This is a genomic window from Bhargavaea cecembensis (assembly GCF_001619585.1).
Classification (GTDB): domain Bacteria; phylum Bacillota; class Bacilli; order Bacillales_A; family Planococcaceae; genus Bhargavaea; species Bhargavaea cecembensis_A.
The window spans coordinates 1-56802 of record NZ_LQNT01000013.1 but is presented as its reverse complement, the minus strand read 5'-3'; the positions used below and the strand labels follow the sequence as shown (position 1 = coordinate 56802).

The window sequence follows — 56802 nt, the reverse complement described above, 5'->3', positions numbered from 1 at the left end:
CAAGATGACCTATGCCCTCTGTGAAGTCAGGGAAATCCCCGAGGAAAAGCAACCGAAAATTTATCAGACGGTTAACATCCTCATCACTATTTTAATTATCTCGTTCTTTGTCGAGATCATGACTGCCATCTCCTGAATATTTATAAATAATAAACGTCCATCCGCCCGGTATCCGGGGGATGGACGTTTTTCATTCGACGGTAGGACGGTATTTCATGCCGGCATCTTTTCGTACACCTGACAATCCGCCGGCCATACCGGTCCTTTTCCTTCACTGCTGTTATGCAGGCGGCGCGGCCGAAGGGGGATCATGCCGGCCGGCCCTCATTCATCAGTAGACGTACGCTGCCCCGACGATGATCAGCAGGATGAAAAGGACGACGATCAAGGCGAAGCCGCCGCCGTAGTTGAAACCTCCGCTCATGTGATCACCTCCCTTCTCTCCCGTATCGTATGCGCGGGAGGAAGGGGTCTGTGGGCTTTTGCCGGGAACCTTTTTGTAGCCAGGTCGTTTTTATGATATATTTACTTTTGTTTACACAATCAGAAGGGGAGTTAATTATGAAGAAATCTGTAATCGCGGCAACTGTCGCCGCTTCGGTGCTTGCCCTCTCCGCCTGCAGCAACAATGCAGGAGAAGACGTGATCGTCTCGTCCAAGGTGGGCGACATCACTCAACAGGATCTGTATGAGGAAATGAAGACAACAGTCGGCGAGCAGGCGCTCCAGCTGATGGTCATCGAAAAAGTACTCGACGACAAATACGATGTCGATCAGAAAGAGGTCGACAAGCAATATAACGACATGAAAGAACAGGCCGGTGAAGGCTTTGATTCCTTCCTCGCCCAGCAAGGGTATACGGAAGAAAGCTACAAAGACATGATTAAGCTCAACCTTCTCCAGGAAAAAGCCCTGACTGAGGATGTTGAAGTAACCGACGAAGAAGTCGACCAGTACATCGACCGCATGGGCACCGAGCTGAATGCCCGCCACATCCTCGTCGACGACGAAGAAACGGCAAAAGAAGTAAAGACCAAGCTTGATGAGGGCGGAGACTTTGCAGAGCTTGCGAAGGAATACTCCACTGAGCCGGCTGCACAGGAATCCGGCGGTGAGCTTGGCTGGTTTGGTCCTGACAAGATGGTCGCCGACTTCACTGACGCAGCATACAGCCTTGAAGTGGACCAGATCAGCGACCCGGTCAAGACTGACTTCGGCTACCACATCATCCAAGTGACGGATACACGCGAAGCAGAAGGTGCCGAGAAGAAAGAAGACATCACCGATGAGCGCCGCGCGGAAATCAAGGACGAGCTGATTCAGAAAAAGGCTGACCCTAATGCCATGATGGAAAAGCTGTCCAAGATGCTTGAAGACGCGGACATCGACATCAAGGATGAAGACCTGGAAGGCGCGCTTGACCAGTTCAAAGGTTCAGCTGCACAGCCTGAAGAAAAGGCGGATTCCGAGAAATAAGAATGAACTGCATCGAAAACGGCACCCCGAACGGGTGCCGTTTTTTGCGGTATCCATACCGGGATGAATTCTGTATAATGAATAAAATTAATCCGGGGAGGGAAAGCGATGATCCGCAAGATGGAAGAAAATGATATTCCCGCGGTCCGTCAGGTTGCCGCAGAAAGCTGGCATGACACGTACGAAGGAATCATCCCCCGGGAGATCCGGGAATGTTTTCTCGCGGCCGCTTATAGCCCCGCATCGCTGCAGAGACGGCTCGAGCAGTCCATCCTCTACGTAGCCGAACATGAGGGCTCCGTTGTCGGCTTCGCCAACTTCTTCAGACTGCCGCAAACCGGGGATGCCGAGCTCTCGGCCATCTATCTTCTTCCTTTCTATCAGGGCCAGGGACTCGGAACCGCCCTATTGGAGAGAGGCATCGGCGATCTGTCGGATGCCGGGCGTCTGTACATTACAGTCGAACGGGACAATGAGAACGGCAGACAGTTCTATGAATCCCGCGGCTTCAGCTCCGTCGAAGAATTTGAAGAAGACTTCGGCGGACACACTCTGAACAGTGTGCGGATGATGCGACCTCTTTGATGAACACCTTCCGTCCCGGACAAATATGTCCGGGGCATTTTTGGTTTGGGTGTATTGGCGCAGTGTACAGTATGAATATTTGGATGAACGGGGATATTTAATGGAAAAGGAGGTGCGAAATGAACAACGATCTAACTGAACTCGAGGTCGAGCATCTGCGGAGTCTGATCGGCGGTCATGGCAACGTCTCAAAGAAGTTGGAGGATTATGCTCAGCGCTGCTCAGATCCTGAACTCAGAACCATTTTCGAGCGGGACGCCCAAGCCGCCAAGCAAGCGCAACAGGAGCTCTTGTCCTATTTGAATTAAGGAGGATATTCATGTTCCAGGATAAAGAAATGGTTAATGACTATCTGGCCGGCTTAAATGCAGGCCTGACCGGCTATGCCAACATCATTGCACAGACAAACAACTCAGAACTCAGGCAGACTTTGATCCAATTGAGAAACCAGGACGAGTCGCGTCAGCGGACACTCTACAGCTACGCCCTTCAGAAAGGGCATTACAAACCCGCTGCACCCGCCTCAAAAGAAGTGATTCAGCAGTTGCGGACCCAATTGATGGCTGAACAGCAGCAAAATTGACTTTACCTAGAGCCGGGCTTTCTGTTCGGCTTTTTTGCGTTCGGCACAATTTCGATACTTGGGCATATGATGATACCCAAGTCTGTTTGAAAGGAATGAAAAAATGTATCAACAGCCTTATGGGTATCTTCATCCAAACCCCTACTATGGATATATGGCTCATCAAAATCCTGCCGGGTCGCTTTATCCCTATCCCCCTGCTTCCTACCCGGTAAATTATGAGAATCCTCAAGTCAGGTTAAGGGATTATGGACCTGACCCATTCGTCATCAATATCAATATGGCATCCAAACTCAATCGGAATTACCGGACTACCCTGTGGACCGGACGTCATTTGCAGGTTACTTTAATGTCTTTGAATCCCGGTGAGGATATCGGATTAGAAATTCATCCTGCCGATGATCAGTTTCTGCGGATCGAACAGGGACAGGGAGTCGTCCAGATGGGCAAAAGGAAAGACCGTTTGGACTTTGTAAGAAATGTCTATGATGATTCAGCAATCATGGTTCCTGCCGGCACTTGGCACAACTTGACCAACACCGGCAATATCCCGCTAAAACTTTATTCCATTTACGCACCTCCACACCACCCGTTTAATACCGTTCATCCCACGAAAGCAGATGCGATGGCCGGTGAACAACCAGGCCGCCAAAGCACAGGAAGTGAGATGAAGATTGACGGCAAGACACCTGATGAATGGATCAGACACACGGAGTATTTAGTGAATGAAGGGCTGAATGATGTCCGAAGGGGCATCAACTCAACCCATATTCTCCAGGAATTCATTCTCATGGGGGTTCTTGTAGGTAAAGGTTATTCCCCGGAGGAAGCATACCAGACCGTGGAGGAATGGGAACGGACAGGGGTCTCCAAACTTCTTCAGCAAAGCAAAAATATGCAGGAATGACTCAAGTCTGTAGCATTCTGACATACCAAAAGGGCCTGACTCATGGGAGTCAGGCCCTTTTGACATGGTGACGTACTCGTCATTCAAACGTCGGTTTATAGAACTGCCGGTTTTCCAGCGGGAAGAGACGCTCCGTGAATTCCCCGGGCTCTGCTTTCGACAATGCGCGGTTGAGCATATTCATCTTCGCATCGATGTTGTCGATATAGTGGAGAATTTCCGCTTCCTTCAGCATCGGGCGCTTCGGGCTGCCCCACTCTTCCTTGCCGTGATGGCTCAGGACCATATGCTGCAGAAGCACAACTTCTTCCCCTTCAATGCCCAGCTCTTTGGCTGCCATGGCAATTTCGTTGACCATGATCGTGATGTGGCCGAGGAGATTGCCCGTTGGCGTATAGACAGTGCCGACCGGACCGGACAGTTCCACTACCTTGCCGACATCGTGAAGAATGATCCCGGCATACAGAAGGTCCTTGTTGAGAGAAGGATACAGCTCGGCGATCGCCTTGCCGAGGCGCAGCATCGACACCACATGGTCGAGCAGGCCCGACACGTAGTCATGGTGGTTCTTGGTCGCCGCCGGATAAACGAGGAACGCGTCCCGGTGCTGCTTAAGCAAGTATCGAGTGATGCGCTGAATGTTCGGATTGGTGATCTCAAAGATATACGGCGACAGTTCTTCGTAAAGTTCCTCTTTTGATTTTTCCGCACTCGGTACGAGGTCGGAAATTTGGATCGGCTCATCCGGCTTGGCAGGACGGATGCTCTTGATGCGGAGCTGATTTCTGCCCCGGTACTCATGGACATCCCCGCCGACCCGGACAATCGATGCCGGCTGGAACATCTTTTCGTGCTCATCTTTCGCATCCCACAACTTCGCTTCGATATCGCCCGTCTTGTCCTGCAGAATCAGCGTCATGAACGGGCTTCCCGTCGTCGTCATTCCCTTGGTCGCCTGCTTGATGAGCATGAACAGATCGACCCGCTCGCCTGTTTTATAGGTCCCGATTCCATTCATTTCGGTTCCGATACCTTTCATCTCAGCACTCCCCTTTCGCTCCCGGCTCCGGCCACATTAATGACAGCAGCCTCGCTGAAGGCGCCGGCCATCTCCCTGTGGCAGGTGAAGTACAGGAACTGGTGATGAATCTTCAATTCTTCCAATAAGTTTATCATATTGGCCAGCCGAACCCGGTCGAAGTGGACAAACGGATCATCCATGATGATCGGGAAAGGGGCCGAATCCGGAAGAGAAGCCGCCAGGGACAGCCTCATGGAGATATAAGCCTGTTCCTTCGTCGCCTGGCTCAGCTCATGCAGACCAAATCGCATGCCATTCGCCCCTTCCGCCTCGATCCGCCCGTCGGAAGTCAGAAGCAGGGCCGAATGGGCGCCGCTGGTGAGATCCCGGAACCAGCCGGAAGCCCGGTGAATGACATCCGGAAGCTTCTGTTCCTTGAGGCGGCCCGTTGCTCCGTCGATCGCCGAGACGGCAGCTTTCCGGGCGGCCCATGCCATTGCAAGCTCCCGGAAAGCTGCCTTCTTCTGCTCGAATTCCTGCAACAGGGCATCATATGCGGAATCAGCAACAAGATGACCCATCCGGGCCTTTAGTTCAGCCTGTTCTTTAAGCAGGCTGCTTCGCTCATCCGCCAGCGTCTGCAGGGATTCGCGGTTTTTTTCGATTCTCCGGCTGATATCCTCCATGTCCGGAATGTCTGCGGCACCCGGCGCACCAATCTGCTTTAACTGTTCACCGATACGGCCGAGTGATTCCCTGAGTTCCGCTTTCCTAGCAGCCTGCTCCGCTGCCTCGTAAAACTTCTGTTCTCCGTCTGCTTCCGCAGCGTCATACAACGTTGCGATTTCGGATTCGAGGGCTTCCCTGAGGCTTTCCGCTTCTAACAGTTCCGCTTCCAGTTTCTTTTGATCTTCAAGCAGCTGCTCCCTCTTCTCGGCAGCCCGCAACAAATTCCTTTCCGCTTCTTTAAGCGCGGAAAACAGCTGCGGATCCGGGACGGGATGCCCGATCAGCTCATATGCCCGGCTCCGGATGGCACCGGCCGTCCGGATTGCCCGGTCACGCTTTTCTTCTTCCGAACGGATGCGGCGCATCGTTTCCTGCAGATCCCTGACAAGCCGGAACAGTTCCGGTACGATTGCGGCAGGCAACCTCCCGGTAATTCCGTACGCTTCAAGGAACGTACCGAGACGGTTTTCCGTATCATCAAGATTCTCAGCGGCTGTTTTCCTTGAAGTACGAAGTTCCGTCATCTCGCCCCGGAGACGTTCTTCCGCCTCAATGAGCCGGTCCAATTCAGTGAAGTGCCTGCCGACTTGCTCGGCCCTGCGGTCCAGTTCCTCTTCCCTTCCGCCGTAACGGCTGAGAAGCTGGCGCTCGTCATCCGTCAGTGCGTCATTGCCGCCTTCCTGCTTCAATAGCATGAACACGGCAGCGGCTCCCGCCGCCACTCCAGCAGCAGCAAGCAGCAAATTCTCCGAATAGATGGCCATGGTGATGATCAATGCGGCAAGGCCTGCGAGAATCAGGAGCGGCAGCCGGCTGACGCTCTTTCCTGCGCTTTGTTTGGCTTCAGCGGATGCAAGGCGCTTTCTTAGCGAAGGCCACTTGGATGCCCACTCAATTTCTGTGTCATCGGGCCCGGATGCCTCAAGCGCGGTCCGTTCATCGGCAATCCGTCCGGCCTCTGCAGCCTTTTCCGCAATCCGATCATCCAGCCGCTCAAGGTTGCGATTCGCCCGGTCATGCGCCTCCGAGAGGCTATGAAGTTCTTCTTCTTTCCGGATTGAAGCATCCGCATGGATAGCCGTTTCCCCGTCATCCAGACCAAGACGCGCCAGCAGGCCGCCCTTCATGCCGTCGAGCTCCCGCAGCGACTGTTCCGAACCAGTTTCCATCGTCCTTGCTTCATGCCAGGCGGCTTCCTCCGAGAGAACCGACAGGAGGCTTGAAAGCCGCTCCATGTCCGGCTCTTCCGGCAGCTCTCTGCCGGAAGCGGCAATCCGTTCCTGAAGATTCCTGATTGCCGCAGTTGCGGCAATCTTCCGGTCCTTCAATGCCTCATACCGGCGGATCCCCTCCGCAGGAAACGGGGCATCCCCGATTGTCCGCAGTTCTTCCTCCGCCTGCAGTCGCTCAAGATCAAGCGGAGCTGCCTGCCTGAGGATGGCCAACCGCTCCTGATCGGCGGTAAGTGCCGTTTCTTCTTCCGCCATCGCCTCCAATCGCAGTGCGATTTCCGCTGCGCGCTTTTTCATGGGGGCATAGGCCTCCGACTTTTTCTGATATTCCCCGATCTCGGCCTCCATCTCTTTCAGCTGATTCAGCAGGGCGTTCATTTCGGGGACGCGTCCGGACTTCTTGAACAGCCCGTCCATCTCTTTTTCCATCCGGGTTCTAAATCCTGCAAGGTCCTCCGCTCCGGTCGTTCCGGAAGCGATCAGTGCCTGACCGAGTTCCTCTTCGTTCATTCTGCCGATTTCCTGGAGCTGCAGGAGCGAGAATGAGAAGACGGATTCAAACGACTGCCGGTCATAGCCCCGAAGCAGTCGCCCGAGCGCTTCCTCTCCTTCTTCCCTGCCGTCCTGAAAGCGAACGGTCACTTCACCGGCGGATCGTCCGGCGATGCGCTCAATCACACAGGAGCCGAATTCGCTGTCGGTCACATGCACCTGCCCGCCGTAAGCGCCGCCCGACTTCGGTTCGTAGCGGAGAAGGGAACTGCCGCGCTGCGGAAAGCCGAACAGTGTGTGGAGGATAAACTGGCGAATCGTCGTCTTCCCCGCTTCGTTCGGCCCGTACAGAACATTGATGCCGGGCTGAAGATCGATCGTCACATTTTCATGTTTGCCGAATCCGTAGATGACGAGCTTCGTGATGGTCATCATTCCGCCCGCCCCCCTTTCAAGAGCCCGCCGGTAAGAAGCCGCTCCGCTTCTTCCCTGATTTCCCTGATGCTCTCTTCATCCAGCCGGCCTGTGAACCGGTAAGCCTGGCGATGGCCGTACAGGTCGGACATCCGGTTTTTCCATCCCGCCGCGTCCCAGCTTCCGAGCTCATCCAGTACATCACGGAACAGCCCGCCCGGCACCGCCGGAGCAGCAGTGCGTTCCCACGTCATTCGGTGAACACCGACATCCGGGCAGTCGCGCATTGCTGCTTCCCGGATGAACTCCAGCCATTCCGATTCTGGTGCGTCTCCAAACAACGTTTCCGCACCCTCGTCGATTCCGATCAGCCGGAGGTCGATCAGTCCCGGGCCGTTCTCTTCCCTGAATGCCCGGACCTGATTCATGCACCGGTCCAGCCATTCGTCCGCATGGCGGATGCCCACGCAGTCCACCTCGGCTTCGCCGAAGACCAGCGCGCCTGCGGGGAGGAACTCGAGTGAGTCGGTTCCCCTCCCAATCGTCACGTCATAAAATCCCTTCACGCCGCTTTCCTTCCGGTGAAGGCCCTGAAGGCTGCCCGGATAGACAATCGGCGGCTCCTCATGAAGCACCTGGCGCTTATGGATATGACCGAGTGCCCAGTAGTCATAGCCCTTGGCGAGGAGCTCGTCCTTTGTGAACGGGGCATACACGTCATGCGCCTCGTCTCCCCGGATGCTTCCGTGAAGCATCCCGATTTCAACGGCATCGCCTTCGGCCTGCGGATAGTGACTAATGACCGGTTCGGTCACATGTCGCTCCGGATAACTGAATCCATGGATTTTTACAAGGGTTCCGCGGATGGTCAATTCCGCCGTCTCCACTTCCGGGCCGAACACGCGGACATTTTCCGGCAGGGAAAACCGGACCCAGGAACCCGCCAGGTGGTCATGGTTCCCGTGGCTGACAAAGACGGGAACACCCGCCCTGCGGAGTATTTCCATGCCTTGGCGGAACTGCTCCTGCGCGCGCAGGCTCCGGTCCTCACCGTCATAAATGTCTCCGGCAATCAGCAGAAAATCCGGACGCGTCTCTGCTGCATGATCGATCAGGTTACGGAACGCCGTGAAAGTGCTATCGCGGACACTTTCCGCCATCTTGCCCGGCAGCCCGGCAAAGCCTTTGAACGGGCTCCCCAGATGCAGGTCGGCCGCATGGATGAATCGGATGGTCATCGGGACACCTCCTATCGAAGCGAATGTTTGTTCTTATTCTATCATATCAGGGAGAGCTTGGAAATGAGATTTGCCGTGTACCTGCCGGCAAAATTCGCACCATGATGCCGTCGGCTGACCGTTCGTCACTTTCAGAACGGGATTCGTCACTTTCGGAAGCTCTTTCGTCACTTTCAAGCAGTCATTCGTCACTTTCGGAAGCTCTTTCGTCACTTTCAAGCAGTCATTCGTCACTTTCGCACGCCCTTTCGTCACTTTCATCCGCTCCAATAGAAAAACCCCCGCCGGAGCGGGGGCGGAAATCTCTTATTCTTTCCCCAGCTGAAGCGCCTTTTTCAGGTCTTTCAGCGAGCGGGACGGGCCATACATGAGGACACCGCCCTTGTAGACGCGAGCGCCGAACCAGCCCAGCACCGCAATCGTCAGCACCATCAGCCCGATGGCGAGCGCCGGCTCCCACCAAGGGAGGTCGAGCAACCCGACACGCAGGAACATGACAAGAGGTGCAAAAAACGGCACATAAGAGGAATACGTTACGAATGCAGCGTCAGGCGTAGAGAGCCCCATCGCCGCGATAATGAATGCCACTACGATAATCATCGTAAGAGGAGTGACGAGCGAGGTGACGTCCTCTGTACGGCTCACAAGCGACCCGAGGAGCGCCGCAAGCACCGCATAGAGGAAATATCCGAGGACGAAGAACAAGATTGCATAGATAATAGTGCCCGCCGCGATGTCCCCGAGACCCATCTCCGAAAAGAAGCTCTCGGAAAGATCGGATACGGAAGAAGACGACCTGATCGCCAGGTATCCGGCTAATCCGAATAGCAGCATCTGAGTCAGGCCAAGCATTCCGATGCCAAGCACTTTCGCAAACATGTGCTTCACCGGGGAAACGCTGGAGATCAGGATCTCCATAACCCGGGAGGATTTTTCGGTCGCCACTTCCATCGCAATCATGTTGGAGTACATGATGACCGCAAAGTAGATGAGGAACATGAGCACATACACGAGGATGCGCGCCTGGTTCATTTCCTCTTCCGTCTTGCCGGAAGCAGTAACCGCCGTCTGCTCAAAACCGACCGGTTCGAAGAGCGCCCCAGCCTGTTCAGGTGCGAGTTCCATCTCGGCTGCCCGCATTTCGGTCTGCAACGACTGCAGCGCTTCCTGAAGCATCATCGGGAAGCCGAACATCTCCGAGCTTTCCGACACATATTCCGCTTGGATTGAATCGCCGCCCGGTACCTGGAGGATCAGGAATGAATTAATTTCGCCTTCTTTCAGCTGATCTTCAAGCGCATCACGGGAATCACCCGTCACTTCAAATTCAGTTTCCTCGCCCATTGCCGTAAGCTGCTGGCCGAGCCGGTCCACGAGCGCTTCGTTGTCAGTCACAACCGGGATCGCCGTATTCTCTTCCTCACCGCTGTCAAACGCCTCGATGATCGTCGTGATGTTCGCCAGCAGGAAGATGCCCGCGACAACCACGGCTGTTGTAATGAGGAAGGTCTTGGACTTCGCCTTGCTCATGAAGGCTTGCTTAAAGATGATCCAGAAATCACGCATGCTCGTTCCCCACTTTCGCAATGAAGATATCCTGCAGAGACGGTTCCTCGATGCTGAAGTGGCGGACCGGGCCGGCCTTCAGTGCTTCCTGCAGCAACTCGTGCGCCGTCTCGTCATCCGTCACCTGGAAGACCGCCCCATTAAGTGCATAGGAAGCATTCCGGACACCCGGTACGGACTGCAGCCCTGTCAGGTCATGGTCGGAGCGGATCCGTACATTCTGCCGGCCGAACGACCGCTTGACATCGCGCAGGGACCCTTCCACGATCTGCTGCCCTTTGTGAACGATGCTGAGCTGTTCGCACAGCTCCTCAACGTGGTCCATCCGGTGGCTGGAGAACACGATCGTCGCTCCCTGGTCTCGGACGTCCTTGACTGCGCCTTTCAGCATCTCGACATTGACCGGGTCGAGGCCGGAAAACGGTTCATCAAGGATGACCAGCTCCGGATTATGCATGAGTGCTGCGATTACCTGGATTTTTTGCTGGTTCCCTTTCGAAAGCTCCTCAACTTTTTTATTCAAGTACTGGGGAACTTCAAAGCGGTCCAGCCACTTCCGGATCGCGGCCTTTGCATCGCTCCGCTTCATGCCGCGGAGTTCACCGAGAAAGATGAGCTGCTCTTCAACCTTCATCTTTGGATACAGCCCGCGTTCTTCCGGCAAGTAACCGATGGTGTGACTTGTACCGTAATCGATTGGCTGCCCCTTCCAGGTGATGCGTCCTTGTGTCGTGTTAAGGAGCCCGAGGATCATCCGGAACGTTGTCGTCTTGCCCGCGCCGTTCGCTCCGAGGAATCCGTACATCGTTCCCTCCCCGATGGCAAGCGACAGATTGTCGACCGCCGTAAACTCCCCGAACTTCTTCGTTACGTGATTTAATTCGAGCGCCATGATCTCTCCCCTTTCATTTCCTTTACGGTCCGTTCCCGCTGCAGGTTTCAGATTAATGCTTGTTCGAGGCGATGGCCGCGCCGACAATATATGAAATCATGTGCAGCATATAGACCGTCATCAGGACAAAGAATGCCGTCCCGACCGGTTCGATGATCATCACGACTGTCCAGGCAACGAGGATCACAATAGTCGTCACCACCCAGGAAAACGACCTGGCCCAATTGTGGATTGCATAAAACCGTTCGTCGTATCGCCGCTCCTTCTTTCCTTTCCTCCAGCTGAAGAACAGGACAATTCCCGCGATTGCCAGACCAAGCGGCAGGCCTGCCAGAAACGAACCGAGTTCAAACCCTTCGTACATGGTCACTCCTCCTCCGGATCAAATAAGTCTTCGATACGGCAGCCGAACACGGCAGCCAGCTTGAATGCCAATTCAAGCGACGGATTGTACCGCCCTTTCTCCAGCGAGATGATCGTCTGCCTGGATACGCCGAGCGCCTCGGCCAGATCGTCCTGCGTCATCCCCCGCTCGGACCGATTGTCTTTGATATAGTTTTTCATGGCCGCCTCCTACATCCTTCTCGTCAAGACAATCGTGACCAGTGTGTGGGTCAGTCCGTAAAATACAAAGATCCCAAACACGGCCTGCAGCGCCGTCCAATCGGTCGGGTTCGATGCCATTACCGTAATCAGGACAGCGAGCGCGACGATGAGGATTTGGGAACTGTAGAAGGACGAACGTTCGGTAATTCGGCGCCATCGTTCATCCTTTCTGTCCCAATGCGGGAAGACCATCAGATTATAGTAAATGGGAATCAGCATCATAAAAGGAATAAGTGCCGAAATCCAGCCGATCTCACCGTGCTGAAGTTGGCTGATCACTCTGGATAAGCCCCAGAGTCCGATGACCAGCATCAGGGCAATCAAGAACCATTTAGAAATTCTTTCACTCGGCTTCATTTCTTCCACCTCCTGTTTTCCTGCGCCTTTACTCGGCGTCTTTAGCATTACACATCCCTATTGGCCGAAGTAAAGCTTCCTTTACGTAAAGCTTACTTTACCTTATTCACAACGTCAAGCAACCTTTACAAAATTCGTTCATCTTTTCAGAATATCTTTTATAATGAGGATAGAAGTGAAAGGGGGATGCTGAAATGCGAACGTACAAACTGACGGCATACAAGCAGGACGGGGAACTGATCACGGAGGAATCGTTCCAGGCGGAACATGACGACGCGGCGAAGGAAAAGGGACGCGCCCTCCTTGAGGAAAAGGAATTGTCCGAGCAGACTCACCGCCTTGCTTCTCCGGAAGGCAAGCTGCTGCTGTTCCATTCCTGATACGAAAAAAACCCGCAGCATCCGACTTGACGGATGCTGCGGGTTTCCTATTTTTATTGTCCTGTAAATGCCGGCTTGCGTTTCTCAAGGAACGCCTTGATGCCTTCTTTATGATCGGCAGTTTCCTTCATCGCCTGCTGGGCATCGGCCTCGAGCTCGAGAACGCTCCGCAGCTCCTCCAGGCGGGACGTGTGGAGGATGCCCTTCGATGCGATCATGGCACTAATCGGTGTGGACAGGAGCTTCTGCGCCATCCCTTCCGATTCTTTATGGGCGGTGCCGTCCTGAGCAACCTCGTCGATCAGTCCCCAACCTGCCGCCTGCTCGGCCGGCATGACATCGCCCGCCCAGATCATCTGCTTCGCTTTCGGAACGCCGATGCGCTCCTTCAGGAAGAAGTGGCCGCCGCCATCCGGCACGAGGCCGATCCCGATAAAGTTCATCGCAAGCTTCGACGACTGTTCCGCGATGATCACATCGCACGCAAGGACGATGCTGAATCCAAGGCCCGCTGCTGCGCCATGCACCGAGGCGATGGTGATCTGCGGCAGCGTATAGAGCGCGATCGCCAGGCGGCTGACGTCTTTCATGACGACACTCAGGTCCATCGGGCTTTCCGGGTCGATCATCTCCTTGATGTCGCCGCCCGCGGAAAACGCACGGCCTTCGCCTTTCAGGATGACGACCTGAACGGAGCGGTCCTCTTTTAGTTCTTCAAATGCATCGGCAAGTTCCTTCATCATCGTGCTGTTCATTGCATTCATCTTGTCGGGGCGATTCATCACGACACGGGCCAGCTTGCCGTCCCGTTCAAGCCGGATTGTTTCGTATGCCAAAAACGACACCTCTTCCTATAGATATGAATAGTCGTTCACCACTATAGCCTTTCGGTACCGTTCAGGCGTTTCCCTTTATTTAAGTCAGAATTTATAAGAAACTGGTTGATGACGAGTGGCTATACCACCATCAGAACTCTCGGATTCGCTATAATGAAATGGAATGATTGTCTCAGGGAGGAATTCAAAATGAAAATCGGAGGCATCTTTGTCCCGGTATCGGACTTAAACCACTCTGCCGATTGGTATGAATCCCATCTCGGACTCAGGCGGATCGGCGAATGGGAAGGCGGCATCGGCTATGCGCTGCCGGACGGCTCCGCACAGCTTGCCCTCGTGCGCACGAAAACCCATCAGGGCACGGAATTCTTGTTGGATGAAAAAGAGCGGCATGTGTTTTTCAACCTGCTCGTGCCGGATGCCCGCGCACTTCACCTTCAACTCAGTACCCGCGCGGTCGTCACCACGCCGATCAAAGAGGAAAACGGCATGAAATACTTCGACTTCTTTGACCTGGACGGCAACACGTTCAGCGTCGTGGAAGAAGATCCGGGCTCGCCTTTCCACCCGGATTACCTCGGAGAAAACCCCAACAAATGAGAAAAGAGACCAAACCGCAAACTGGTTTGGTCTCTCGTATTTCCTGGGACATCTTTATTTTGCCGGCACCGCTCCGCCGAACAGCTCGTCCAGCATCTCGAGCTTTTTGTCAATTGATTCCGAATAGCTCAGGATGTACGCGGACGGGTCTTTCGGGTTGTGGAACTGGGTGATGCGGCCGGTTTCCGGATGGACAAACTTGCTTGAAGCGCCGCAGCCGAGACCGATGATCGTCTGGACTTCTTCCATGATGACGATGTTGTAGATGCTTTCTTCGCCCGGCTTGGAATAACCGACGTTCTCGAGGTTGCCGAGGATGTTTTTCTGGCGGTACAGGTAGTACGGGACATATCCGTTCCGTGCGGTCCAGTTTTGTGCCATATGCATCATGTTGACGACGGTGTCGCGGTCGGCCACTTTGTACTTCCAGCGGTTGCGTGTCATCTCGGACGCCCGCTTGAATGACAGTGTATGGACGGTGAGCGATTCCGGCTGGAGCTTTTCCGTTTCGGCGAGCGAGTGCGCAAACTCCTCTGTCCCTTCGTTCGGCAGGCCGATGATCAGGTCCATGTTGATGTTGTTCATGCCCATCTCGCGGGAAAGGTGGAACTTGTCGATCGTCTCCTGCACCGTGTGGAACCGGCCGATCGCCTTCAGCGTCTCGTCTGTGTATGACTGGGGATTGACGCTGATCCGGTCAATGTTCCACTTTTTCAGAACGTCGATCTTCTCCGGCGTAATCGTGTCCGGACGCCCCGCTTCGACCGTGATCTCACGGACGTTTTCGATGTCCGGGAATGACTTGTAAAGCGTCTCGTAGAGTGCGTCCATCTCATGCGCCTCGATTGAGGTCGGCGTGCCGCCGCCAAAGTAGACGGACGTCACTTTAATGCCGCGCTCTTTCAGCCAGGCACCGATCTCTTCAATTTCCACATGAAGGCCGTCCAGGAACGACTGGACGCGAGTGCCGCGCCGCGGCAGTGCATAGGCCGGGAAGGTGCAATAGGCACACTTCGTCGGGCAAAACGGGATGCCGATGTAGACGCTGACTTCCTCGCCGATCCGGTCAAGATCCGGGATCATCTTCAGCTGCCGTGCGACGATATCTTTCATCAGCTCGATCTTCTCCGGCGTGATGCGGTAATCGCTGATCAGCCGATCCGCAATTTCCTCGTGCGTGAGTCCCTGACGGCGCATTTTGTGGTACAGCTTTGTCGGGCGCATGCCGGTCAGTATGCCCCACGGCTGGATCAGTCCCGTCGACTGTTCAAGAACATCGAGGAAAACATGGGAAAGCACCCGCTTCAGCTGGCGCTTCTTGGCTTTCGGATCGCCGCCGTGTACAGCCGCTTCTACATAGTGAGCCATGAATTCAGCCTGTCCGTCATGAAGGACGGCCTCTCCGCGGATCACGCCGTCTTCTTCAGTCCAATCCATCGAGATGGAGACGCCGTCTTCCGGATTTTCCTTCACCATTTCGGTTTCCTCATAGAACAGGTTGGCGATATTCTGGAACATGCGGACCCAGTCCTGCTCGAATGTCTGCTTTATATAAATCGGTTTCATGTTGTTCTCCTTGTTTCCGTGGATTGAAAAGCTCCGTTTATTATAGCAGACGGGCCCGCCGAATTCATTCGCTTCCACCGCTATAACTCACGGCGGATTCCGGTACTTGTTGATGAACCGGACCGCTTCCGAGATATCCCGGACCGGATCCGTCCTCACTTCCCGCTCCACGGTCAGGTATCCGCCGTATCCGATATCCTGGAGCGCCCGGAAGTAAGCGTTAAAATCAACTGACCCCTCTCCGGGCGGGACCTCCCGGAAATAGTCTCCCCGCTCCACCATTTCCGCAATCTCCCCGTGAGAGCCGCCCCGACTGTAGCCGTGCATGCCGTAAACATCCCTCGGATCGGCCGGGCGGAGCCGGATGCCGTCTTTCACATGGGTATGAACGATATACTCATTCAGTACATGCACCCCTTGCACAGGATCATCCCCGGTGACCATGACCAGATTCGCAGGATCAAAATTCACTGAAACTCCATCACCCGGAAGGCAATCCAGGAACTTCTTCAGCCGGTCACATGTTTCCGGCCCCGTCTCGATCGCGAAATACCCGTCCCATCCTTTTGCGTAGGAAGCCAGTTCCCCGCAGGCTTCCTGCATCACGGCATACATCCTGCCGGTCTCATCCCCGGGAACGATCCCGATGTGCGTCGTCACAATATCCGTACCAAGGTCTTTGGCAAGTTCAATGATCCGCTTCGACTTTTCGATCTTCGCCGGGTTCGCCTCCGGATCCTGGAACCCGTGTCCGCCCAGATCCCCGCAGAGTGCCGAGACTTCCAGACCAAGATCATCGATGAAAGCCTTCAGCTCCCGCCTTTTGCCGGGGCTCATTTCCGCCGGGTCCAGTTCTCCGGACACCGCATACATTTGTACGCCGTCAGCTCCCAGTTCCTTCGCCTTCACCAACGCCTCCCGCACCGGCAGCCTTAAGTTATCCGTGATGATTCCGATTTTATTGTTCAGCCTGATCGTAAACGACCTCCTTTCCGGTTTTTGATGATTCGTAGATACCGTCCAGCATCTTCATCACTTCAATCCCGTCCACAAGCGGCGCCTCCGTTTTTCCTCCGTCGAGGCAGCACGAGACAAAATGGTCGATTTCCGCCCCGAATGCCTCATCAAAATCAATCGATAAATGGTCGATCTGCGGGTGGATGTTCAGAATCGTGTTGTTTTGTTCGGTCATGAGGACCAGCTCCGGCTCAAGCTCCGCCCCGCCCTTTTTCCCGAAAAGCCGGATTCCGGTCTCGTCCTTTTTTGCGTGCAGGCTGAACGAGACGTCAAGCATGAGTGTCGCTCCGTTTTTAAATGTGATCATCGCCGCCGCCAAATCTTCCACGTCATTCCGGTCAGCACTGTAATCCGCCGCCTTATAAAAGGAAAGGGCCTCCACATTCCCCCGGTTTCCGAGTTCATTGAATGTCACTCCCTTGATCCGGGCGACTTCCGGCTTCCCCATCAAATACCAGCAGACGTCGAGCAGATGAACCCCGAGATCGATGAGCGGCCCGCCGCCTGACCGCGAACGATCTGCGAACCATCCGCCGGGATTTCCGATCCTGCGGAGCTGCGTGCCTTTTGCGTAATAGATCTTGCCGAGCAGTCCGTCTTCGATGAATGTTTTCAGCACACGGGTCCCCGCCGCGAACCGGCGTACAAATCCGACCTGGAAGACGATGTCCGGGTCCGACGCTGCATCCGCAATCTGAAGTGCGTCCGGGTACGACATCGCGAGCGGTTTTTCCATTAAAACGTGCTTCCCGTGCTCAAGTGCCTTCACGCCAAGTTCCGCATGTGTGTGGTTCCACGTGCAGATGCTGACCGCATCCACTTCAGGATCCGCAAACACTTCATCAAGGGAACGGAACACTTTCTGCACTCCGTAGCGTGCCGCCTTCTCCGATGCCCGGTCCAACGACAAATCATACACCCCGTACAACTTTGCCCGATTGTTACGTTTGTACGATTGCAAATGAAAATCGGAAATCATTCCGGTGCCGATCACGCATACATTCAGTTCATCCACTGGCAGCTCCCCTCTCATTTGCCTGCCTGCTCCAAGTCATTACCCATTCACTTTCCTACATTGTATGGACAGGCGGCGAGGTTCACGACAGAAGGGAGAGAAAACGTCAAAAAACCGCCCGGAAGGCAAAATGCCCCGGACGGCTTGGATGCTTTATTAAATTTGTTCATAAAGGGACTGCACCGGCTTCATGAGGATTCGGTTGACGTCCTCAATAATGCGGCTCAGCTGCATTTCCGCCTGAAGCATCCCGGCGATTTTCGGATTGTTCTGGGCAAGCTGCGCCGTTTTCTGTGCGTATTCCAGCACGTCCCCGTCAATTTCTTCGCCTGCCATCTGCTTTTGCTGGAGGTCCATCTGGATCTTCCGGAAGTTCCGGAAGATATTCAGTGCTTCTTCGTCCGCCCTGACGGTTTCGATTGCCCGGACAAGCGCAGCGTATTCATCCGTCTTGCGGAACGTCGCTTCCAGCCGGTTGATGTCGTCATAAATATTCACTGCCATTTTCACCACTCCAATCAATTAATGAGCAAAGACAAGATTCCCTGGAAAACACCGATCATGCCGCCGAGGACTGCCCCGAGCACGGTGATCATCTTGAACTCCCGCCTGGAAATCCCAAGCACCAGGTCTTCGAGCCTGGATACCGGGAACGAATCGACCTGCTCTTTTACCATCTCGTCAATCTTCAGGCGGCCAAGCGCCTCTTCCATCTTTGCTTCCGCCTGGCTAAACGCGAAGTCGGTGAGGGCGGGTGTCACATTCCGTGCCACCCATGCCTCCCCTTCCGGCCAGTAATCCTTCAGCGTGCGGTCCAGCCGCTCGCCCGCGGCCAGCTCTTTCCTGACATACCCGAGGACCGATGTCTTCAGCCCTTCCCAGTCAAATCCGCCGATCAGTTCCTCGACCGGGCGGTTTTTCAGCTTTTCGAACTCTCCCTCAATGAGACCATCAAGGAGACGGGCGGTTCCGGATGCGGAAAGGAACTTCAGCCCCTCCCTCTGGATCTTGTCGACGAGGGTCTCCGAGTTGCCGAACAGCGACTGAAGCATCCCGCCGATAGTTCCGCGGGATTCCAGGAAATCATCGAGCATTTTGCGGATCGTCAGCCGACCTTCCGCTGAGTTCACGTATTCCACTGCGCGCGACAGGATATAGCGACGGATTTCCGGAAGCTTCTCTTCTGCCTCTTCCATCCAGCGGGCGGGCACCCGCTCCGCGACAGTGCCGGTGAGGAGGCGGGCCTTCGCCTCCTCAAACTTAACATCGACAAGGCGGAGCGCAACGGCCTCGATTTTCTCATCCGCGCCCCTCATACCCGCCATATCCAGCCAGTCCGATAATGTCTTGTCCCCGCCGAACACGTACTTGCCGACCAGGCGGCCGATGACGACCTCCGCCTTTTCCCGGACAGCCGGTGTAAACAGTTTATTGCGGAAGGTATCCGGAGTCAGGAGGTAATCCACGACAATGCGGCCGAACTGCCTGGCCAGTTCATCGCGGCGCTTCGGGATGAGTCCCGGAGTAAACGGCACACGCCAGTTTCCGATATATCTTGCCTCGTGGGGACGGAACAGCATCTTGATCGCCAGATGGTTCGTGATGCCCCCGATGATGGCACCGATTACCGCCATCATCGTGATGGTCAGAAATACGTTCAATCACTTCACCTTTTCCTGTTGGTGTCCGTCCTATTATAACAGACAGAGTCTCATACAGAAAAAGGAACGCCACCGATCAAATGGCGTTGTACATCATCGAAAACCGGATGGCATGCTCCATTTCGTCATGCATCGCGATGAACAGCGGATTGATCCCTTCCTGGAGCGGTGATTCCAGCATCATCAGCTTATACTTGTCGGTGGCCTCCAGCTCGTCCCGGATCGCCTGCTTGAGTGCTCCCTTCAGATTGTCCACCGGTCCCGGCTTCCTGAGGCTTTGAACGTAATCGCCCGTCAGCATATAATAGAGCTGTTGGAACATTTCGTAATGGCTTTTCTCGTCATCTATCGCATGCTGGAAAAAGTCAAGCCAATACCGGTCATTTGTGAGCGAAGCCATCGACTTGTATAAGTAGTATGCCTTGTACTTGTCCTCGATCGCCTCGCGAAGCTGATCGGTAAACACACGGTCGCATCCTTTCGTTATCTTTCCACCAAGGTATGCGTTTGGGGCGGCCATCATGAAAGGGATGAGGGACATGCTTCAGCATTTCACGTACAAGCCGATGTTCGAAGGAGGCCAGCTCCCGGGCTGGACGTTTTCCTTCCATTATAAGAATAAGCGTTATTCCGGCGACTATCGCCAGGACGGCTCGATTGTCTGGACCGGCGAAACACCGCCGGACGAGGATCAGGTAAAAAAGATGATCCACGAGCTCATGACCTTCCACGTCTACGAGTGAGGGCTTGTTTCAAGTTTCCCGCTATGTTGCAACTCTGGCTTCCTTATTGCATTTCGGGGCCGCTTACTTCAAGTCGAGTGGCCATATTGCAAGTCGTGCAGTCTTGTTGCAAGTCGGGCTTCCTTGTTTCAATTCGCATGGCCTTATTGCAAGTGCGGCGCCCTTATTTCAACCCGGGAAGTCTAATTGCATGTCACCATCTTTTGTTCAAAATCGAACAGTCAACAGGACCGTTTGATTCGGGGCTTTGCCGGGAATACTTTGAGTATTACCGGAAGGAGGAATTCCCGATGGGAGACAGCAAATCACAGAACAACTTTGAAGAAAAAGACCGGCTGAACGAACAGCAGCGACGCGAGCAGGAAGCGATGAAGGACAAGGCCCGCGAGCCGAACGAGCAGAATCGGATGATTAACACCGCAGACAACCAAAGAAAATAAACGCCAAAAGCCTCCACAGCCGAATAGCCGGATGTGGAGGCTTTTATTCATAAATAAAATTCCCAATACAGGATGTTCCCGCTCAGTACGACAGCGGTCATGACCGTAATGATGATTATGGATGTTCCCCGTTTGTCGATCTGGTTATATCTCATGTGAAATAGGATGAAGCCGCTTAAGACCACTGATCCGGCCATATAGAACAAATTGGCGGTCAAGAACGGTTGAATGGCTGAATAGGTGGTGATCGATACTGTCTGATACCCAATCCATACGATATTGAGCGCCACCAGTATATTTAAAACATGCTGCATCAACAAAAATCGGTTTTTCCGTATCCTTCTTAGAACGGAAAAGAGCATGAAAACAAATGAAAACAGAGCAGCGAGGGCCCCGAGAACAATCGCTCCCCACTCCAGAAGATGTTGATAAAGAGGAATGTAGAGCAAGTCCGATTGTCCGGACGATAACTTTTTCTCATTTCCCGGCTGTCCGGAATAAACATCCAGTGCATAGGCACTGAAATCGTCCTTTGTCAGATAAACGCCAGGTTCGGCCTGCAAATAATACAGGCCGTTCATCGTGAGATCATGTTCACCCGCCGGTTCCGCTTTGCTTCGCAAGAGCAGTCCATACACTTTGCTGAATCCGTGTTGAGGTACGCGAGCCGGTTCGTATATTCCTTTCCACTCAGATGAGTCCTCCAAGGTATTAGGTCTATCATTATGTACGTATTCACCGAAAACGATATTTGGAATCCCTAGTGTATAAGCACTCTCATATGCCATATTTGTCATGACTAATACGCCGGTGCGTGTCTGTATGTCCACGTAGAATGAAGAACTGAAAGCAACGGTATTTCCTCCGTGGCCAAAAACCTGCCTGCTTTGGGACGGCAAGAAAAACAGCCCATTGGCGATCCGGGGCACATTCGTATCCGGATAATATAAAGAAGGCTGGAATAGAGAGTCAATTGTATGGGGCTGCTGAAAAAGAAGGGCCCCACCACTCAACAGCTCTTGCATCAGCTTTTGAAGATCAGAAGCAACGCCCATCACACTTCCGGCCGGATACAAGGGAATCACGTAATTGTTCGGTTCAATCAATTCCAGATCACCTGTATAGCCTTGTACTTTTTTCCGTTGCTCTTTCACCCATTGATGGTCATCTTGTTCGGGGTCAATTGCGGTTCTCGTCATTTGAAGGGGAGCGAAAATGTGCATCTGAACATATTCACGGAAATCCATTCCACTCACTTCTTCAACAACGTAAGCAGCCAGGCCTGCTCCATAATTTGAATACGCAACTACCTGACCCGGAGGATACACATGCTGAACATCCGCGGCTTCCAGCGCATCTCTTAGTGACGTTTTGCCGGTCGGGTTCAGGATCACTAAATCCGTATAACTATCATCGAAGCCCGCCGTATGATTCATCAGATGTTGCAATGTAATGGTACTGTTGTACAACGGGAAATCCTGAGGAAGATACGTTGCGATGTCCTCATTCATATCAAGCAGCCCGGCCTCTTCCAACTGCAAAATACTGATCCAGATGAGGAGCTTGGAAACAGATCCCCATTCAAAGATCGTTTCTTCATCGACCGGGATCTGCCGCTTGATATCGGCATACCCATCTATCAGGTTCATAACTTCATCTTCATTGATGACGATCACGGCTACGCCTGCCGCCTTTTCCCCATGTTCCTTTAGATAATCCGATAATGTACTTTCCAACACTTGTTGATCTGATGCCGACAAGGCTGGTTTGAGATTGAGTGTAAAGAACATGAAAATCAGAGAGGCACAGACGTATAGACGAACCGATTGAGGACCTTGAATGTTCACCGCTTATCAAACCACACTCTCTGACTTCTGTTTTTAACCCAGATCAATCTAAAGCCTTGTGACACCTTACACGAGAACCCATTATTTTCAGTCTATTCTAACACATATCTACTAATGCTCTCCGTTAAAAAAGCTCACCCTCGCAGCCGTTTTCTTTACCAAACCCCCACAACAGACAAAGAATAGCCCCGGGCTGCCGCCGGGGCCAAATTCATTTTCCATTTACACTTACCTAGCGTAGAAAACATGTAATTTCAGATCAATGCATATCAATAAATATGACAAATTATCTCTTCCACAAACTGGGGGCCTTAATAGAAATGTTCATGACCATATCGCCATTAATCATCATGTATCTGTTCTTTCTCGGAACCATCTGGCTGGTCGCTAGGGTCATTAAAAATGCATGGAAATAGTAAATGATTGACCTTCCTACTCCCCCGCCAGCTTTCTCCTGCCGAACACCATGTAATAGTAGATGGACGAGATCATATACAGAACGCCTGTGATCGTGAACGCCCACGCGTAACCCCAATACGATCCGTAAGCGACGACAAGACCTGCGGATACCGGACCCATCGCCGCCCAGCCTACCTGGAACACGGTCTGGTTGACGGAGTTGGCGAGGCCTTTGTATTTGTCGTGGACAATTTCCATCGAGATGGCGCTCTGAATCGGGTTTCCGGCGTTCATGAGCGCCTGGCGCATGAGGAATCCGAGGGACGCCAGTCCGAGTGACATCGTATAGGCCGTAAGGAACAGAAACGGGATCGATGTGAGCTGGAAGAAGATGAGCGCCTTTACCTTGCCGACCCGCTTGACGAGTGCCGGGCCGATCATCATCGCGACGGCCGTCATCGCGGATCCGAGCGACAGGATCAGACCGATATAGGCGTTTGATGCACCGAACCGGTTTGCAAAGTACAGGTTCAGGTATGGAATCACAAGCCCTGACCCCAAACCGATCAGCAGATTTGCAAGCCCGAGATGGAAAATCAGCCGGACGTTCCGGCTGAGCGAGGCCTCATCCGGCTCCCCTGGCTCCGGTGGATCGGGGATCCGGTCGGCAGTCACCTGCGGCTGTTCCGATTTCTTTCCGCCGGACAGGAAAAACAGCGGCAGGATGCCCGCTGTAAAAACTGCCGAGCCTGCCAGCAGAGACCAGCGAATCGCCTCCACTTCAAACAGTCCGAATGACTTTTCCAATACGTCCGCGATGACGCCCCCGCCCAGGCTTCCGATCACGCCTGCCACGGTGACGAGCGAGAAATAAAGGCTGAACAGATGGACCCGTTCCGAAGCTGTCGAGTTCTCCGCCAGGAACGGTACACCGGACACCTGGACAAAGGCCATCGTCAGGCCGGTCACGAATGCGGCCGCCACGAGCGTGCTTTCTGCTGTCTCCACCGAGCGGTAGAACAAGGTCAGCATCGTGAATGCCGACCCGCCGATCAGCAGCCACTTCCTGCCGAAGCGGTCGCTGAGCAGTCCGGCCGGAATCAGGATGATGGCGGTCGCGAGCGCCGTCATCGAGATGATGCTGCCGTTCACGGTTTCCGGCATGCCGAGTGCCTTGATATACAGATTGTACATGACGGCAAATACCCCCATCCCGATCTGGATGAGGATATTGGCCAGTATAAACAGCCGGACGTTCCGGCTGAACCCCGAGACCTTCTTTTTCCATTCTTTCAGCCAATTGATCATGGAGGGGCCCCTTCACTTTCCACTTATTTCGATAAGCGAATTATACGGAATTGGAAAGGAAAAGACAATAGAATGGCAGGACTTTATTAAAACGCCCGACTTTTTAAATAGCTTCCTTTTCACCTGTACCGATCAGCAGCTCAATCACCCGCCGGGTCAATGCCGGTACGACTTCAAACGAATAAGTCATTTCAGCACGCTCCATCTTGCTGTGGGCATCCATCCCGTATGGCCCGATATTAATCACCGGAATCTGCAGCTGGCGGATAGCGTCGTAATCGACGAAGTGCTTGGTGCCCCAGGCAGGATTATTGTCCCTGACGGCCCCGATCCCCTCTTCATCGTCACTGATGGATACAAAGCTCATGTCTGAAATATGGGGGAAGAAGTTTCTGACCCTAATCGGATGAGGATACAGGGGCTTGACTTCCTCAATCGCCCGGTCCAATGCCCTGTCCAGCGCTTCTTCCTCTGCTGTCTCTCCGGTGATCCGGACTCTTGGTGAGTAAAGAGATGAGTAGAACAGGACAATCGCAGGCGATTGGTCGGCCATCCACTTCCAGGCTTCTTCCACCACCCTCACGGAATACATCCTCACGTCCAAACCGTCATCCTCCAGGAGAGCCTCTTTGAATTGATCCATATGATCCGTAAACGGCCTTCCATGTTCGCGGACCAGCTGTTCTACCAATTCTTCAAAAGTAAACACTCTCGGTTCCCATGGAATTCGGCGAACCGGTTCGCCGGTGGATGCGCAATATTGCCGATATCTGGTTTCGTAAATGGATAAGGCATTCCCAAACGCGGTCAGTGCCTCCCCTTTCAGCTTCTCCAATACATCCTTAGGCGTCCATGAATGGACGAAGAAATTGTAATAAACAAAAGCGGACAAGGCTGTCTGAACCGTATAGCCCGGCTTGAGGTCGGTCTGTTTCAGAGAGACCGGAGGGACGGTCACTTCGCCGTCCGCTTCATCACAAAGTACCGGATTGTAGCTGATCTGCCTCGTCAGTTCTGCTGCGACAAGGTTGGGATCCAGCCCCTCGAAACAAGAGCCTACATGGGCTTCGGCTCCTGTGATGAAGAAAGAAGGAAGCAGTTTTCCGACGGTTCCCCGATAGACGTAGCGATTCCTGTCGTCTGCATGGCGAGGGGATACGAAGTCTGCATTGATGGCCGCCACATAACTGAAGCCGTGCTCCTCTTTCCATTGGCTGAGAATGTTTTGCGCGGATAGTATTCCGTGGGAACTGTCCTCCTCATCGCACTCCGCAAGGTACACCAGGTTGCCCTCCAGCTTTTCGGGGTGCTCGGAATAGTACTTCAGCAGGTATGTATTGCTGGCCAGCCCGCTTTTCATATCCAGCACACCCCTTCCAAAAAGCCAGTCGCCGGATTCAAGCTGTTCCCTCACAGAATCGGTAAGTTCCTCATTCCGGAGCTTTTCCATCAGCCGGTCAGGGTGGCAGGCGTCCTCCTGCAGATGAACAAAGTCATCCGTCCCGACCGTATCCAGATGCCCCATCAGGAGCACAGTGCGCCCGCTATTCCCTTTTGTCCCTTTCACGTATGCCATGACATTGTATCGTTCCCGCTCATCATCCGCTGTCCGGGAAAGAATCACCTGATCGGGATGGTCTTTAAAGTACGGAAAGCCGGCAATCAGGTCATGGAGAGTTCGGGCAAGCAACTTTTCCCCATCCGTATTGACGATACTTTCCTGCTGGACCAGTGTTTTTGTTATGGAAAGGATTTCTTCCCTGCTTGAGCTCATTGGCCTCGTTCCCCTTTCGTTCTCTATATATTCCTTCAAATTATTATCGAAAGAATAGCAAGAGTCAATCTCACATTTTCTGCAAAAAACGCACCCGGCGAGAAATCGTCGGGTCCGCTCCCGCTCCATTCAATTTCGTCATTCGCAGGCCCAATTTCAGCGTTCACCGCTCCAATTTCATCATTTACGGCAAAAATCTCGTCATTTGCAACCGGTCGGCTGTGAATGACGAGATTTCCCTTGCGAATGACGAAACTGAATTGACGAATGACGAGATTTCCCGGGTGAATGACGAGACTGATCAAATTCCGGACTGTGGAACTGATTGGACCGTGCCGTCGTCACCCGAGCCTCTGTCAGCCCGTCTTCCCTGCAGCCTGTGAACCGGCCTGCAGCTTATACATCTGTGCATACTGGCCGTCGTAGGCGAGAAGCTGGTCATGTGTGCCGAGCTCGACGATCTCGCCGCGGTCCAGCACGATGATGCGGTCCGCGTTCTTGATGGTCGACAGGCGGTGGGCGATGACAAATGTCGTCCGTCCTTTTTTCAGGACATCCATTGCATGCTGGATGATTTCCTCCGTCTCGGTGTCGATATTCGACGTGGCCTCATCAAGGATGAGGATTGCCGGGTCGAAAGCGAGGGCCCTGGCGAATGAGATCAGCTGGCGCTGCCCTGCGGACAAGGTGCTGCCCTTTTCCACGACCGGCTCATCGATGCCGCCCGGAAGGTTCTTCAATACCCGGTCACCGCCGACTGCCTCAAGGGCGCGTTCCACGTCTTCTCGGGAAATCCGCGGATCATCCAGGCTGATGTTCGAACCGATCGTTCCGGTGAACAGGTACGGATCCTGAAGGACGATGCCCATATGTTCCCGTACCGTCTGGCGGGACAATTTGGTAATGTCTGTACCGTCAATCACAATCCGGCCCTTCGTAGGATCGTAGAAGCGGAACAGCAGGTTCATGATCGAACTCTTGCCGGACCCGGTGTGACCGACGAGTGCCACCGTCTCGCCCTGCTTCGCCTCGAAGTCGATGCCTTTCAGAACGTACTCTTCTTCCTTGTAGGCGAACCAGACATTCTCGAAACGGACGTTCCCTCGGTAACGGGCGATCTTGTCGTCGCTTACATCTTCCCCTTCCTGGTCGAGCAGTTCAAATACGCGCTCCGCCGCGACAAGCGAATGCTCGAGGCGGGAGAACTGGTTGACGATTCCCGTAATCGGGTTGAAGAGGCGCGTGATGTAGTCGACGAACGCATACAGCGCACCGACGGAGATCGCCGCCGGAGCGGAGAGCGCCACATTGCCGAAGTAAACGATAAACGCAATGAACGTCATTGACCTCAGGACGTCGACCAGGTTGAACGACGTCGCTGAGTCGAGGAACAGCAGCTTGTTCTTGTAACGGAAGTGCTCATCATTCAGTTCATCGAATTCCTTCTCCATCTGTTTTTCCCGGCGGAAGGCCTGGATGATCGTCATGCCCTGGATGGCTTCATTGATCATCGCGTTCAGGTCACTGACCTTCCCGCGGATGATCCGGTTGTACTTGGATGCGTACTTCCTGTAGGAGATCATCCAAATATACAGCACAGGAATGAGAAGAAGCGTGATCGCCCCCATCGCCGGCTCTAGGTATAGCAGCGCAGCGAAAATCCCGATCATGTACATGCCGCTCGTCGCGAACTGTGACAACACGGTAACATACATATCGCGGATTGCTTCCGTGTCGTTCGTGATCCGTGCGACCACCTTGCCCGCGGGCAGGTTGTCAAAGTAGCGGACAGGAAGGGTCTGGATCTTGCCGTAAACTTCGTTCCGCATCTTCTGGATAATGCGGTTCGCCCCTTTCTGGAGAAGCAGGTATTCCATATAGCGGAACACAGCCGTGACCACCGCCAGGCCCATGAAGACCGCAAGCAGCATCAGGATCGGGGCAAATTCCATTCCGCCCCCTTCACTGCCTGCAATATGGTCATCGATGATCTTTTTGGCGATCAGCGGTCCGGCAAGATCGGCCGCAACAGCGAGTGCCAGGCAGATCACGCCGGGAATGACATATCGTTTCTGGTCAGTTGCATAACGGACCAGCCGTTTTCCCTTATTCATGATGATCCACCTCCCCGATCTGTTGCCGGTCGAATTGTTCGCGGTACCAGCCGCCTGTTTCCAGGAGGGACCCATGTGTCCCTTCCTCGGTGACTTTGCCGTCTTCCATGACGATGATCCAGTCTGCATGCTCGATCGCGGACAGCCTGTGCGTCGTGATGATCGTCGTCTTGTCTTTTCTGCCCTGCCGGATGTTTTCGATAATTGCCGTCTCGGTCTTGGCGTCGACCGCCGACAGTGAATCATCGAGAATCAGGATATCCGGGTCCTTAATGAGTGCACGGGCAATGGAGATCCGCTGCTTCTGGCCGCCCGAGAGCGCAACGCCCTTCTCGCCGACGAGCGTTTCAAGCCCCTGGGGCAACATCGCCAAGTCCTTCCGGAAATGCGAGAGGCGGATCGCTTCGTCGATTTCCGCATCGGACGCGTCGGGCTTGCCGAACAGGATGTTGTCGCGGATGGAACGTGAAAACAGCACATGATCCTGCGGCACATAGCCGATCCAGTCCCGTACTTCATCCTTTGTCAGGTCATTGACGGAGACGCCGGAAAAACTGAGTTCCCCGTCCCCTGCCGGATATTCCCGGAGCAGCTGTCGGATGAATGTCGTCTTTCCGCTGCCGGTCTTCCCGACGATGCCGAGCGTCCCCCCGCGCTCAAGGCGGACTTTCACCCGGTCCAGATTGACCGATGATGACTGTGGGTAACGGAATGTCACATCATCGAACGTGACATCATCCGGATGTCCTGCCCGTTTCGGCTGATCCGGATCCCGCACGTCTTCCAGGTAGGACAGCGTCTCGTGGACCCTGTCGAGGGAGGCACTCCCCCGCTGCATGATGTTGATCAGTTCCCCGATCGCGATCATCGGCCAGACGGCCATTCCAAGATAGACGTTGAACGTGACGAGGTTTCCGAGCGTCATCTCGCCGGTCGAGACGAGAAACGCTCCATAGCCGAGGCCGATTGCGTAACTCGCTGCGGTGAGCACCTTCGATGTCGGCGCAAACAGCGCATCGATCCGCTCGACCGCCATGTTCTTCTCGTACACTTCTTCCGTTTTCTTTCTGAACTTCTCTTCTGTTGCGCGCTCCTGGACATATGCCCGGACCACGCGTACACCTGAAACCGCCTCGAGCACGTCATCGTTCAGCTCGCCGAATGCGTCCTGTGCAACGACATAGCGCTCGTGGATCTTCTTACCGAGCACCTGCATGATGATCGCCAGGATCGGCAGCGGCAGGATGGCCGCAAGGGTCAGCTTCCACGAGACGAGGAAGCCGGCCGTCAGCAAAATCGTCGCCAGATAAAGCGTCGAGTCGATCAGCGTCATGATGCCGAACCCGGCCGTCTCGGAAATGGCTCTCAGATCGTTTGTCGAGCGGGCCATCAGGTCACCCGTCCGGTTTTTCTCGTAAAATGTCGGAGTCATTTTCAGGAAATGTTTCATGAGCCGGCTCCTGAGGACACGTTCAATCACATTTGCTCCGCCGAACAGCTGGTATTGCCAGATAAAGTTCGAAGCGTAATTGACAGCCATGACGAGGGCCATCACGCCGACGAAGGCCATAAGAAGCCCTTCCGTCATGTCGCCGCGGTACATCGTGTCAATGGCCCGGCCGATCAGCCAAGGCGGAACGACGACGAGGATGTTGGTGAAGGTAAGCAGGATAAGTGCCACCGTGTACCGCTTCCAGTTCTCCTTGAAGAACCAGTTCAGTTTAAATAAGACTGAGAACATTGGTTATCCCTTCTCTCCCTGGCGGGGACTACCCGCCTTCTTTAGATTCCTTGACCAGAATTTTGCGTTCTTTTGTAATGCACATCACCATTTCTCCTTTCCGGTTTTCGCTTTGTATTCAGCGCGCAAATGCGCGGTGATACCTAAAAAAGGCGCAAAAACGCGCCCCCGAATCATGGAGGCGCGCTCAATGAAAAAGGGTCCGGCAGGCATGCCGGACCCCATGTATTGACACTGGTGCCGTCAGATTACGGCCGCAGCGCGGGCAGGCATGGCGATATGCAGTTGGTTGTCGAAACCGATTGAAATGATCATGTTGTACATCGTCCATACCTCCTTTTCCGTTGGTTTTGTTTTCCTTAACAGACTACCCTTGTGGATAAGTCCTTGTCAACTGTTTTCAGAGAAATTTTTCAATTCCCACTTGACTTATTAATTTTGCCCATGAATGGGCACTGTTAAACCAAAATGTTTAATTGTGGATCCAGATTCAAAGGAATACATGGATCAGGGCGCCCAGTACGCCCGCCACCACCACGACGACCCATGGCGGAGTTTTCTTGAACTGGAGCAGCCAGAAACAGAGTGCCGCAACTGCAACATCCCAAACCGAGAAGATCGAGCTCGGGATGACCGGATTAATCAGAGCCGCCGCAAGAATCCCCACGACTGCGGCATTGACGCCGACCAGCGCCGCCCTCAGCCAGGTTTTCTTGCGGAGTACCGACCAGAACGGCAGTGTTCCGATCACGAGGAGGAACGACGGCAGGAACATCGCGACAACCGCGACGAGCGCGCCTGGCACGCTATCCATGATCATTCCTATGTATGCCGCAAGCGTAAAGAGCGGCCCCGGTACGGCCTGCGCGGCACCGTAGCCCGCGATGAATGTCTCAGCGTCCATGTATCCCTGCGGCACCACTTCCCGCTCAAGCATCGGAAGGACGACATGACCGCCGCCGAAGACGATCGAGCCGACACGGTAGAAGATATCGGTGATCGACACGAGAATATGATCAGTGGTCTGCCGGAGCAGAGGCAAAAGCGCGAGCAGGGCGAAGAACAGCCCCCATGCTGCCGCACCAGCCTTTTTCCCGATTGGCATCGGAATGGTCGCTTCTTCCCCGCCGTTCCCTTCCTGGCGATTCCGATATAGGATATAACCGATGAGACCGGCCAATACGATGATGCCGATTTGTCCCCAAGCGGTCGGCACCAGAAGAACGCCGGCCGCTGCAAGCGCGGCAAGCACCATCCTCGGCAAATCAGGCGTCAGGTTCTTTCCCATCCCGATGAGCGCGTGGAGGATGATCGCGACCGCGACGATCTTGAGGCCGCGGATCCAGCCGGTGTCAAACGGAACATCACCAGCAACAAGATATGCAAACAGCATGAGAATGATGACAGATGGTATCGTAAAACCGAACCAGGACAGCATCGCACCTCCGATGCCGCCGCGGATCAGGCCGACTCCGATGCCGACCTGAGAGCTTGCCGGCCCGGGAAGAAACTGGCACAGCGCAACAAGATCCGCATAGGCCCTGTCATCGAGCCACTGCCGTTTTTTCACATATTCGTCCCTGAAGTATCCGAGATGGGCGGCAGGCCCTCCGAACGACGTCAGACCCAGTTTGAGCGACGCCGACAAGATTTCGCCATACCGCCCTCTTTCCTTCTTTTCCATACAAAAACTCCTTCCAAAAAAGATGTCCACCCTATCCTAACGGACTCTGTCCGGGAGGTGGAGCATCTTAACACACTCTTAACAAAACTGTCCTTTTATCGGTCCGCACGGATCACCGCGACTTTCAGATAATCGGATTCCGGTGAATTCTTCGGCGTGCGGAAATCAGCCGGAAGCCGGTACTCCTTCAGGATACGGTAACTTCTGCCGCTTGCCTTAAACGCCTTGTCGATGAAGGTCTTGAACTTTTTCATTCCAAATCCGGCATGGTTCGTCGAGGCGATCACGATGCCGCCCTTTCCCGTGATGGCAAGAACGTCCTCCAGCAGACCGGCATAGTCTTTCGCAGCGCTGAACGTGCGCTTTTTGGACCGTGCAAAGCTCGGCGGATCCAGGACGACCAGGTCGAACTCAAGCCCCTTCCGCCCGGCATACCGGAAATAGTCAAACACATCCATCACGACAATATCCTGTGCCTCATAGTCGATGCCGTTGACGGCGAACTGCTCAATCGTCTTTGGCAGGCTCCTTTTTGCAAGATCGACACTGACCGTTCCCTCAGCACCGCCGAGGACCGCCGCAACCGAAAATGCCCCTGTATAGGAAAAGGTATTGAGCACTTTGCGGCCCGCCGCATATTCGTCCCGGATCGCCTTCCGGACATCCCGCTGGTCCAGGAAAATCCCTGTCATCGCCCCGTCATTCAGGTCCACGGCAAAGTTCATTCCGTTTTCTTTCACGATCAATGGAAACTCAGGCTTGTCACCCAAGACAAAATCGTCCTGCTCCATATACTGGCCTTTCAGGTCGAACCGCTTTTTCTCGTGGACCGAACGGACTTCCGGCATTTCTTTCAGGGATTCGTAGACATATTTGCGCATCGAATAGATGCCTTCGCTGTACCAGCTCACCATCCAGTGGCCGGCATAGTGGTCAATCGTCATCCCGCCGATGCCGTCGCCCTCCCCGTTGAACACACGGAACGCCGTTGTGTCCGGGTCTTCAAAAAACGGCTTCCGGCGGTCCGCCGCCTCACGGATTTTCCGGGAGAAAAAAGCCATGTCTATGGTTTCCCGCTCATCGCGGGAGAGCACCCATCCTGCGCCTTTGTTCTGAAGACCGTGATAGCCTGTGGCTACATACCTGCCCGACGGATCCTCCAGACGGATCAACGTCCCCTCAGCTCCGAATAAAGACGGGTTCCGTACGGCATCCTTCGGTATAACCGGCTGTCCGGCACGGATCGCCTCTGCTGTTGTTGCATCCACTTTTACACTGATCATGTTCATTATTCCAACTCCATATTCCGGTTTTCCCCATTATCGCACGCCTGCACAAAATAGACGAATTTGCGGAGGCTGGAAGGATTTTATGATTGTCTTTTTGCGGGTGCAGATTTATCATTGAAAGTAACTCACTATTTTTTACATTCACAGGAGGTGTACACTTTGTCCTCCCCCTCATTCGGGTCATGGACAAAGGAGTTATTTGGACATTGCCATACGATTGGCAGCATTTGCTGCCTTAATCGCCTTCACCGCGTTTTTTGTCGCGAGTGAATTCGCAATTGTGAAAGTCAGGACGACCCGCATCGACCAGCTGATCGCCGAAGGAAACCGAAAAGCCGTTCGGGCGAAGAAAGTCATCTCCAACCTGGATGAATATCTTTCCGCCTGCCAGCTCGGTATTACGATCACTGCACTCGGTTTGGGTTGGCTCGGGGAACCGACAGTGGAGAGGCTGCTCCACCCCCTTTTCGATCGCTTTAACATTGAGGGGAACGTCTCCTCACTGCTTTCGTTTATCATCGCATTCTCGGTAGTAACGTTCCTGCACGTGGTTGTCGGGGAACTTGCACCGAAGTCGATTGCCATCCAGAAGGCGGAAGCGATCACCCTGAGCTTTTCCGGTCCTCTCGTCGCTTTCTACCGGCTCATGTATCCGTTCATCCATACGATGAACGGTACTGCACAATGGCTGATCCGCCTGTTTGGTTTCAAGCCGATGTCGGAATCCGAAGAAGCGCACTCCGAGGAAGAATTGCGGATGATTCTCTCAGACAGTCTGAAAAGCGGAGAAATCAACCAGTCCGAATATAAATATGTAAACAAGATCTTCGAGTTTGATGACCGGATCGCCCGTGAAATCATGGCTCCACGGACAGAGATGATGACTGTCGAACAGGACATGACACTCCGGGAAGTTCTGGATGTTATGGGTGTCGAGCAGTACACACGCTACCCGGTGACGGATGGCGACAAGGACCATATCATCGGCCTGATCAACATGAAGCATCTCCTCACCGCCTATATCAAAGATCCGGCAGCCGGCGACCGTCCGGTGACCGACTTTCTGCAGCCGATCATCCGGGTAATTGAATCGATCCCCATCAGCGAATTGCTTCTTAAAATTCAGCGTGAACGGATCCATATGGCCGTGCTCATGGATGAATACGGCGGCACGAGCGGTCTTGTCACGATCGAAGATATCCTCGAAGAGATTGTCGGAGATATCCAGGATGAGTTTGACGTCGATGAGGTGCCAGATGTTCAGACAATCGGCGAAGGTCATTATATCTTCGATGCAAAAATGCTCATTGAGGAAGTAAACGACATCCTCGGCATCCACATCGATGAAGAGGACATCGATACAATCGGCGGCTGGTTCATGGCCAAGCGCTTTGATATTGTCAAGGGCGAAAAGATCCTCGAGCAGGGCTATGAGTTCCTCGTCAAAGACATGGAAGGCCACCATATCCTCTACATCGAAGTACAAAAAGTTGAAAGCGAACCTGAACCGCTGGCGGCTGAAGATGCCGCCGCTGCGGAGTTCTGATTTGCTCCCGGAAGCCCTGCTTCCGGGAGTTTTTTGTGTACACCGGGTGCATTACAGCATCCCGTTTACCGGTCAAGGGAGGCTTCCTATTTTAAGTTTCCGCCGGGAAAACATCCAGTGGAAAATTGGGGTATACTGAACAATCTGGAGGTGGGAACATGGACCTTTATTCAAACCTTAAACAGGGAGAACGCGGGGCCTGGGTCAGCATCATCAGTTATGTTGTGCTGAGCACCGTCAAGTTCATCGCCGGTGTCGCCGGATCGTCCGAGGCACTGAAGGCGGATGCGCTTAACAATACGACAGACGTGATCGCCTCTGTGGCGGTACTGATCGGGCTTCGTATCTCCCAGAAGCCGCCGGATGACAATCACCGATACGGCCATCTCCGTGCCGAAACGATTGCCTCCCTTATCGCCTCCTTTATCATGGCGGCTGTCGGGCTGGAGGTGCTGACAGACGCCATCGGTTCCATCTATAGTGAAGAAGCACAGACGCCTTCCCCATTTACCGCCTTTGTCGCACTCGCAAGCGGGATCGTCATGTATGGCGTGTATCGGTACAATCTTAGGCTGTCCAAAAAAATCGGAAGTTCTGCGCTCAGGGCTGCTGCACTCGATAACCGCTCCGACGCCCTCGTAAGTCTGGGTGCAGCTGCCGGGATTGGCGGAGCCATATTCGGCTTCCCGGTGATCGATACGATCACAGCACTGATTATCGCCCTGCTAATCCTGCTGGCTGCGGCATCGATTTTCAAGGAAGCCGTCTACACGCTCACAGACGGATTTGACGAAGAAGAAGGAGAAGCGCTCGCCCACCTGGCCACTTCCGTTCCTGGGGTGATTCGCCTAAAGGACTTTAAGGGACGGATGCACGGCAATATGATCTTCATCGACCTGACTGTCACTGTCGATCCTTCATTAGATGTCGTTGAAAGTCACCGAATCACCGAGCAGATCGAACGAAGGCTGCAGAAAGTGAAGCCGCTATCCACCGTGCTCGTCCACATCGAGCCGGAATTTCAAAAAAAGCCATGAACCCTTGGGGATCATGGCTTTATCTAAAGGTGAAAACAAAACAAATTGAAGAATAAACAGTCGGCCGCCATCGTTTACCGATCTGCTATGTTACGAAGACATCAGATACGTCACGACCACTCCAATCGCCAAACCGGCCAACACCGCGACTCCGTACAAACAAAACCTCCCTTTTGACAAGACGATCGCCCCCTTTTCGTCTTCTATCCTATGCACGCAGTTCACCAATTCATGTTTGGGGGTAGAACACGCGTGACCATTCCGGAATGTATGTGAAACCTTTCGTGCGCATAGTCGTATTAAGGTTGGAAACATTCTGAAATCACATGGAATGTCTCTGAATGGGCATCTGGGAAGATGCGAGAACGAAAAGGGGGTTTTTATATTGCATGACGTCGTGGATCAGCGCAGGGTCATTTCCTTCACGATTGCCATCATCCTGTTCATCCTGGCCTTTTTGGGGCCTGCCGCGATTCTTCTGCCGCTGAAAACAGGTTTCATCACACGGGAAGCGGAACTGATCGGCACCAGCGGCTGGTCGCTTATCACGGGGGGCATCGGTTTTCTCGCCCTCGCTGCCGTTTTCGTCCTGTTTGCCGTGATGGAGGACAAAAAGAAGAAATGGACAATGTCGCTTGCCCTTTTCGCAGTGGGCGTGGCAGGTATCCTGCTTACTGTGAAGGACTACTATTATTACACGTCCGAGCATTTTGTCATTAACGGTCCGTTCACCCTGACAACTGAGACTTATGAGTGGTCAGACTTTGAAAGTGTCACGGAGAATCTGGCCAAGGAAGGCGGAACCCTGTTCGTCGAGTCCCTGGAATTTAAGATGAAAGACGGAAACACCTATCAATTCGACCGGGGCAGGATGCTTCAGCTGTATCAGCCGATCGTCGGTGCTGTCACGGCAAGCGGAGGCGAACATATCCGGAACGGGGGCTGATGTTCCCCGAAATACCAAAAAGCCCGGGAATATAGCCCCGGGCTTTTCCTTTACCGAAGATCAGGAGTTGTCGTTTTCCTCATCGGTTTCATTCAGCATATCTTGGTCATCAGTCGTGTCATCCGTATTGACGTCATTCTCATCGTCATCTTTTGATTCCGTATCGGTATTGGTTTCCGAATCTGTATCGTCATTTACATCGGTGTCTTCTCCATTGTCCATTCCTTCACCGGTACCGCCGTCTCCGGCAGGTGCCTGCTCTTCAACCGGCTCCTCTTCGTTGACATCCATGTCGTCATCATCGTTATCCCCGCCGCCGCATGCGGCAAGCATACCGGCAGACAGGAAAGCCGCTGCACCTAGTTTCAGCCACTTGCTCGTTTCCATGATGTATTCCTCCTTGTAACTGTTCTGTGCCCACTCATCCTTACCCGAACAGGGATTGGTTAACCTCCTTTTTTCATCAGGAGCATGACCAATAGAAAAAAAGAGCCTCCGTTGCAAGGCTCTCAGACATTTGTTAAGTTACCGTAAATTAAACAAGCATCCGTTTCGGGGCTCTCTTTCTTGTTCAGTCTTTTTTATATTCCACCCGGTACACATCGTGTCGCCGGTCCTTCAGCTGCTTGACGGTGCCGTCCTGCCGCTGGCGCCGCAGGATCTCGAGATCGACATCCCCGATCAGCACCATTTCGACGTTGGCATTGGTCTCGCCGACGATGCCGTCTCGGGCAAATTCAAAGTCGGAAGGCGCGAAGATCGCCGACTGGGCGTATTGGATGTCCATGTTCTCGGTCTGCGGCAGGTTGCCGACTGTTCCCGAGATGACGGTGTACACCTGATTCTCCACGGCCCGGGCCTGTGCACAGTAACGGACGCGCAGGTACCCCTGACGGTCCTCCGTATTAAATGGCGTAAAGATGATATTTGCCCCCCTGTCTGTCGCGATGCGCGCCAGTTCAGGGAATTCGATATCATAGCAGATCTGGATGGCGATCTTGCCGCAGTCGGTATCAAACACGCGGACTGCGTCACCTGCCGAGATCCCCCACCATTTCCGTTCGTTCGGCGTAATGTGAATCTTATACTGCTTTTCTATCGAGCCGTCGCGGCGGAACAGGTAAGCGATGTTGTAGATTTCCTCGTCCTCTTCCTTAACGAAGTGGGAACCGCCGATGATGTTGACGTTATAACGCACGGCAAGGTCCGTGAAGAGCTCGATGTATTCCTCGGTGTAGTCGGTCATTTTGCGAACTGCGATGCTCGGGACGGGCTCGTCCAGGAATGACATCAGCTGGGTCGTGAAGATTTCCGGGAAGACGACAAAGTCGGAATAGGCATCCGACGCGACATCCACGAAATACTCCACCTGGCCGGCCAGGTCCTCAAAGCCGGAAATCTGACGCATTTGGTATTGGACCACGCAGATCCGGACCGGATAGCTCGTCTTGAAGTGGCGCTTGGACTGCGGCTTGTAGTCGATGTTGTTCCATTCCATGAGCGTCGCATACTTGCGCGACGCCTTGTCGTCCGGCAGATAGTCCGGGTTGACCCGCATGAGCGTGAAGTCGTTCATCAGTTGGAACGAAAGCACCGGATCATAGATTTTGTGGCGGGATACAGCATCCACATACTCGCGCGATGTCATTTCTTTCTCGTATTTGTAGTAGTTCGGGATCCGCCCTCCGATGACGATCGACTTCAAGTTGAGTGCACGGGCAAGATCCTTGCGTGCTTCATACAGGCGCTGGCCGACACGCATCCTCCGGTAATCCGGATGGACCATCACTTCAATCCCGTACAGGTTATAACCGTCCGGATTGTGATTGGTGATGTAACCCTCATCGGTCACATCGTCCCATGTATGCCGGTCGTCGTATTCATCAAAGTTAATGATCAGGCTTGAACAGGATCCGATGATTTCACCGTCGAGCTCCGCCACGAACTGACCTTCCGGGAAAATGTTCAGATGGCTTTCAAGATGTTCTCTTTCCCAGGGATCCATTCCGGGGAAACATTCGTCCTGCATCTTCAGGATCGGTTCAATATCGTCACGGGTCATCTCGCGGATGACCATGCTTTTTTCAAAGGATGACAAATCAAATTGCTCCGACATGACAGAGCCCCCTTTCATTCCATTGAGCCTATTATACGCTGTGATGGCCACTCTGGAAAACTCTATCTCTTTTCCCCGGAATACCAGATAATAAACGCTTCTTGCGGAAGATTGTCACCGTTCCGCACAGCTTCGGGACAAAATCATTGTCAAGCCGGGAACACACAACCTATAATCAGAATGAAATCAAATGTCAGGAGCGCGTTCCATGGAAAAACGCCTTGAAAATATGCTGCTCGCCATCTGGACTGTATCACTTGTCGCGACGGCCGGATCCCTCTACTTCTCGGAGGTCCGCGGATACATCCCGTGTGAGATGTGCTGGTATCAGAGGATTCTGATGTATCCGATTGTGGTCATCGGTGCGGTCGCCTATTTCCGAAAGGACTTTCGGGCAGCCGCCTATACCCTTGCGCTGTCGGTCATCGGCGGTCTGATCTCGCTCTACCATTATGGGATCCAGAAGCTTCCTGCGCTCCAGGAATCCGCACCTTCCTGCGGACAGGTCAGCTGCACGGGTGCCTACATCAACTGGTTTGGGTTTGTAACGATCCCGTTCCTTGCCCTGACCGCATTCATCATCATCGCTGTCATCAGTTTACTCATGCTGAAGCGGCAGAAGGAGACGAATTAATTTCCCATGAAAAAACTGCTTATCATCGGAGGCGCGGTCATCGTCGTATTCGCAATGATCATTTTCCTCACAAACCAATCCAACAAGTCCAAGCTTGAAAACAGCCCATACGGGGACAAGAAGCTGGATCAGGCGACCATCGACCAGCTGGATGACGAGAACTACCAGAACATCATCCTCCCTGACGAACTGGAAGCGAAAATCGAATCCGGCGAGCCGGTCACCGCTTATTTCTTCAGCCCGACCTGCCAGTACTGCAAGGAGATGACGCCGCGCCTTATGCCGATTGCAGAAGACATGGACGTCCAGATTGACCAGTTCAACCTCCTCGAATACGAAGACGGATTTATCCAGTATCAGATCGAAGCGACTCCGACCCTGATCCACTTTGAAGACGGTGTGGAAGTTGAACGAATGGTCGGTGCCCAGCCGAATGAAAACATTGAAGCCTTCCTGAACGAACACGCCAAATAATCCAAAGCCGCGCGGCAAGCGCGGCTTTTTTTCAAGAGGTGAACACATGGAATTATTCAACTATTCGATTGAAGAAGAAGGACTGTCTGTCGAGAAACTCCTGAGGGACCGATGGCGTCTCGGCCGCAAGACGGTGCACGAGCTGCGCATGGCGGACGCGGTGAAACTGCCGGACGGCGGACGGGTCCGCTGGAATGAACTGCTCCCGGCCGGTACGGCCCTCTCCATCCGCTTGCCCGAAGCCGTATCGGATTACGTCCCGGAAATGGGTGAGCTAGACGTGATCCACGAAGACCCTCACTGTCTTGTCGTCCATAAGCCTGCTTCCCTGGCCGTCCATCCGAATGACTCCGGCGGAACCGGCACACTCATGAACCGCGTCATTGCCCGGTTCGGTCCCTACGTGGAACACGTGCACCGCCTCGACAAGGGGACATCCGGGCTGGTTCTGATTGCGCGGCACCCGGTGGCAAAGGCCGTGTTCGACCGGATGCTCGAGGAAAAGGCGATCCGTCGCACGTATATGGCGGAAACGCCAGGACCATTTAACAAGCGGAGCGGGACCATCTCTGCTCCGATCGGACGGGACCGCCATCATGCCACCCGCAGACGGGTCTCTCCTTCCGGCCAGCAAGCGGTCACCCATTATGAAGTGATCAGCGCAAAAGACGGCACGAGTATCGTGCAGCTCGAGCTCGATACCGGCCGCACCCATCAGATCCGTGTCCATCTGGCACATCTCGGCCATCCGATCATCGGAGATGTCTTGTATGGCGGCCATACTGCCGGAGGTTGGTACAGGCTCCACGCAGCAAGGCTCGCCTTTATCCATCCGTTTACCGGCAAGCCGCTCGACATCGAAGACACTGTAAAGCCTGAATGGCTTCCATAAAAAAGACAGGGCGGATTTCCTCCGCACCTGTCTTTTCTTATGTCAGAAATCCATATGGTCCGGGTCTTTACCGGTGCGCTCGTTCCGGTTCAGCGCATCCAACTGCTGCATCTCTTCATCAGAAAGAGAAAAGTCGAATACATCCGCATTTGAACGGACCCGCTCCGGACGGACAGATTTTGGGATGACGATGATGTCATGCTGAAGGTGCCAGCGGATCACCGTCTGGGCAGGCGTCTTGCCGTGGGCTTCTGCTATGCGCATGACGACCGGTTCCTCCATCAGCTTCCCCCGTGCAAGCGGCGACCAGGCCGTTACGGCGATGTCTTCTTCCTGGCAGAATTCGCGGAGAGGCTCCTGGCTCAGGTAAGGATGAAGCTCGATCTGGTTCACCATCGGTTTCACGTTGGCCTTCGCAAAGACGGCCTCCAGATGATGGCGGTGGTGGTTCGAGACACCCGGCACACGGATCAGTTTTTCTTCGTAGAGGCGTTCAATCGCCCGGTATGTATCCGCGAACTTCCCTTCCACCGGCCAGTGCGTGAGATACAGGTCAAGATAGTCCATCTTCAGATTCTCCAGCGTCTTCTCGAATGCGCGGAGTGTCTCATCGTAACCCTGGTCAGTGTTCCATACCTTGGACGTGATGAAGATTTCTTCACGATTCACGCCGGATGCCCGGACCGCTTCGCCGACCTGGACCTCGTTGCCGTACAGGGAAGCCGTGTCGATGGCAAGATAACCCGCCTCAAGTGCTGCCGTCATGGCTTCGACCGCCTCTTCCGGCTCTGTCATCTTATACACGCCCAGGCCGAGGCGCGGCATTTCCACACCATTGGCAAGCGTTTTCTTCGATTGCAGATTCAGTTCCATGCCATTCCCTCCTTTTGATTCCCTTCCATTTTATCGGAGCACATCATTGAAATCGACTGTTCTGACTTAAAATTTTCAGTTGAAATCTGCCTGTAAAACGAATATTATGTTGGATGGCTCTCTTTTTCGTTCGTGTTTCCAAAGGAGGAATATCCATGTTCCATTTAAAACAGCATGGTACATCTGTAAAAACTGAAGTTCTGGCAGGCATGACGACTTTTCTGACGATGGCCTACATCGTCATCGTCAACCCGATCATCCTGGCCGATGCAGGTGTTCCGTTTGACCAGGTGTTCATGGCGACGATCATTGCGTCTGTCATCGGAACCCTATGGATGGCGCTTTTCGCCAACTATCCGATTGCCATCGCACCCGGCATGGGGCTGAACGCCTACTTCACTTCTGTCATCATCGCCTCAGACGGTGCGCTTGATTATACGGCAGCCTTCTCTGCCGTCTTTGTTGCAGGCATCCTGTTTGTCATTCTGTCGCTCACGCCGATCCGCGAGAAACTGATTGAGGCGATCCCTGAAAACCTGAAGCATGGCATCACTGCCGGAATCGGACTCTTTATCGCTTTTATCGGTCTCCGGCTTTCCGGGATTGTCGCGCACCATGAAACCAATCTGGTGAAACTCGGTGACCTGACGTCCCCGCCTGTCCTGCTTTCTCTTTTCGGGCTGATCATCACAGTCGTCCTGATGGCGAGGAATGTATACGGAGCCATCTTCATCGGCATGGCCGTCACCGGCATCGTCGCCTACCTGACAGGCCAACTCCGTTTCACGGACGGGCTTGTGAAGATGCCGCACCTGCCTGAAGGACTGATCGTCTGGAATCCGATTGATGCATTTGGAGATGTCATCTCCCATGGTCTTTACGGAGTGGTCTTCGCCTTCCTTATGGTGACACTTTTTGATACGACCGGCACGATGCTCGGGGTCGCACGCCAGGCGGGACTGATCAAAAACGGCAAGATGCCGAGGGTCCGTCCTGCCCTGCTCGCCGATTCTGTTGCCGCGACTGCCGGCGCGATGTTCGGGACCAGCCCGACATCCGCATATGTGGAATCTTCATCGGGCGTGGCTGTCGGTGGACGGACCGGGCTCACGACTGTAACGGTCGGTGTTCTCTTCATCGTTGCATCGTTCTTCGGCCCGCTTGTCGGCTCGCTGTCCGGGGTCGCCGCAATCACCGCTCCCGCACTGATCATTGTCGGCAGCCTGATGATCGGCATCGTCAAGGAAATCGAATGGGAGTCGTTCGACGAGGCGTTTCCTGCTTTCCTGATCATCCTCACGATGCCGCTCACCTCGAGCATCGCCACAGGAATTGCGCTCGGGTTCATCTCCTATCCGATCATCAAGATCGTCAAGGGCAGGTGGCGCGATGTCCATCCGCTTCTCTATCTGTTTGCGGTCATGTTCGCCTATCAGCTGCTGTTCCTGCCGCATTAAGGGGAAGTAAAGTGTCTCGGCAATCCACCGGATTTACGCTGCGGGTCCTCGCTTACCGCGGGCGTTGCTTTAGCCTCCTCGAGCTTCGCTCTGCGGGGTCTTCAGCTAACGCTTTTCCCACAGGTGTCTCGGACCCTCCTCTACAATCCTCATACTATTAAAATTAGAATGAATCGAGAACAATCTGCTTTCCGAACTTCACACATAATAAAACATATTGAAAAACGGCAACGGTCCGAGCCTCCTGAGAGGTTTCTGAACCGTTGCCGTTTTGTTTGTTTATTTTCCGGGTCTGTATGATGCTTGGCGCTGCTTTTTCTTTAATGTCCATGCCACAAATGTCGCGATAATGGCGTAAATGACGAAGACGGCTGCGGTCAGCCATGGGGACAGCGTAAAGAGCAGATACAGCTGGACAAGCGCCGCAAGCAATGCGGTGATCAGCATGGCCAGTCCGGCTTTCCTGTTTCTCTGGTATAGCGATATGAAGATGGCCCCGAAGATGCCGCCCGAGATGAGCGCAAGTCCGAGGAGCATCACAGTAATCATAGAGTTCATACGTGTACGAGTCTCCCTATATGATGGTCAGCGATCAATAGTGCTGTTTCGGGCGCGACGTGACGGCCTGGATGATGAGCAGCACTGCGGACACCGCATGCATGAACCAGCCCAGGAATGGAATCCATGCAATGGCACTTGTTACGAGGCCGACAATGGAACCGGACTTTGCAGAAAAGTCACGAATGGCCAGGATGAGCGTGATGGCATGAAGGACGAACATGACACCGAGCAATGAATATCCCGAGCCCATGACATAAAGCCCGCCCAGAAATGGGATGGCGAGAAAGGTCTCTCCAAGCCCCGTGACCCAGCGCATGATGGTGGATGCTCTCATGAGTGATCCCTGCTTTCGTTTAGTCTTATTAGTCTTAACTGTAATACGGCCGTACAGGCCGAAAGTTTCATTCTGTATGATGATTTCGTGACGGATTTTTGGCGATTCCCGGCGAACGGCGCCACTGTCCTCCCGCCCCCATTTTCTTTTTATCCCGGATGCGTTATACTGAGGGAAGATCGAACTTCGAACCAGGAGGTAACGATATGAACACTCTCTTGATCCTTGGTGTGACTTTCGCTTTCCTTTCCGCTATGTTCACAGGCGGTTATGAGGACAAGCCCGGCACAGCAAAAGATAACAAAGCGAGCCGAAGCTGAGAAAATGGGACTGCCGTTCAGGCAGTCCCTTTTTGTATGCGCAATTCCCTACCGGAGGCCCGGGAAGCCCTGCTGGCGCAACGCCTCAAAGACGAGGACCGCCGCCGTGTTCGACAAATTGAGCGAGCGGATATGATCGTTCATCGGGATGCGAAGGCAGCGCTCCGGATGGGCGGCAAGCAGGTCCTTCGGCAGGCCGGTTGTCTCTTTTCCGAAGATGAAGAAGATGTCCCGCTCCGGATCCGAGTAGTCCCGGTCGGCATAGTTCCCTTCACCGAATTTCGTCAGATAGTAATAATCACCGTCGGGATAGGCGGAAAACAATTCTTCGATCCGGTCATGGTACTCCAGGTCGACATGCTCCCAGTAATCAAGCCCGGCACGCTTCAGCATCCGGTCATCCGTCGAAAAACCGAGCGGACGGACAAGATGCAGGCGGGTCCCGGTGCCCGCACAGGTGCGGGAGATGTTCCCGGTGTTTGCAGGGATGAGCGGTTCATGTAAAACGACGTGAATCATTCGTGCACTTCCTTCTTCTGGTCTGCGATGTGGCGGAGCGCGCCCCGGATCTCCTCCAGGACCTCCTCTTCCTTTTCTCGTGATTCGGCATGATGCAGAGCGGTCTCCGCTTCCTCAGTGCCGATTTTCCCGAGCGCATAGGCAGAGGCGCCCCGCATATACGGCCTGACATCCTCGCGGAGGACGCGGGAGAGTTCCGGCAGTGCCGACTGTTCCCTGAAATGGCCGAGTGCATAGATAGCGTTTCGCTGGATCGGGTTTTTCCCGCGCCAGGAACCCGACATATGGCCAAACGTTTCCTTGAACTCCCGGTTCGACAGGTTTAGGAGCGGTTCGAGAAGCGGCTTCGCCAGTTCCGGATCGGGGCGGAACGCCTCGTGGATCCGGTTGTGCATGCCCTTGTTTTTCGGGCAGATCGTCTGGCAGGTGTCACATCCGTACACCCGGTTGCCGATTTCGGTACGGAACTCTTCCGGAAGACTGCCTTTTGTCTGTGTAAGGAAAGCGATGCAACGCTGTGCGTCCAGCCTGCCTCCTTCGATCAGGGCACCGGTGGGGCAGATGTCGAGGCAGAGCGTACAGTCTCCGCACCCGTCTTCGATCGGTTCATCCGGCTCAAAGGGAATGTTCGTGATCATCTCCCCGAGGTAGACGTATGAACCGAATTCCGGCGTGATGATCGAACAGTTTTTCCCCGACCACCCGATGCCGGCCCGCTCCGCCACCGCACGATCAACGAGCTCTCCTGTGTCGACCATGGACCGGAGACGGGCATCCGGAACCCGCTCCAGGATGAAGGCTTCGAGAAGGGCAAGTTTTTCCCTGAGGACGTCGTGGTAGTCCTGTCCCCAGGAGGCGCGGCAGAACATTCCCCGCCTTGCGCCTTTCTTCCCCTTCGGCGCGTCATCCAGCTTCGAGGGATAGGCGACCGCGATGGCGATGATGCTCTCCGGCTCTTCCAGAAGCAGTGCCGGATCGGTCCGTTCATCCAGCGATCCTTTTTCAAAGCCCGATTGGAAGCCCGACTCCTGTTGGCGACGGAGCCGGTTCTTCATCTCCCGGAACGGATCGGCGGTTGTGAATCCGATCTTGTCGATGCCCGCCTCCCGCGCGAACGCGCGCAGCTCCCGCTGCAGTGTGACGGTATCCATAGGGACTGCCCCTTTCTGTTGTGTTACGATATATGAAAAGTCACAAAATACAGGTGATGGACATGAAAATTACAGCAGATCAGTCTTTGTTTGAAACAGTGCCGGATCTGAAATTCGGCATCCTCCATTATAACAGAATCAGCACCTCTGACGCTCCCGGAATGCTAAAGGGCCGGATCGGCTACTTTTACCAGGAGATGCAGATCGACCTGGAAGACAAGAACGTGACAGACATCCCGGGGATCGCCGAATGGCGCAAAGTATGGAAAGCATTCGGAAAGGACCCGGGCCGCTACCGCCCTTCTGCCGAGGCACTGATCCGCCGCGTGAAAAAAGGCCAAGTGCCGGGCGAGATCAATCTCGGCGTGGACCTGAATAACTTCTTCTCTGTCCGTGAAGGCATCCCGTGCGGTCTGTACGACCTGTCTGCTGTCACAGGTGATGTGGCGATCCGCAAAGGATCAGTGGAAGACGAATACGAAGGCCTGAACGGAAGGGTCAACAGCCTCGAGAATCTCCTGCTCACTTCCGATGAACAGGGTCCGTTCGGCAGCCCATTTGTCGACTCCGGGAGGACCGCGGTCACGGAACAGACAACGGAAGCGCTCCATGTTCTGTACATCCAGCCCTCCATGACGGTCGAAGAAGCGAAAGTGCTGCTGGAGGAAACAGGCATCTTCTTCACTTCCGCAACAGGCGGAGGATTCACGGGTGAGATTTTACATGCCGGGAACCGATCCGCTGAAATCTGAGTGGGAACCCGAATAGGCAACATCATTCATCTAATGAAACGGATGACCGGTCACCCTTCGCGTTGTGCCCGCCGTCCTTGACCAACCGCAGCAAACATGGAAAGCCCCGCTCCGCTTCGGCGGAACGGGGCTCTTTATGGTTTTTTGTCTGCTTACAACAATGCCGATGCCTCCCCACAGAAAGTTTGGCATCGGCATGTCTTGCTTATAACGTGGCCTGGTTAAACCCGGATACATCCTCGTCCAGCAGGATTCCCGTCCCCCGCTTCTTGTGTGCGGAGATGAAGAACGTTGCCGTGACGAACAGGGTCGCAATGGTGCCGCCGATATAGGATAGGGTCAAGTCAATGCCGAAGCCCATCGTCGGCTCGAACAGGATATAGACGAAAACCATGGACGTCATAAAGATTGCCGGGATCGTCGCAATCCAATGGTTCTTATGCTGCAGGAACAGGTACATCGCGCCGACCCAGAGGGCAATCATCGCAGTCACTCCATTTGCCCACGAGAAATAACGCCAAAGCAGGTTAAAGTCAATCTTCGTCAGGACAAAGGAAATGACAAACAGCGGGATCGCGATCCAGAGGCGGCTCAGAATCTTTGCCTGTCCGATTTTAAAGTAATCAGCGATGATCATACGCGCAGCACGGAATGCGGTATCGCCGGAAGTGATCGGAAGAACAATTACGCCAAGGACTGCCAGGGTTCCGCCGAAGGCGCCCAGCATCATGATTGATACATCGCTCACCACCGCTGCGGGGCCGCCGGCAGCAAGAAGTTCGTTTAGTCCGCCGTAGCCGCCGAACAGGCTCATTGCAGCAGCCGCCCAAATCATGGCAATGATGCCTTCAGCAATCATCATGCCATAGAAAATCTTGCGTCCTTCCTTTTCTTTCTTCGTCGTCCTCGAAATGATCGGCGTCTGCGTCGCGTGGAATCCGGACAGTGCGCCGCATGTAATCGTGAAGAAAAGCAGCGGGAAGATCGGCAGCTCACCCGGATGCATGTTGGTGAAGGAAAGCTCAGGAATCGGGGCTCCCGTTACCACAAGACCGATTCCAACACCCACGGATGAGACCACGAGCAGTGCACCGAACCATGGATAGAATCGCCCGATAATCTTATCGATCGGAAGCAATGTCGCCAAAATGTAGTACAGGAAGATGATTCCGACAAGAATGCCGAGAGCAACTTTGCCGTCAAAGATGATGTTGAGCAACATCGCCGGAGACGTGACGAACACAGTACCAACCAGGATGAGCAGAAGCAACGCAAAGATGTTGACGACATGCTTCATGAAATTGCCCAGGAACTTGGACGCCAGCTCCGGAAGATGGGCCCCTTTATTCCGGATCGAAATCATTCCCGTCAAATAATCATGGACCGCCCCTGCAAAAATACAGCCAACGACAATCCAGATGAATGCAACCGGACCATAAAGGGCCCCCGCAATGGGACCGAACACCGGGCCTGTCCCGGCGATGTTCAACAGCTGGATCAGCGAGTTCTTTGGAGTCGACATCGGTACATAGTCCACGCCGTCCGCGTTGACATAGGCCGGTGTCGGCCGTTCATTTTTTGGGCCGAAGACTTTCTCGACATATTTCCCGTATGTAAAATAACCAACGATCAACAGCAAGATGCTCAGAAAAAAAGTAATCATCTGTCATTCCCCTTATCTCTGTTGTATGACAAAATTCTATCACTTATAACAGATTACGCAAGAATATTTTATAAAATAGCAATCATTTAAGTAATCCATAGGATGAACCGATCTCCAGAAACGACTAAACGGCCCCAGTCCCCTGCATACAGGACTGAAGCCGTTTTTTAATATTCCGTGTCGCCCGGATGCAGGCCCAACATAAGCAGGATTGATCAATCTTCATGAATGGGTATTGCCGGGAGCTTTTTCAGCCGGAGCGCAAGGATCAAGCCGGCTGCCGAGAGGACGCCTCCTACCAGGAAAGCGACACGGACGCCGGTCATGAGCGCATCCGGCGGAGGATCCGGCAGCGGCTGGATCGCGGCAGCCGTGCCGGTCATGACGGACACGAGAAGAGCTGTGCCGATCGATCCCCCGATCTGCCGGAACGTATTGTCCATCGCCGTGCCGTGGGCGATCAGGTGCCGGGGCAACGAATTGATCCCCGCCGTACTCAGCGGCATCATCAGCATGGACAGACCGAGCATCCGGAGGCCGAATGCGAGCCCCAGCAAAACAAGCGGCGTGTCCGGCGTCATAAGAACGAATGGCACCGTCGTCACGACCTGAAGGGCAAACCCGGTAACGACAAGCCAGCCGGCTCCGAACCGGTCGAAAATCCGCCCGGAAAACGGGGACATGGCCCCCATGGCAATGGCGCCGGGCAAAAGCAGCAATCCGGATTCGAACGCAGTCCCGCCGCGGACATTTTGGACATACAGCGGAAGCAGCGTCTCGGTGCCGATCAGCAGCGCGAATGTGATCATACCCATGGGGATGATCAGCCGGTAGACTCCGGAGCGGAACACACCGAAATTCAGGATCGGTGTCTCAAGAGCCAGCTGCCGGCGGATAAACAGGAACAGCGTGATGGATCCGACGACAGTGGAAATCAGCACATTCGGGCTCAGCCAGCCTTCCCCGCCGATGCTGCTGAAGGCGTAGAGCAATCCGCCAAAACCGAGCGTCGACAGGGCGACGGATGGCAGATCGATCTTTACCGGCCGCTGTTGCGTGACGTTCTTCATGAAGAAGAATACGGCAACCAGGTGCAGCACGGCAAGCGGCAGAACGATGACAAAGAGCATCCGCCATGAACCGAAGCTGAGCACCCAGCCGGCCAGCGTCGGTCCGATAGCCGGAGCAAACCCGATGGCCAGTCCGACAAGTCCCATGACGGAGCCGCGCCGGTTCACCGGAAAGATGGTCAGGAGGATCGTCTGCATGAGCGGCATCATCATCCCCGCTCCCGCTGCCTGGATCACACGTGCAGCCAGCAGGAAGAAAAAGCTCGGGGCAATGGCCGCGACGAGCGTACCTGCCGCAAACAGACCGCTTGCCACCATCAGAAGCCGTCTGCTGGAAAAGCGGTCGATCAGGAAAGCCGTAATCGGAATCAGGATCCCGTTGGTCAGCAGATAAACCGTCGTCACCCACTGCGCCTCGTTTGCGTCAATGGTGAAATCCCCCATGATGGGCGGCAGGGCCACAATAAGCAGGGTCTGATTCAGCAGGGCCACAAACGCCCCTGCGATCAGGACAATCAGGATGATCGTCCGGTTGTATGCGGGAAGAGCCGCAGACTGTTCAGGTTGCTGCATGGGCATTTCCTCTTTTCTTATGTATGAAGCTACCGTCAAGTATAAGGGAAAAAACTTCCGTTGCCCAACCCGAGCGGATGGAAGCTGAAAAGGATCATTAGCGGAAAGAAAGCTGCCCGCTTATGCAGGCAGCTCACAGACGAATGGGAATTGTTATGGTGAATTTAGGAATGATTGTTTATGAGGCGATTCCGAGCGGAGAAAAGATCAGGTACATACCTGCCATTGTGATGACAACGAGTGCCGCCACACTCTTTCTATGCCTCCAGGGAGTCAGGTCGACTTTGTTGTGATTGTCCTCAAATTGGAATGGCTGCTTTAGTGGTTTCATTTTCGCAATCCCCCATAAGAGCAGACAGTCCAGAATGAACAGGGCCCCAAACACATAGAGGTAGTGGATGTCGAGAAAGACTTTGGACAGTATGTAAGCCACAATGTGGAAACCGAATGTTACCTTGGCCGCAAACGCCGTCACTGTTTTTGAATAAAAGCCAAATAAGATGATCGCCAGCATCGGCATGCTGTAGATGCCATTGAATTCCTGCACGACGGCATACAGGCCGGCCGGGGCAAAGGAAATCAGAGGCGCTATTAATACAGCTACAAAACCGACGATGACGGTCACGAGTTTTCCCGCTCTGGCCACTTGCCGATCCGTTGCATCACGTTTAAAAATCGGTTTGTAGAAGTCCAGCGTGAACAATGTTGCAGTTGCATTCAGTGATCCCACGAACGAACTGAGAATCGCGCCAAAAATCACCGCCGCAAAAATACCGTATGCCCATTCCGGCAAAACATCCGAAACCAGCGTCGGATAGGCATTGTCGGGATTTGAAATACTGCCGCCGTACAGATTAAAGGCAACAATCCCCGGGAGGACGAGGAACAGCGCACCGAAAATCTTGAAGAACCCTACATAGAGTGCTCCCTTCTGCCCTTCCTTCAGACTCTTGCCGGCAAGTGTCTTCTGGACGATCATCTGGTTCGCACACCAGAAGAACAGGTTGTTGAAGAGCATCCCGGTGAACAGCGTCGGCCATGGGACAAGTTCGGAATCAGCCGCTCCAATGGCGTTCAGCATCTCCGGAGACTGTTCCTTCACTGTGACCATGCCATGAATCGGGTTTCCTTGGCCAAGTGCTGACAGACCCAGGACGAGGATCGCGATACCGCCTGCAAATAAACCGACTCCGTAAAGCGTGTCACTGTACGCACTGAGCGACAGGCCGCCTAGCATCAGGTAAGCGAGTCCGATGATGCCGATAAATGCTGCAATTAATGCAATGGAAACAAGCGGATCCAATCCGAATGCCTCATCGATATGAAAGATCTTATTGAACACCAGCGCACCGGAATAGAGGACAACCGGCAGGAACGACGACATATACGTCACGATGAACAACAGTGAAACAATCCGCTTCGTCGTCGTATCGTATCGGATCTCCACAAAGTCCGAGACGGTATCCACCCCGTATTTAAAATACTTCGGCAGGAAGACCAGCGCCAGAACCACACATGCGAATGCCGAGGTCACTTCCCAGGCCATAACCTGCATTCCTCCGGCAAAACTCTGGCCGTTCTGGCCGACAATCTGTTCCGTAGATAGATTGGTCATGATAATCGTCCCGGCAATCGTAAGCCCCGTCAGGCTCCGACCACCCAAAAAGAAGCCTTCCCCGCTATTGTTATCAACGGATCGGCTTCTTTTATAAGCATATAGCCAAATACCGCCTACAATGAACACAAAGACCGCAACTGAAAAAGCATCCATCATTTCCACCTGCACATTCATTATTGGAGCCTGTGAATTTCAAGCCCCGTATTATGTAAGACAGAATTCACGTTGGAAGCTTTTCCTGATCAGCCAAACCCGATTCACTTGCGAGATTAACCGTCTAAATTTTTTAAACATAAATTTCCTGAAATAAAAAAACCCCATCCAGTGATGGATGGACTGTCGGTCAGGCTGTCTTCTTGAGTTCTTGATAAAGCCGCTTTGCTTTCTGCTCAGCCTGTTCCTCATTTCGGTCATAAACGGTAATCAATTTATTGCCGATGATAAAATTCCATTGTCGCGTCATAAATACCACCTGCCTTCTCTCTTCTTAGGTCTATACCCCACTTTCATAAAGGTTAAACCTCAAAATCCGGGTTGGCGGCTTCCGACATGACTTTCTTATTCCATCCTTCAGATAATATAATATCAAAAAAGGTCAAACCCATCAATGTTTCGGCTTGGGTCTTGATGGCTGTTATTCCACCTGCCCACGGAAACTCTGATTGCATACCGGCGGGCTAATTTAAACCTGTCATCTTCATACCTGTTATACTATTCTGGCAGAGGTGATTTTCAGTCATACGGAATAGGAGCATGGATCATGAAAAAGGAGAATATTAATCTGGCGGTGAGCCTGCGTCGCGAGCTGCACCAACATCCCGAGCTTTCCAATGAAGAGACCTGGACAAAAGCAAGGCTGATCGAATTTATCAAGGCGCACACAGACCTTGAAATCATCGATCAGGGCAATTGGTTTTATGCAGCCCACAGAGCCGGTGAAGACCGCCGCAGCCTCGCCTTCAGGGCTGATTTTGACGCCCTGCCAATTGACGAGACCATCGATCTCCCCTGGGGTTCGAGAGTCCCCGGCAAGGCACATAAATGCGGACACGACGGCCACTCTGCTACCCTGGCAGGTTTCGCACTGGAAGTGGATCAGCAGAAACCGGACGTGAACGTCTTCTTCCTGTTTCAGCCGGCCGAAGAGACCGGGGACGGTGCCAAACAATGTGTCAGTCTGATCGCCGATGAGCAAATCGATGAGATCTATGCCTACCACAACATGAGCGGTTTCCCTTACCGGGCCGTCGGCATCCGGGAAGGAACGATGTTCTGCGCCTCCAAAGGCATGACCATCCATCTTGAAGGCCTTCCTGCGCATGCGAGCCAGCCGGAAGACGGCATCAACCCCGCGTTCGCGCTTGCTTCGATCATCCAGGCCATCCCGCAACTCACAAGTCAGGCAGACTACCGTGGGCTGGTACTCTGCACTGTCATCCAAATCGATGCCGGGGAGAAAGCGTTTGGCATCTCGGCTTCCAAAGGACTGATCCGCCTGACGATCCGTGCGCTGCATGAAGATGAACTGGATCGGCTCCAGAAAAAACTCGAACAACTTTCTGCTGAACAGGCAGAAAAACACGGCCTTCGCATTCGGTTCGAGTACAATGACGAATTCCCCGAAACTGCAAATAACACGGATATAGCCGATAAAGTCCGCGCAGCTGCCAAAGGTGCAGGCCTCGTATGTTTTGATATGGAGGAAGCCTTCAGAGGGTCCGAGGACTTTGGCCATCTGGCAAAGCTGACCAAAGCGGCCTACTGCATCATCGGAAACGGTGAAAATCACCCCCATATCCACACGGCGGAATACGATTTCCGCGATGAACTGATTGAAACCGGGACCGACCTGTTCCTGGCTATTCTAAACAGGGAGACTCACGATTTATCACTGCACCATACTAATGTTATAATGGAAAAACCCTAAATTTCGAGAAGCTTCGAACAATGAAGTTTTGGGCATTCGGCAAGACTAATCAACTTTAGACAATGGGAGATGAGAATATGACATCGAAAATCAGAATCGGCATCGTCGGGTACGGGAATCTCGGAAAAGGCGCCGTGGCTGCCATCCGTCAGACACCTGACATGGAGCTTTCCGCCGTCTTTACGAGAAGAGAACCGGAATCCCTGAACCTGGATGATCCGTCCATTAAAGTCGCCCATATTTCGGAGGCAGCCGACTATAAGGATAAAATTGACGTTATGCTGCTGTGCGGCGGCTCCGCCCATGACCTGCCGGAACAGACACCGCACTTTGCAAGCCTGTTCAATACAGTCGACAGCTTTGATACCCACGCGAAGATTCCTGAGTTCTACCAATCCGTCAATGAGGTGGCGACGAAGAACAACACTACTGCCATCATCTCCGTCGGCTGGGACCCGGGTCTATTTTCCATCAACCGCGTCATGGCCGATGCCATCCTGCCTAACGGCGAGAACTACACATTCTGGGGCAAGGGCCTCAGCCAGGGCCACTCGGACGCTGTGCGCCGTGTCAGCGGCGTCAAAAACGGCGTTCAGTACACCATCCCTGCCGATGCGGCCATCGATAAAGTGCGCAGCGGTGAGAATCCCGAACTCTCCACGGCAGAAAAGCACCGCCGTGTCTGCTACATCGTGCCGGAAGAAGGCGCTGACCAGGCAGCGCTCGAAAACGAGATCAAGACGATGCCGAACTACTTCGCCGACTATGACACGGAAGTGAACTTCATCACTGAAGAAGAACTCAAGCGAGACCATTCCAAGGCCCCTCACGGCGGCTTTGTCATCCGTGGCGGCAACACCGGAGACGGCAACAAGCAGATTTTCGAGTTCTCCCTAAAACTCGACAGCAACCCGGAATTCACGGCAAGCGTCCTCGTCGCTTACGCGAGAGCCGCACACCGGATGAACCAGGAAAAGCAGTACGGCGCCAAAACCGTCTATGATGTGGCACCGGGCTACATTTCCCCGCGCTCTCCTGAAGAACTGCGTAAAGACTATTTGTAATCAACTGTTTCGGAACCGTCCAAATGGGCGGTTCTTTTCTTTTTGGCAAAAAGAAAAGACAGCACATGGCTGCCTGTTTAAAATGAATCTAGTATTCCAAATCGGCAATGACCATCGCATGGTCACCGCCCGCCCGGATGGCTTCTTCTAAACGATACTCGGCATGGATCACTTTGAAGTGGTCGCTGACAAAAATATAATCATAGCGCTTGGGATATTTACGGCTGACCAGGTGAGAAACCGCCAAAGGAAGATATCTGAGCTGGGAGGAGTCCAAATCCGCCTGTTTCTGTTTCAGATCGGCAAGAAGTTTGGGATGCATGTCCAGCCAAATCCTGTACGCATCTTTCATCCGGTGTACCGGTTTGGGCCCGAGAATCATCTCAGCTCCCTTCCCTTGGTCACCAGCCTGATTGAAGTACTTCATTTTCTGCATTTCAACATGATCAATTTCAGGCTCGTTTGCATCAAAACAGCAAATAAAGGGCTGTCCCCGGTATTGATGAAGATATTCCGCTACCCCGATAAACTGAGCCGTTTTTGCTTTCTTATAGCCCACTCCCGTCAGAGAATGAAAACAAAGGCATTTCAACATCATACCGTCCATTAAAAGATCAGAGAAAACCGTCCGATCCGGAAAGGGAGCACGGGTGAGGACTCCGGGATGGGTGGCATCGACTTCTCCCCTTCCCCCGATCAGACAACCCATCTTTCGGTTTGCACCATCGAATAGGCCAGGCTGCCTGAACTCAAGTGAATAGGAGAACTCATTAAATCCCTTTTGATCCATCAGATAATCCCTGTCCCGTTCTTTGACCTCCTGTAGAGCGATTATAGTGGGATCATCCGTTTCAGCCATCACTGATTGGAGATACGACCACTTTGATTCGATAGGTCCCATTACTGAGAGATTCCAAGTGATCACCCGCAGTTTCCCCATCCGCTTCACCCCTTCTCCGCTTTATCCTTATCCAACGAAGCCGCACAGCCAGTCTCATGATCATGGACTTGTGCTGCTCTCAACTGCCTGTCTCTGTCCCTTCCCCTGGAGCTTAAAGCCGGAAACTTTGCCAAAAGCCATTTCTCACTTTCCTCTAACACAAAAACGGTGCCTACCGAAGTAGGCACCGCGTCATAAGTATATTCGTTGGTACCGGTGGTCGGGATCGAACCGACACTCCCGAAGGAACACGATTTTGAGTCGTGCGCGTCTGCCAATTCCGCCACACCGGCATGATTTAAAATCATGCAGAAACAAAAAAATGGAGGCGGCAACCGGAATCGAACCGGTGATAAGGGAGTTGCAGTCCCTTGCCTTACCGCTTGGCTATGCCGCCGTATATAAAAATGGAGCGGAAGACGGGATTCGAACCCGCGACCCCCACCTTGGCAAGGTGGTATTCTAGCCACTGAACTACTTCCGCGAAAAACTGGGGTAGCTGGATTCGAACCAACGAATGACGGAGTCAAAGTCCGTTGCCTTACCGCTTGGCTATACCCCAATGGGGCGGCTGATGGGAATCGAACCCACGAATGCCGGAACCACAATCCGGTGCGTTAACCACTTCGCCACAACCGCCACAATATAATATTGATTGACCCCCGGTGACCTTGAGGTTCACGATAAATGGGGCGACTGATGGGAATCGAACCCACGAATGTCGGAACCACAATCCGATGCGTTAACCACTTCGCCACAATCGCCGTCAGTCAATAATGGCAGGGGCAGTAGGAATCGAACCCACAACGGAGGTTTTGGAGACCTCTGTTTTACCGTTAAACTATGCCCCTATGTATGGTGGAGGGGGGCAGATTCGAACTGCCGAACCCGAAGGAGCGGATTTACAGTCCGCCGCGTTTAGCCACTTCGCTACCCCTCCAAGATGGTGCCGGCCAGAGGACTTGAACCCCCAACCTACTGATTACAAGTCAGTTGCTCTACCAATTGAGCTAGGCCGGCAAATGGTGGCTTGGGACGGAATCGAACCGCCGACACAAGGATTTTCAGTCCTTTGCTCTACCGACTGAGCTACCAAGCCATCTATAAATTATGTAAAAAAATGGCGGTCCCGACGGGAATCGAACCCGCGATCTCCTGCGTGACAGGCAGGCATGTTAACCGCTACACCACGGGACCATTGGTTGCGGAGGCAGGATTCGAACCTGCGACCTTCGGGTTATGAGCCCGACGAGCTGCCACTGCTCCACTCCGCGATAATAATATAGATGTTGCATTGGTGATTCTACGCATATGGTACTTGGGCACCTTACGCTTCGCTGTCGGTGCTACTCGCAGCCGTTGCACTGCTCGTTGCTCCACTCCGCGACAATAAAATATACATATTTTGTAGATCATGGTGGAGGATGACGGGTTCGAACCGCCGACCCTCTGCTTGTAAGGCAGATGCTCTCCCAGCTGAGCTAATCCTCCATGTAAGTGGTGACCCCTACGGGATTCGAACCCGTGTTACCGCCGTGAAAGGGCGGTGTCTTAACCGCTTGACCAAGGGGCCACATTTAAAATATAAAACTGGCGGAGAGCAAGGGATTCGAACCCTTGATACACGGTTAGCGTATACACGATTTCCAATCGTGCTCCTTCGGCCACTCGGACAGCTCTCCATTAATGGCTCCGCAGGTAGGACTCGAACCTACGACCGATCGGTTAACAGCCGATTGCTCTACCACTGAGCTACTGCGGAATAATATCATCTTGCTTGTGGCAAGCCCGGCAACGTCCTACTCTTGCAGGGGGAAGCCCCC

At 53.7% G+C, this 56802-nt stretch carries 56 protein-coding genes and 16 tRNA genes (1 of these 72 only partly in view); 20 read left to right on the top strand and 52 right to left on the bottom strand.

Annotated features, from left to right (window positions below; translation table 11 throughout):
* Positions 1 to 136: the 3' portion of a hypothetical protein gene (locus tag AV656_RS14880; protein ID WP_008300758.1), read on the top strand. 53 nt of this gene lie to the left of the window's left edge; the window shows 136 of its 189 coding nt (coding positions 54-189); its start codon lies beyond the left edge, outside the window; the stop codon is at positions 134 to 136.
* A gap of 195 nt (positions 137 to 331) precedes the next feature.
* On the opposite strand, the gene AV656_RS16225 is transcribed toward AV656_RS14880, so the two are convergent.
* Positions 332 to 424 carry a YjcZ family sporulation protein gene (locus tag AV656_RS16225; RefSeq protein ID WP_008300760.1) on the bottom strand — a complete coding sequence of 31 codons (93 nt, stop codon included), beginning with the start codon at positions 422 to 424 and terminating at the stop codon, positions 332 to 334.
* Positions 425 to 561: 137 nt separating this feature from the next.
* On the opposite strand from AV656_RS16225, the gene AV656_RS14875 reads away from it, so the two are divergent.
* The 5 genes from AV656_RS14875 to AV656_RS14855 all read left to right on the top strand — a co-directional run bounded on the left by AV656_RS14875 (position 562) and on the right by AV656_RS14855 (position 3551).
* Entirely contained in the window at positions 562 to 1476 is a 915-nt protein-coding gene (locus AV656_RS14875; RefSeq protein WP_063183452.1) for a peptidylprolyl isomerase, read from the top strand.
* A gap of 108 nt (positions 1477 to 1584) precedes the next feature.
* On the top strand, positions 1585 to 2061 hold the full coding sequence (locus tag AV656_RS14870; protein ID WP_082818783.1) for a GNAT family N-acetyltransferase: 477 nt from the start codon (positions 1585 to 1587) through the stop codon (positions 2059 to 2061).
* Positions 2062 to 2180: 119 nt separating this feature from the next.
* Complete coding sequence (locus AV656_RS14865; RefSeq protein WP_063183449.1) at positions 2181 to 2369, top strand: hypothetical protein; 189 nt, start codon at positions 2181 to 2183, stop codon at positions 2367 to 2369.
* Positions 2370 to 2380: 11 nt separating this feature from the next.
* Positions 2381 to 2644 carry a spore coat protein gene (locus AV656_RS14860; RefSeq protein ID WP_063183445.1) on the top strand — a complete coding sequence of 88 codons (264 nt, stop codon included), beginning with the start codon at positions 2381 to 2383 and terminating at the stop codon, positions 2642 to 2644.
* A gap of 103 nt (positions 2645 to 2747) precedes the next feature.
* Entirely contained in the window at positions 2748 to 3551 is an 804-nt protein-coding gene (locus AV656_RS14855; protein ID WP_063183441.1) for a cupin domain-containing protein, read from the top strand.
* Positions 3552 to 3630: 79 nt separating this feature from the next.
* On the opposite strand, the gene yhaM is transcribed toward AV656_RS14855, so the two are convergent.
* Genes yhaM through AV656_RS14810 form a run of 9 tightly spaced genes read right to left on the bottom strand, consistent with a single transcriptional unit; the run spans position 3631 to position 12098 of the window.
* On the bottom strand, positions 3631 to 4569 hold the full coding sequence (gene yhaM, locus AV656_RS14850; protein WP_063183855.1) for a 3'-5' exoribonuclease YhaM: 939 nt from the start codon (positions 4567 to 4569) through the stop codon (positions 3631 to 3633).
* Between the two features lie 17 nt (positions 4570 to 4586).
* Complete coding sequence (locus AV656_RS14845) at positions 4587 to 7460, bottom strand: ATP-binding protein (protein WP_063183438.1); 2874 nt, start codon at positions 7458 to 7460, stop codon at positions 4587 to 4589.
* Positions 7457 to 8677: a metallophosphoesterase family protein gene (locus AV656_RS14840; protein WP_063183435.1), complete on the bottom strand. Its 1221-nt coding sequence runs from the start codon at positions 8675 to 8677 to the stop codon at positions 7457 to 7459. The genes AV656_RS14845 and AV656_RS14840 overlap by 4 nt, the downstream gene beginning before the upstream one ends.
* Before the next feature lie 33 nt (positions 8678 to 8710).
* Positions 8711 to 8947 carry a hypothetical protein gene (locus tag AV656_RS14835; protein ID WP_063183432.1) on the bottom strand — a complete coding sequence of 79 codons (237 nt, stop codon included), beginning with the start codon at positions 8945 to 8947 and terminating at the stop codon, positions 8711 to 8713.
* 36 nt (positions 8948 to 8983) lie between these two features.
* Positions 8984 to 10243, bottom strand: coding sequence for an ABC transporter permease (locus tag AV656_RS14830; RefSeq protein ID WP_063183429.1), 1260 nt, complete (start codon positions 10241 to 10243; stop codon positions 8984 to 8986).
* Positions 10236 to 11135, bottom strand: a complete 900-nt coding sequence (locus AV656_RS14825; RefSeq protein WP_063183426.1) for an ABC transporter ATP-binding protein — start codon at positions 11133 to 11135, stop codon at positions 10236 to 10238. The genes AV656_RS14830 and AV656_RS14825 overlap by 8 nt, the downstream gene beginning before the upstream one ends.
* Before the next feature lie 52 nt (positions 11136 to 11187).
* Positions 11188 to 11499, bottom strand: a complete 312-nt coding sequence (locus AV656_RS14820; protein ID WP_063183423.1) for a hypothetical protein — start codon at positions 11497 to 11499, stop codon at positions 11188 to 11190.
* Between the two features lie 2 nt (positions 11500 to 11501).
* A complete protein-coding gene (locus tag AV656_RS14815; protein WP_063183420.1) occupies positions 11502 to 11699 on the bottom strand; it encodes a helix-turn-helix transcriptional regulator in 198 nt (65 codons plus the stop codon).
* A 9-nt stretch (positions 11700 to 11708) separates the two neighbouring features.
* A complete protein-coding gene (locus tag AV656_RS14810; RefSeq protein ID WP_063183417.1) occupies positions 11709 to 12098 on the bottom strand; it encodes a DUF2178 domain-containing protein in 390 nt (129 codons plus the stop codon).
* A gap of 194 nt (positions 12099 to 12292) precedes the next feature.
* Between AV656_RS14810 and AV656_RS14805 the strand changes: the two genes are divergently transcribed.
* Positions 12293 to 12478: a YhzD family protein gene (locus tag AV656_RS14805; RefSeq protein ID WP_063183413.1), complete on the top strand. Its 186-nt coding sequence runs from the start codon at positions 12293 to 12295 to the stop codon at positions 12476 to 12478.
* Positions 12479 to 12531: 53 nt separating this feature from the next.
* On the opposite strand, the gene AV656_RS14800 is transcribed toward AV656_RS14805, so the two are convergent.
* A complete protein-coding gene (locus AV656_RS14800; RefSeq protein WP_063183410.1) occupies positions 12532 to 13314 on the bottom strand; it encodes an enoyl-CoA hydratase in 783 nt (260 codons plus the stop codon).
* A 189-nt stretch (positions 13315 to 13503) separates the two neighbouring features.
* On the opposite strand from AV656_RS14800, the gene AV656_RS14795 reads away from it, so the two are divergent.
* Positions 13504 to 13914 carry a VOC family protein gene (locus tag AV656_RS14795; RefSeq protein ID WP_063183406.1) on the top strand — a complete coding sequence of 137 codons (411 nt, stop codon included), beginning with the start codon at positions 13504 to 13506 and terminating at the stop codon, positions 13912 to 13914.
* 54 nt (positions 13915 to 13968) lie between these two features.
* Here the strand turns inward: AV656_RS14795 and AV656_RS14790 are convergent, their stop codons facing one another.
* The 6 genes from AV656_RS14790 to AV656_RS14765 all read right to left on the bottom strand — a co-directional run bounded on the left by AV656_RS14790 (position 13969) and on the right by AV656_RS14765 (position 19639).
* Positions 13969 to 15480 (bottom strand): coproporphyrinogen III oxidase, encoded by a 1512-nt coding sequence (locus AV656_RS14790; protein ID WP_063183403.1) that lies wholly within the window; start codon positions 15478 to 15480, stop codon positions 13969 to 13971.
* 87 nt (positions 15481 to 15567) lie between these two features.
* Positions 15568 to 16455 (bottom strand): sugar phosphate isomerase/epimerase family protein, encoded by an 888-nt coding sequence (locus AV656_RS14785; RefSeq protein ID WP_063183400.1) that lies wholly within the window; start codon positions 16453 to 16455, stop codon positions 15568 to 15570.
* On the bottom strand, positions 16439 to 17512 hold the full coding sequence (locus tag AV656_RS14780) for a Gfo/Idh/MocA family protein (RefSeq protein WP_063183397.1): 1074 nt from the start codon (positions 17510 to 17512) through the stop codon (positions 16439 to 16441). The genes AV656_RS14785 and AV656_RS14780 overlap by 17 nt, the downstream gene beginning before the upstream one ends.
* Before the next feature lie 156 nt (positions 17513 to 17668).
* Positions 17669 to 18016 carry a YlbF family regulator gene (locus AV656_RS14775; RefSeq protein WP_063183394.1) on the bottom strand — a complete coding sequence of 116 codons (348 nt, stop codon included), beginning with the start codon at positions 18014 to 18016 and terminating at the stop codon, positions 17669 to 17671.
* A gap of 14 nt (positions 18017 to 18030) precedes the next feature.
* A complete protein-coding gene (locus AV656_RS14770; protein WP_063183391.1) occupies positions 18031 to 19173 on the bottom strand; it encodes a DUF445 domain-containing protein in 1143 nt (380 codons plus the stop codon).
* Positions 19174 to 19249: 76 nt separating this feature from the next.
* On the bottom strand, positions 19250 to 19639 hold the full coding sequence (locus AV656_RS14765; protein ID WP_063183388.1) for a ferritin-like domain-containing protein: 390 nt from the start codon (positions 19637 to 19639) through the stop codon (positions 19250 to 19252).
* Positions 19640 to 19712: 73 nt separating this feature from the next.
* Between AV656_RS14765 and AV656_RS14760 the strand changes: the two genes are divergently transcribed.
* Together AV656_RS14760 and AV656_RS16445 are read left to right on the top strand one after the other, a co-directional pair.
* A complete protein-coding gene (locus tag AV656_RS14760; RefSeq protein ID WP_063183853.1) occupies positions 19713 to 19916 on the top strand; it encodes a YheE family protein in 204 nt (67 codons plus the stop codon).
* 290 nt (positions 19917 to 20206) lie between these two features.
* Entirely contained in the window at positions 20207 to 20356 is a 150-nt protein-coding gene (locus tag AV656_RS16445) for a hypothetical protein (RefSeq protein ID WP_156484885.1), read from the top strand.
* 47 nt (positions 20357 to 20403) lie between these two features.
* Here the strand turns inward: AV656_RS16445 and AV656_RS14750 are convergent, their stop codons facing one another.
* The 8 genes from AV656_RS14750 to AV656_RS14720 all read right to left on the bottom strand — a co-directional run bounded on the left by AV656_RS14750 (position 20404) and on the right by AV656_RS14720 (position 32512).
* Positions 20404 to 22203: a serine hydrolase gene (locus AV656_RS14750; protein WP_231877317.1), complete on the bottom strand. Its 1800-nt coding sequence runs from the start codon at positions 22201 to 22203 to the stop codon at positions 20404 to 20406.
* 432 nt (positions 22204 to 22635) lie between these two features.
* Positions 22636 to 23910: an MFS transporter gene (locus AV656_RS14745; RefSeq protein WP_082818781.1), complete on the bottom strand. Its 1275-nt coding sequence runs from the start codon at positions 23908 to 23910 to the stop codon at positions 22636 to 22638.
* A gap of 103 nt (positions 23911 to 24013) precedes the next feature.
* Positions 24014 to 25684: a M20/M25/M40 family metallo-hydrolase gene (locus AV656_RS14740; protein WP_063183382.1), complete on the bottom strand. Its 1671-nt coding sequence runs from the start codon at positions 25682 to 25684 to the stop codon at positions 24014 to 24016.
* A gap of 35 nt (positions 25685 to 25719) precedes the next feature.
* Positions 25720 to 25989: a hypothetical protein gene (locus AV656_RS16440; RefSeq protein WP_156484884.1), complete on the bottom strand. Its 270-nt coding sequence runs from the start codon at positions 25987 to 25989 to the stop codon at positions 25720 to 25722.
* A gap of 51 nt (positions 25990 to 26040) precedes the next feature.
* Positions 26041 to 27798 (bottom strand): ABC transporter ATP-binding protein, encoded by a 1758-nt coding sequence (locus AV656_RS14735; protein ID WP_063183378.1) that lies wholly within the window; start codon positions 27796 to 27798, stop codon positions 26041 to 26043.
* Positions 27791 to 29539, bottom strand: a complete 1749-nt coding sequence (locus tag AV656_RS14730) for an ABC transporter ATP-binding protein (RefSeq protein WP_063183374.1) — start codon at positions 29537 to 29539, stop codon at positions 27791 to 27793. The genes AV656_RS14735 and AV656_RS14730 overlap by 8 nt, the downstream gene beginning before the upstream one ends.
* A gap of 490 nt (positions 29540 to 30029) precedes the next feature.
* Positions 30030 to 31223 (bottom strand): chromate efflux transporter, encoded by a 1194-nt coding sequence (gene chrA, locus AV656_RS14725; RefSeq protein ID WP_063183371.1) that lies wholly within the window; start codon positions 31221 to 31223, stop codon positions 30030 to 30032.
* A 95-nt stretch (positions 31224 to 31318) separates the two neighbouring features.
* Positions 31319 to 32512, bottom strand: a complete 1194-nt coding sequence (locus AV656_RS14720; protein WP_082818780.1) for a class I SAM-dependent rRNA methyltransferase — start codon at positions 32510 to 32512, stop codon at positions 31319 to 31321.
* A 199-nt stretch (positions 32513 to 32711) separates the two neighbouring features.
* On the opposite strand from AV656_RS14720, the gene AV656_RS14715 reads away from it, so the two are divergent.
* From AV656_RS14715 to AV656_RS14705, 3 genes are all read left to right on the top strand, one after another.
* Complete coding sequence (locus AV656_RS14715) at positions 32712 to 34058, top strand: hemolysin family protein (protein ID WP_197462264.1); 1347 nt, start codon at positions 32712 to 32714, stop codon at positions 34056 to 34058.
* A gap of 158 nt (positions 34059 to 34216) precedes the next feature.
* Positions 34217 to 35095 (top strand): cation diffusion facilitator family transporter, encoded by an 879-nt coding sequence (locus tag AV656_RS14710; protein ID WP_063183362.1) that lies wholly within the window; start codon positions 34217 to 34219, stop codon positions 35093 to 35095.
* 385 nt (positions 35096 to 35480) lie between these two features.
* On the top strand, positions 35481 to 36041 hold the full coding sequence (locus AV656_RS14705; RefSeq protein WP_063183359.1) for a hypothetical protein: 561 nt from the start codon (positions 35481 to 35483) through the stop codon (positions 36039 to 36041).
* 60 nt (positions 36042 to 36101) lie between these two features.
* Here AV656_RS14705 and AV656_RS14700 read toward each other — a convergent pair whose 3' ends face one another.
* Together AV656_RS14700 and AV656_RS14695 are read right to left on the bottom strand one after the other, a co-directional pair.
* On the bottom strand, positions 36102 to 36428 hold the full coding sequence (locus AV656_RS14700) for a hypothetical protein (protein ID WP_063183356.1): 327 nt from the start codon (positions 36426 to 36428) through the stop codon (positions 36102 to 36104).
* A gap of 184 nt (positions 36429 to 36612) precedes the next feature.
* Positions 36613 to 38157, bottom strand: a complete 1545-nt coding sequence (locus tag AV656_RS14695; RefSeq protein WP_063183354.1) for a carbon-nitrogen hydrolase family protein — start codon at positions 38155 to 38157, stop codon at positions 36613 to 36615.
* Positions 38158 to 38365: 208 nt separating this feature from the next.
* Here AV656_RS14695 and AV656_RS14690 point away from each other — a divergent pair, with 208 nt between their 5' ends.
* The 3 genes from AV656_RS14690 to AV656_RS14680 are packed head-to-tail and all read left to right on the top strand — an operon-like array spanning position 38366 to position 40157.
* Positions 38366 to 38791: a disulfide oxidoreductase gene (locus AV656_RS14690; protein WP_063183351.1), complete on the top strand. Its 426-nt coding sequence runs from the start codon at positions 38366 to 38368 to the stop codon at positions 38789 to 38791.
* Positions 38792 to 38797: 6 nt separating this feature from the next.
* The gene (locus tag AV656_RS14685) at positions 38798 to 39265 is read left to right on the top strand and encodes a thioredoxin family protein (RefSeq protein ID WP_063183348.1); all 468 of its coding nucleotides are present in this window, start codon (positions 38798 to 38800) and stop codon (positions 39263 to 39265) included.
* Positions 39266 to 39311: 46 nt separating this feature from the next.
* A complete protein-coding gene (locus AV656_RS14680; RefSeq protein ID WP_063183346.1) occupies positions 39312 to 40157 on the top strand; it encodes an RluA family pseudouridine synthase in 846 nt (281 codons plus the stop codon).
* A 42-nt stretch (positions 40158 to 40199) separates the two neighbouring features.
* Here the strand turns inward: AV656_RS14680 and AV656_RS14675 are convergent, their stop codons facing one another.
* On the bottom strand, positions 40200 to 41030 hold the full coding sequence (locus tag AV656_RS14675) for an aldo/keto reductase (RefSeq protein WP_063183343.1): 831 nt from the start codon (positions 41028 to 41030) through the stop codon (positions 40200 to 40202).
* 155 nt (positions 41031 to 41185) lie between these two features.
* On the opposite strand from AV656_RS14675, the gene AV656_RS14670 reads away from it, so the two are divergent.
* Entirely contained in the window at positions 41186 to 42487 is a 1302-nt protein-coding gene (locus AV656_RS14670) for an NCS2 family permease (protein WP_063183339.1), read from the top strand.
* 279 nt (positions 42488 to 42766) lie between these two features.
* On the opposite strand, the gene AV656_RS14665 is transcribed toward AV656_RS14670, so the two are convergent.
* The 4 genes from AV656_RS14665 to queG all read right to left on the bottom strand — a co-directional run bounded on the left by AV656_RS14665 (position 42767) and on the right by queG (position 45372).
* Complete coding sequence (locus tag AV656_RS14665; RefSeq protein ID WP_063183337.1) at positions 42767 to 43045, bottom strand: hypothetical protein; 279 nt, start codon at positions 43043 to 43045, stop codon at positions 42767 to 42769.
* Positions 43046 to 43079: 34 nt separating this feature from the next.
* Positions 43080 to 43382, bottom strand: a complete 303-nt coding sequence (locus AV656_RS14660) for a hypothetical protein (RefSeq protein WP_063183334.1) — start codon at positions 43380 to 43382, stop codon at positions 43080 to 43082.
* 368 nt (positions 43383 to 43750) lie between these two features.
* Entirely contained in the window at positions 43751 to 44221 is a 471-nt protein-coding gene (trmL, locus tag AV656_RS14655; RefSeq protein ID WP_063183332.1) for a tRNA (uridine(34)/cytosine(34)/5-carboxymethylaminomethyluridine(34)-2'-O)-methyltransferase TrmL, read from the bottom strand.
* Positions 44218 to 45372, bottom strand: a complete 1155-nt coding sequence (gene queG, locus AV656_RS14650) for a tRNA epoxyqueuosine(34) reductase QueG (protein WP_063183329.1) — start codon at positions 45370 to 45372, stop codon at positions 44218 to 44220. The genes trmL and queG overlap by 4 nt, the downstream gene beginning before the upstream one ends.
* A 62-nt stretch (positions 45373 to 45434) precedes the next feature.
* Between queG and AV656_RS14645 the strand changes: the two genes are divergently transcribed.
* On the top strand, positions 45435 to 46124 hold the full coding sequence (locus AV656_RS14645; RefSeq protein WP_063183327.1) for a B3/4 domain-containing protein: 690 nt from the start codon (positions 45435 to 45437) through the stop codon (positions 46122 to 46124).
* Positions 46125 to 46329: 205 nt separating this feature from the next.
* Here AV656_RS14645 and AV656_RS14640 read toward each other — a convergent pair whose 3' ends face one another.
* The 3 genes from AV656_RS14640 to AV656_RS14630 form a co-directional block, all read right to left on the bottom strand.
* Positions 46330 to 47787, bottom strand: a complete 1458-nt coding sequence (locus tag AV656_RS14640) for a carbon starvation protein A (protein WP_063183325.1) — start codon at positions 47785 to 47787, stop codon at positions 46330 to 46332.
* A gap of 215 nt (positions 47788 to 48002) precedes the next feature.
* A complete protein-coding gene (locus tag AV656_RS14635) occupies positions 48003 to 49430 on the bottom strand; it encodes a DHA2 family efflux MFS transporter permease subunit (RefSeq protein ID WP_063183323.1) in 1428 nt (475 codons plus the stop codon).
* Between the two features lie 178 nt (positions 49431 to 49608).
* On the bottom strand, positions 49609 to 51201 hold the full coding sequence (locus tag AV656_RS14630; RefSeq protein ID WP_063183321.1) for a solute:sodium symporter family transporter: 1593 nt from the start codon (positions 51199 to 51201) through the stop codon (positions 49609 to 49611).
* Between the two features lie 607 nt (positions 51202 to 51808).
* Here AV656_RS14630 and AV656_RS14625 point away from each other — a divergent pair.
* Both AV656_RS14625 and AV656_RS14620 read left to right on the top strand, forming a co-directional pair.
* Positions 51809 to 52975, top strand: a complete 1167-nt coding sequence (locus AV656_RS14625) for a M20 metallopeptidase family protein (protein ID WP_063183319.1) — start codon at positions 51809 to 51811, stop codon at positions 52973 to 52975.
* A gap of 77 nt (positions 52976 to 53052) precedes the next feature.
* The gene (locus tag AV656_RS14620; protein WP_063183317.1) at positions 53053 to 54039 is read left to right on the top strand and encodes a diaminopimelate dehydrogenase; all 987 of its coding nucleotides are present in this window, start codon (positions 53053 to 53055) and stop codon (positions 54037 to 54039) included.
* Between the two features lie 88 nt (positions 54040 to 54127).
* Here the strand turns inward: AV656_RS14620 and AV656_RS14615 are convergent, their stop codons facing one another.
* From AV656_RS14615 to AV656_RS14535, 17 genes are all read right to left on the bottom strand, one after another.
* Positions 54128 to 54979: a hypothetical protein gene (locus tag AV656_RS14615; RefSeq protein WP_063183315.1), complete on the bottom strand. Its 852-nt coding sequence runs from the start codon at positions 54977 to 54979 to the stop codon at positions 54128 to 54130.
* 208 nt (positions 54980 to 55187) lie between these two features.
* Positions 55188 to 55272: transfer RNA gene (locus tag AV656_RS14610), tRNA-Leu, on the bottom strand.
* A gap of 30 nt (positions 55273 to 55302) precedes the next feature.
* A tRNA-Cys gene (locus tag AV656_RS14605) sits at positions 55303 to 55376 on the bottom strand.
* A gap of 11 nt (positions 55377 to 55387) precedes the next feature.
* Positions 55388 to 55463 (bottom strand) — tRNA-Gly (locus tag AV656_RS14600).
* Between the two features lie 6 nt (positions 55464 to 55469).
* Positions 55470 to 55541, bottom strand: a tRNA-Gln gene (locus AV656_RS14595).
* 1 nt (position 55542) lies between these two features.
* Positions 55543 to 55618, bottom strand: a tRNA-His gene (locus AV656_RS14590).
* Positions 55619 to 55667: 49 nt separating this feature from the next.
* Positions 55668 to 55743: transfer RNA gene (locus tag AV656_RS14585), tRNA-His, on the bottom strand.
* Positions 55744 to 55756: 13 nt separating this feature from the next.
* Positions 55757 to 55830: transfer RNA gene (locus AV656_RS14580), tRNA-Trp, on the bottom strand.
* Between the two features lie 5 nt (positions 55831 to 55835).
* Positions 55836 to 55919, bottom strand: a tRNA-Tyr gene (locus AV656_RS14575).
* A gap of 4 nt (positions 55920 to 55923) precedes the next feature.
* Positions 55924 to 55999: transfer RNA gene (locus AV656_RS14570), tRNA-Thr, on the bottom strand.
* A gap of 3 nt (positions 56000 to 56002) precedes the next feature.
* Positions 56003 to 56078 (bottom strand) — tRNA-Phe (locus AV656_RS14565).
* Between the two features lie 22 nt (positions 56079 to 56100).
* A tRNA-Asp gene (locus AV656_RS14560) sits at positions 56101 to 56176 on the bottom strand.
* Between the two features lie 2 nt (positions 56177 to 56178).
* Positions 56179 to 56253: transfer RNA gene (locus AV656_RS14555), tRNA-Met, on the bottom strand.
* A gap of 141 nt (positions 56254 to 56394) precedes the next feature.
* A tRNA-Val gene (locus AV656_RS14550) sits at positions 56395 to 56470 on the bottom strand.
* Between the two features lie 7 nt (positions 56471 to 56477).
* Positions 56478 to 56552: transfer RNA gene (locus AV656_RS14545), tRNA-Glu, on the bottom strand.
* A gap of 18 nt (positions 56553 to 56570) precedes the next feature.
* Positions 56571 to 56661 (bottom strand) — tRNA-Ser (locus AV656_RS14540).
* Positions 56662 to 56666: 5 nt separating this feature from the next.
* Positions 56667 to 56741: transfer RNA gene (locus AV656_RS14535), tRNA-Asn, on the bottom strand.
* Between the last annotated feature and the right edge of the window lie 61 nt (positions 56742 to 56802).

Coding starts and splice junctions, on each gene's coding strand:
- AV656_RS16225 (WP_008300760.1), bottom strand. CDS start 424: ATGAGCGGAGGTTTCAACTACGGCGGCGGCTTCGCCTTGATCGTCGTC.
- AV656_RS14875 (WP_063183452.1), top strand. CDS start 562: ATGAAGAAATCTGTAATCGCGGCAACTGTCGCCGCTTCGGTGCTTGCC.
- AV656_RS14870 (WP_082818783.1), top strand. CDS start 1,585: ATGATCCGCAAGATGGAAGAAAATGATATTCCCGCGGTCCGTCAGGTT.
- AV656_RS14865 (WP_063183449.1), top strand. CDS start 2,181: ATGAACAACGATCTAACTGAACTCGAGGTCGAGCATCTGCGGAGTCTG.
- AV656_RS14860 (WP_063183445.1), top strand. CDS start 2,381: ATGTTCCAGGATAAAGAAATGGTTAATGACTATCTGGCCGGCTTAAAT.
- AV656_RS14855 (WP_063183441.1), top strand. CDS start 2,748: ATGTATCAACAGCCTTATGGGTATCTTCATCCAAACCCCTACTATGGA.
- yhaM (WP_063183855.1), bottom strand. CDS start 4,569: ATGAATGGAATCGGGACCTATAAAACAGGCGAGCGGGTCGATCTGTTC.
- AV656_RS14845 (WP_063183438.1), bottom strand. CDS start 7,460: ATGATGACCATCACGAAGCTCGTCATCTACGGATTCGGCAAACATGAA.
- AV656_RS14840 (WP_063183435.1), bottom strand. CDS start 8,677: ATGACCATCCGATTCATCCATGCGGCCGACCTGCATCTGGGGAGCCCG.
- AV656_RS14830 (WP_063183429.1), bottom strand. CDS start 10,243: ATGCGTGATTTCTGGATCATCTTTAAGCAAGCCTTCATGAGCAAGGCG.
- AV656_RS14825 (WP_063183426.1), bottom strand. CDS start 11,135: ATGGCGCTCGAATTAAATCACGTAACGAAGAAGTTCGGGGAGTTTACG.
- AV656_RS14820 (WP_063183423.1), bottom strand. CDS start 11,499: ATGTACGAAGGGTTTGAACTCGGTTCGTTTCTGGCAGGCCTGCCGCTT.
- AV656_RS14815 (WP_063183420.1), bottom strand. CDS start 11,699: ATGAAAAACTATATCAAAGACAATCGGTCCGAGCGGGGGATGACGCAG.
- AV656_RS14810 (WP_063183417.1), bottom strand. CDS start 12,098: ATGAAGCCGAGTGAAAGAATTTCTAAATGGTTCTTGATTGCCCTGATG.
- AV656_RS14805 (WP_063183413.1), top strand. CDS start 12,293: ATGCGAACGTACAAACTGACGGCATACAAGCAGGACGGGGAACTGATC.
- AV656_RS14795 (WP_063183406.1), top strand. CDS start 13,504: ATGAAAATCGGAGGCATCTTTGTCCCGGTATCGGACTTAAACCACTCT.
- AV656_RS14790 (WP_063183403.1), bottom strand. CDS start 15,480: ATGAAACCGATTTATATAAAGCAGACATTCGAGCAGGACTGGGTCCGC.
- AV656_RS14775 (WP_063183394.1), bottom strand. CDS start 18,016: ATGGCAGTGAATATTTATGACGACATCAACCGGCTGGAAGCGACGTTC.
- AV656_RS14760 (WP_063183853.1), top strand. CDS start 19,713: ATGCTTCAGCATTTCACGTACAAGCCGATGTTCGAAGGAGGCCAGCTC.
- AV656_RS16445 (WP_156484885.1), top strand. CDS start 20,207: ATGGGAGACAGCAAATCACAGAACAACTTTGAAGAAAAAGACCGGCTG.
- AV656_RS14745 (WP_082818781.1), bottom strand. CDS start 23,910: ATGATCAATTGGCTGAAAGAATGGAAAAAGAAGGTCTCGGGGTTCAGC.
- AV656_RS14740 (WP_063183382.1), bottom strand. CDS start 25,684: ATGAGCTCAAGCAGGGAAGAAATCCTTTCCATAACAAAAACACTGGTC.
- AV656_RS14735 (WP_063183378.1), bottom strand. CDS start 27,798: ATGAATAAGGGAAAACGGCTGGTCCGTTATGCAACTGACCAGAAACGA.
- AV656_RS14730 (WP_063183374.1), bottom strand. CDS start 29,539: ATGTTCTCAGTCTTATTTAAACTGAACTGGTTCTTCAAGGAGAACTGG.
- chrA (WP_063183371.1), bottom strand. CDS start 31,223: ATGGAAAAGAAGGAAAGAGGGCGGTATGGCGAAATCTTGTCGGCGTCG.
- AV656_RS14720 (WP_082818780.1), bottom strand. CDS start 32,512: ATGAACATGATCAGTGTAAAAGTGGATGCAACAACAGCAGAGGCGATC.
- AV656_RS14710 (WP_063183362.1), top strand. CDS start 34,217: ATGGACCTTTATTCAAACCTTAAACAGGGAGAACGCGGGGCCTGGGTC.
- AV656_RS14700 (WP_063183356.1), bottom strand. CDS start 36,428: ATGGAAACGAGCAAGTGGCTGAAACTAGGTGCAGCGGCTTTCCTGTCT.
- AV656_RS14695 (WP_063183354.1), bottom strand. CDS start 38,157: ATGTCGGAGCAATTTGATTTGTCATCCTTTGAAAAAAGCATGGTCATC.
- AV656_RS14690 (WP_063183351.1), top strand. CDS start 38,366: ATGGAAAAACGCCTTGAAAATATGCTGCTCGCCATCTGGACTGTATCA.
- AV656_RS14685 (WP_063183348.1), top strand. CDS start 38,798: ATGAAAAAACTGCTTATCATCGGAGGCGCGGTCATCGTCGTATTCGCA.
- AV656_RS14680 (WP_063183346.1), top strand. CDS start 39,312: ATGGAATTATTCAACTATTCGATTGAAGAAGAAGGACTGTCTGTCGAG.
- AV656_RS14675 (WP_063183343.1), bottom strand. CDS start 41,030: ATGGAACTGAATCTGCAATCGAAGAAAACGCTTGCCAATGGTGTGGAA.
- AV656_RS14670 (WP_063183339.1), top strand. CDS start 41,186: ATGTTCCATTTAAAACAGCATGGTACATCTGTAAAAACTGAAGTTCTG.
- AV656_RS14665 (WP_063183337.1), bottom strand. CDS start 43,045: ATGAACTCTATGATTACTGTGATGCTCCTCGGACTTGCGCTCATCTCG.
- AV656_RS14660 (WP_063183334.1), bottom strand. CDS start 43,382: ATGAGAGCATCCACCATCATGCGCTGGGTCACGGGGCTTGGAGAGACC.
- trmL (WP_063183332.1), bottom strand. CDS start 44,221: ATGATTCACGTCGTTTTACATGAACCGCTCATCCCTGCAAACACCGGG.
- queG (WP_063183329.1), bottom strand. CDS start 45,372: ATGGATACCGTCACACTGCAGCGGGAGCTGCGCGCGTTCGCGCGGGAG.
- AV656_RS14645 (WP_063183327.1), top strand. CDS start 45,435: ATGAAAATTACAGCAGATCAGTCTTTGTTTGAAACAGTGCCGGATCTG.
- AV656_RS14640 (WP_063183325.1), bottom strand. CDS start 47,787: ATGATTACTTTTTTTCTGAGCATCTTGCTGTTGATCGTTGGTTATTTT.
- AV656_RS14635 (WP_063183323.1), bottom strand. CDS start 49,430: ATGCAGCAACCTGAACAGTCTGCGGCTCTTCCCGCATACAACCGGACG.
- AV656_RS14630 (WP_063183321.1), bottom strand. CDS start 51,201: ATGGATGCTTTTTCAGTTGCGGTCTTTGTGTTCATTGTAGGCGGTATT.
- AV656_RS14625 (WP_063183319.1), top strand. CDS start 51,809: ATGAAAAAGGAGAATATTAATCTGGCGGTGAGCCTGCGTCGCGAGCTG.
- AV656_RS14620 (WP_063183317.1), top strand. CDS start 53,053: ATGACATCGAAAATCAGAATCGGCATCGTCGGGTACGGGAATCTCGGA.
- AV656_RS14615 (WP_063183315.1), bottom strand. CDS start 54,979: ATGGGGAAACTGCGGGTGATCACTTGGAATCTCTCAGTAATGGGACCT.